The sequence below is a fragment of the Atopomonas hussainii genome, from assembly GCF_900109735.1.
GTDB lineage: Bacteria > Pseudomonadota > Gammaproteobacteria > Pseudomonadales > Pseudomonadaceae > Atopomonas > Atopomonas hussainii.
This window is the reverse complement of the sequence record NZ_FOAS01000002.1, coordinates 56,106-112,507: the sequence shown is the minus strand read 5'-3', so window position 1 is coordinate 112,507 and position 56,402 is coordinate 56,106. Positions and strand designations below refer to the sequence as shown.

General features: G+C 59.2%; 54 protein-coding genes and 1 tRNA gene (2 of these 55 cut by a window edge). 29 read left to right on the top strand and 26 right to left on the bottom strand.

What is annotated here, in order from left to right; genetic code table 11:
* The 6 genes in view from BMX80_RS02210 to BMX80_RS02185 are tightly spaced (at most 22 nt apart) and all read left to right on the top strand, a layout consistent with a single transcriptional unit that may run on beyond the window.
* Positions 1-693: the 3' portion of a DUF4350 domain-containing protein gene (locus tag BMX80_RS02210; RefSeq protein ID WP_074864597.1), read on the top strand. 588 nt of this gene lie to the left of the window's left edge; only the last 693 of its 1,281 coding nucleotides appear in the window; its start codon lies beyond the left edge, outside the window; its stop codon occupies positions 691-693.
* Entirely contained in the window at positions 690-1,724 is a 1,035-nt protein-coding gene (locus tag BMX80_RS02205) for an AAA family ATPase (RefSeq protein WP_074864595.1), read from the top strand. Before BMX80_RS02210 ends, BMX80_RS02205 begins: the two co-directional genes overlap by 4 nt.
* Positions 1,721-3,052 (top strand): DUF58 domain-containing protein, encoded by a 1,332-nt coding sequence (locus BMX80_RS02200; protein ID WP_074864592.1) that lies wholly within the window; start codon positions 1,721-1,723, stop codon positions 3,050-3,052. Before BMX80_RS02205 ends, BMX80_RS02200 begins: the two co-directional genes overlap by 4 nt.
* Positions 3,053-3,074: 22 nt before the next feature.
* A complete protein-coding gene (locus tag BMX80_RS02195; RefSeq protein WP_074864591.1) occupies positions 3,075-3,887 on the top strand; it encodes a hypothetical protein in 813 nt (270 codons plus the stop codon).
* 19 nt (positions 3,888-3,906) lie between these two features.
* A complete protein-coding gene (locus tag BMX80_RS02190) occupies positions 3,907-4,722 on the top strand; it encodes a hypothetical protein (RefSeq protein WP_074864589.1) in 816 nt (271 codons plus the stop codon).
* A 1-nt stretch (position 4,723) separates the two neighbouring features.
* Complete coding sequence (locus tag BMX80_RS02185; protein ID WP_074864586.1) at positions 4,724-5,125, top strand: hypothetical protein; 402 nt, start codon at positions 4,724-4,726, stop codon at positions 5,123-5,125.
* Between the two features lie 97 nt (positions 5,126-5,222).
* On the opposite strand, the gene BMX80_RS02180 is transcribed toward BMX80_RS02185, so the two are convergent.
* The 5 genes from BMX80_RS02180 to BMX80_RS02165 form a co-directional block, all read right to left on the bottom strand.
* A complete protein-coding gene (locus BMX80_RS02180; protein WP_074864585.1) occupies positions 5,223-5,600 on the bottom strand; it encodes a pilus assembly protein PilZ in 378 nt (125 codons plus the stop codon).
* Positions 5,601-5,849: 249 nt separating this feature from the next.
* The gene (locus tag BMX80_RS02175; protein ID WP_139213997.1) at positions 5,850-6,434 is read right to left on the bottom strand and encodes a COG3904 family protein; all 585 of its coding nucleotides are present in this window, start codon (positions 6,432-6,434) and stop codon (positions 5,850-5,852) included.
* Between the two features lie 3 nt (positions 6,435-6,437).
* On the bottom strand, positions 6,438-6,608 hold the full coding sequence (locus BMX80_RS17795) for a hypothetical protein (protein ID WP_175474870.1): 171 nt from the start codon (positions 6,606-6,608) through the stop codon (positions 6,438-6,440).
* Positions 6,601-7,197: an alpha-ketoglutarate-dependent dioxygenase AlkB family protein gene (locus BMX80_RS02170; RefSeq protein WP_074864583.1), complete on the bottom strand. Its 597-nt coding sequence runs from the start codon at positions 7,195-7,197 to the stop codon at positions 6,601-6,603. Before BMX80_RS02170 ends, BMX80_RS17795 begins: the two co-directional genes overlap by 8 nt.
* The gene (locus BMX80_RS02165; RefSeq protein WP_074864581.1) at positions 7,197-7,472 is read right to left on the bottom strand and encodes a hypothetical protein; all 276 of its coding nucleotides are present in this window, start codon (positions 7,470-7,472) and stop codon (positions 7,197-7,199) included. Before BMX80_RS02165 ends, BMX80_RS02170 begins: the two co-directional genes overlap by 1 nt.
* Positions 7,473-7,665: 193 nt before the next feature.
* Here BMX80_RS02165 and rapA point away from each other — a divergent pair, with 193 nt between their 5' ends.
* Positions 7,666-10,506: an RNA polymerase-associated protein RapA gene (gene rapA, locus BMX80_RS02160; RefSeq protein WP_074864579.1), complete on the top strand. Its 2,841-nt coding sequence runs from the start codon at positions 7,666-7,668 to the stop codon at positions 10,504-10,506.
* A gap of 299 nt (positions 10,507-10,805) precedes the next feature.
* Here rapA and BMX80_RS02155 read toward each other — a convergent pair whose 3' ends face one another.
* Positions 10,806-11,258, bottom strand: a complete 453-nt coding sequence (locus BMX80_RS02155) for a GNAT family N-acetyltransferase (protein ID WP_074864577.1) — start codon at positions 11,256-11,258, stop codon at positions 10,806-10,808.
* Positions 11,259-11,314: 56 nt separating this feature from the next.
* On the bottom strand, positions 11,315-11,872 hold the full coding sequence (locus BMX80_RS02150) for an MFS transporter (RefSeq protein ID WP_235821592.1): 558 nt from the start codon (positions 11,870-11,872) through the stop codon (positions 11,315-11,317).
* A 61-nt stretch (positions 11,873-11,933) separates the two neighbouring features.
* On the opposite strand from BMX80_RS02150, the gene BMX80_RS02145 reads away from it, so the two are divergent.
* Positions 11,934-13,985 carry a S9 family peptidase gene (locus BMX80_RS02145; RefSeq protein ID WP_074864575.1) on the top strand — a complete coding sequence of 684 codons (2,052 nt, stop codon included), beginning with the start codon at positions 11,934-11,936 and terminating at the stop codon, positions 13,983-13,985.
* Positions 13,986-14,001: 16 nt separating this feature from the next.
* Here the strand turns inward: BMX80_RS02145 and mutS are convergent, their stop codons facing one another.
* The 10 genes from mutS to queA all read right to left on the bottom strand — a co-directional run bounded on the left by mutS (position 14,002) and on the right by queA (position 25,544).
* A complete protein-coding gene (gene mutS / locus BMX80_RS02140; RefSeq protein WP_175474869.1) occupies positions 14,002-16,584 on the bottom strand; it encodes a DNA mismatch repair protein MutS in 2,583 nt (860 codons plus the stop codon).
* 165 nt (positions 16,585-16,749) lie between these two features.
* The gene (locus tag BMX80_RS02135; protein ID WP_074864574.1) at positions 16,750-17,073 is read right to left on the bottom strand and encodes a hypothetical protein; all 324 of its coding nucleotides are present in this window, start codon (positions 17,071-17,073) and stop codon (positions 16,750-16,752) included.
* Positions 17,074-17,087: 14 nt separating this feature from the next.
* The gene (locus tag BMX80_RS02130) at positions 17,088-17,840 is read right to left on the bottom strand and encodes a TIGR00266 family protein (RefSeq protein ID WP_074864572.1); all 753 of its coding nucleotides are present in this window, start codon (positions 17,838-17,840) and stop codon (positions 17,088-17,090) included.
* 75 nt (positions 17,841-17,915) lie between these two features.
* Positions 17,916-19,208 (bottom strand): flavohemoglobin expression-modulating QEGLA motif protein, encoded by a 1,293-nt coding sequence (locus BMX80_RS02125; protein WP_235821591.1) that lies wholly within the window; start codon positions 19,206-19,208, stop codon positions 17,916-17,918.
* 2 nt (positions 19,209-19,210) lie between these two features.
* Positions 19,211-19,774: a hypothetical protein gene (locus BMX80_RS02120; RefSeq protein ID WP_071872056.1), complete on the bottom strand. Its 564-nt coding sequence runs from the start codon at positions 19,772-19,774 to the stop codon at positions 19,211-19,213.
* A 241-nt stretch (positions 19,775-20,015) separates the two neighbouring features.
* Complete coding sequence (gene secF / locus BMX80_RS02115; RefSeq protein WP_074864569.1) at positions 20,016-20,927, bottom strand: protein translocase subunit SecF; 912 nt, start codon at positions 20,925-20,927, stop codon at positions 20,016-20,018.
* Between the two features lie 10 nt (positions 20,928-20,937).
* Positions 20,938-22,800, bottom strand: a complete 1,863-nt coding sequence (gene secD / locus BMX80_RS02110; protein ID WP_074864568.1) for a protein translocase subunit SecD — start codon at positions 22,798-22,800, stop codon at positions 20,938-20,940.
* 177 nt (positions 22,801-22,977) lie between these two features.
* A complete protein-coding gene (gene yajC / locus BMX80_RS02105) occupies positions 22,978-23,316 on the bottom strand; it encodes a preprotein translocase subunit YajC (protein WP_071871979.1) in 339 nt (112 codons plus the stop codon).
* Positions 23,317-23,346: 30 nt separating this feature from the next.
* Positions 23,347-24,477 (bottom strand): tRNA guanosine(34) transglycosylase Tgt, encoded by a 1,131-nt coding sequence (gene tgt / locus BMX80_RS02100; protein WP_139214000.1) that lies wholly within the window; start codon positions 24,475-24,477, stop codon positions 23,347-23,349.
* Between the two features lie 5 nt (positions 24,478-24,482).
* Positions 24,483-25,544 carry a tRNA preQ1(34) S-adenosylmethionine ribosyltransferase-isomerase QueA gene (queA, locus tag BMX80_RS02095; RefSeq protein WP_074864567.1) on the bottom strand — a complete coding sequence of 354 codons (1,062 nt, stop codon included), beginning with the start codon at positions 25,542-25,544 and terminating at the stop codon, positions 24,483-24,485.
* Positions 25,545-25,703: 159 nt separating this feature from the next.
* On the opposite strand from queA, the gene BMX80_RS02090 reads away from it, so the two are divergent.
* Both BMX80_RS02090 and BMX80_RS02085 read left to right on the top strand, forming a co-directional pair.
* Positions 25,704-25,790, top strand: a tRNA-Leu gene (locus tag BMX80_RS02090).
* A gap of 62 nt (positions 25,791-25,852) precedes the next feature.
* Positions 25,853-26,350: an RDD family protein gene (locus tag BMX80_RS02085; protein WP_074864565.1), complete on the top strand. Its 498-nt coding sequence runs from the start codon at positions 25,853-25,855 to the stop codon at positions 26,348-26,350.
* A 48-nt stretch (positions 26,351-26,398) separates the two neighbouring features.
* On the opposite strand, the gene lptG is transcribed toward BMX80_RS02085, so the two are convergent.
* Both lptG and lptF read right to left on the bottom strand, forming a co-directional pair.
* On the bottom strand, positions 26,399-27,460 hold the full coding sequence (gene lptG / locus BMX80_RS02080) for an LPS export ABC transporter permease LptG (RefSeq protein ID WP_074864563.1): 1,062 nt from the start codon (positions 27,458-27,460) through the stop codon (positions 26,399-26,401).
* Entirely contained in the window at positions 27,453-28,559 is a 1,107-nt protein-coding gene (gene lptF, locus BMX80_RS02075) for an LPS export ABC transporter permease LptF (RefSeq protein ID WP_074864560.1), read from the bottom strand. Before lptF ends, lptG begins: the two co-directional genes overlap by 8 nt.
* Before the next feature lie 148 nt (positions 28,560-28,707).
* On the opposite strand from lptF, the gene BMX80_RS02070 reads away from it, so the two are divergent.
* From BMX80_RS02070 to nhaD, 6 genes are all read left to right on the top strand, one after another.
* Positions 28,708-30,210 carry a leucyl aminopeptidase gene (locus BMX80_RS02070; protein ID WP_074864559.1) on the top strand — a complete coding sequence of 501 codons (1,503 nt, stop codon included), beginning with the start codon at positions 28,708-28,710 and terminating at the stop codon, positions 30,208-30,210.
* Positions 30,207-30,623 carry a DNA polymerase III subunit chi gene (locus tag BMX80_RS02065; protein ID WP_074864558.1) on the top strand — a complete coding sequence of 139 codons (417 nt, stop codon included), beginning with the start codon at positions 30,207-30,209 and terminating at the stop codon, positions 30,621-30,623. The genes BMX80_RS02070 and BMX80_RS02065 overlap by 4 nt, the downstream gene beginning before the upstream one ends.
* A gap of 8 nt (positions 30,624-30,631) precedes the next feature.
* Positions 30,632-31,234: a hypothetical protein gene (locus tag BMX80_RS02060; protein WP_074864557.1), complete on the top strand. Its 603-nt coding sequence runs from the start codon at positions 30,632-30,634 to the stop codon at positions 31,232-31,234.
* A gap of 103 nt (positions 31,235-31,337) precedes the next feature.
* Positions 31,338-34,169: a valine--tRNA ligase gene (locus BMX80_RS02055; protein WP_074864556.1), complete on the top strand. Its 2,832-nt coding sequence runs from the start codon at positions 31,338-31,340 to the stop codon at positions 34,167-34,169.
* 67 nt (positions 34,170-34,236) lie between these two features.
* Positions 34,237-34,701 carry a hypothetical protein gene (locus BMX80_RS02050; RefSeq protein ID WP_083394211.1) on the top strand — a complete coding sequence of 155 codons (465 nt, stop codon included), beginning with the start codon at positions 34,237-34,239 and terminating at the stop codon, positions 34,699-34,701.
* 119 nt (positions 34,702-34,820) lie between these two features.
* Positions 34,821-36,194: a sodium:proton antiporter NhaD gene (gene nhaD / locus BMX80_RS02045; protein WP_074864554.1), complete on the top strand. Its 1,374-nt coding sequence runs from the start codon at positions 34,821-34,823 to the stop codon at positions 36,192-36,194.
* A gap of 15 nt (positions 36,195-36,209) precedes the next feature.
* Here the strand turns inward: nhaD and BMX80_RS02040 are convergent, their stop codons facing one another.
* A complete protein-coding gene (locus BMX80_RS02040; protein WP_074864552.1) occupies positions 36,210-37,826 on the bottom strand; it encodes a GGDEF domain-containing protein in 1,617 nt (538 codons plus the stop codon).
* Between the two features lie 135 nt (positions 37,827-37,961).
* Between BMX80_RS02040 and yejK the strand changes: the two genes are divergently transcribed.
* Positions 37,962-38,966 carry a nucleoid-associated protein YejK gene (yejK, locus tag BMX80_RS02035; RefSeq protein ID WP_074864551.1) on the top strand — a complete coding sequence of 335 codons (1,005 nt, stop codon included), beginning with the start codon at positions 37,962-37,964 and terminating at the stop codon, positions 38,964-38,966.
* Positions 38,967-39,039: 73 nt separating this feature from the next.
* The gene (locus BMX80_RS02030) at positions 39,040-39,894 is read left to right on the top strand and encodes a DUF4344 domain-containing metallopeptidase (protein ID WP_074864539.1); all 855 of its coding nucleotides are present in this window, start codon (positions 39,040-39,042) and stop codon (positions 39,892-39,894) included.
* Here BMX80_RS02030 and erdR read toward each other — a convergent pair whose 3' ends face one another.
* Positions 39,895-40,542 carry a response regulator transcription factor ErdR gene (gene erdR / locus BMX80_RS02025; RefSeq protein ID WP_071871846.1) on the bottom strand — a complete coding sequence of 216 codons (648 nt, stop codon included), beginning with the start codon at positions 40,540-40,542 and terminating at the stop codon, positions 39,895-39,897.
* Positions 40,543-40,659: 117 nt separating this feature from the next.
* On the opposite strand from erdR, the gene BMX80_RS02020 reads away from it, so the two are divergent.
* Positions 40,660-41,574, top strand: a complete 915-nt coding sequence (locus BMX80_RS02020; protein WP_074864535.1) for a DMT family transporter — start codon at positions 40,660-40,662, stop codon at positions 41,572-41,574.
* Here BMX80_RS02020 and BMX80_RS02015 read toward each other — a convergent pair.
* Positions 41,540-42,298, bottom strand: a complete 759-nt coding sequence (locus BMX80_RS02015; protein WP_235821590.1) for a tRNA-uridine aminocarboxypropyltransferase — start codon at positions 42,296-42,298, stop codon at positions 41,540-41,542. The two genes, BMX80_RS02020 and BMX80_RS02015, sit on opposite strands and share 35 nt — an antisense overlap.
* Positions 42,299-42,844: 546 nt before the next feature.
* On the opposite strand from BMX80_RS02015, the gene bfr reads away from it, so the two are divergent.
* Positions 42,845-43,315, top strand: coding sequence for a bacterioferritin (bfr, locus tag BMX80_RS02010; protein ID WP_074864533.1), 471 nt, complete (start codon positions 42,845-42,847; stop codon positions 43,313-43,315).
* A gap of 74 nt (positions 43,316-43,389) precedes the next feature.
* Here bfr and BMX80_RS02005 read toward each other — a convergent pair whose 3' ends face one another.
* The 4 genes from BMX80_RS02005 to BMX80_RS01990 all read right to left on the bottom strand — a co-directional run bounded on the left by BMX80_RS02005 (position 43,390) and on the right by BMX80_RS01990 (position 48,600).
* Positions 43,390-44,100, bottom strand: coding sequence for a TSCPD domain-containing protein (locus BMX80_RS02005; RefSeq protein WP_235821589.1), 711 nt, complete (start codon positions 44,098-44,100; stop codon positions 43,390-43,392).
* Between the two features lie 104 nt (positions 44,101-44,204).
* Entirely contained in the window at positions 44,205-46,358 is a 2,154-nt protein-coding gene (locus tag BMX80_RS02000) for an adenosylcobalamin-dependent ribonucleoside-diphosphate reductase (RefSeq protein WP_074864531.1), read from the bottom strand.
* Between the two features lie 267 nt (positions 46,359-46,625).
* Positions 46,626-47,648 (bottom strand): ferrochelatase, encoded by a 1,023-nt coding sequence (gene hemH, locus BMX80_RS01995; protein WP_074864529.1) that lies wholly within the window; start codon positions 47,646-47,648, stop codon positions 46,626-46,628.
* Between the two features lie 43 nt (positions 47,649-47,691).
* Positions 47,692-48,600: a TIGR01777 family oxidoreductase gene (locus BMX80_RS01990; RefSeq protein WP_074864528.1), complete on the bottom strand. Its 909-nt coding sequence runs from the start codon at positions 48,598-48,600 to the stop codon at positions 47,692-47,694.
* A gap of 126 nt (positions 48,601-48,726) precedes the next feature.
* On the opposite strand from BMX80_RS01990, the gene BMX80_RS01985 reads away from it, so the two are divergent.
* The 9 genes from BMX80_RS01985 to BMX80_RS01945 all read left to right on the top strand — a co-directional run.
* Positions 48,727-49,710 carry an NAD(P)/FAD-dependent oxidoreductase gene (locus tag BMX80_RS01985; RefSeq protein WP_074864527.1) on the top strand — a complete coding sequence of 328 codons (984 nt, stop codon included), beginning with the start codon at positions 48,727-48,729 and terminating at the stop codon, positions 49,708-49,710.
* Positions 49,707-49,940 carry a TIGR02450 family Trp-rich protein gene (locus BMX80_RS01980; protein ID WP_074864525.1) on the top strand — a complete coding sequence of 78 codons (234 nt, stop codon included), beginning with the start codon at positions 49,707-49,709 and terminating at the stop codon, positions 49,938-49,940. Before BMX80_RS01985 ends, BMX80_RS01980 begins: the two co-directional genes overlap by 4 nt.
* 146 nt (positions 49,941-50,086) lie before the next feature.
* Complete coding sequence (locus BMX80_RS01975) at positions 50,087-51,043, top strand: YbgA family protein (RefSeq protein WP_071871959.1); 957 nt, start codon at positions 50,087-50,089, stop codon at positions 51,041-51,043.
* Positions 51,044-51,050: 7 nt separating this feature from the next.
* Entirely contained in the window at positions 51,051-51,935 is an 885-nt protein-coding gene (locus tag BMX80_RS01970; protein ID WP_139213995.1) for a MerR family transcriptional regulator, read from the top strand.
* Positions 51,932-53,368: a deoxyribodipyrimidine photo-lyase gene (phrB, locus tag BMX80_RS01965; RefSeq protein WP_074864520.1), complete on the top strand. Its 1,437-nt coding sequence runs from the start codon at positions 51,932-51,934 to the stop codon at positions 53,366-53,368. Before BMX80_RS01970 ends, phrB begins: the two co-directional genes overlap by 4 nt.
* Entirely contained in the window at positions 53,368-53,805 is a 438-nt protein-coding gene (locus BMX80_RS01960) for a nuclear transport factor 2 family protein (protein ID WP_074864514.1), read from the top strand. The genes phrB and BMX80_RS01960 overlap by 1 nt, the downstream gene beginning before the upstream one ends.
* Entirely contained in the window at positions 53,802-54,575 is a 774-nt protein-coding gene (locus tag BMX80_RS01955; protein WP_074864512.1) for an SDR family NAD(P)-dependent oxidoreductase, read from the top strand. Before BMX80_RS01960 ends, BMX80_RS01955 begins: the two co-directional genes overlap by 4 nt.
* Positions 54,575-55,834 (top strand): NAD(P)/FAD-dependent oxidoreductase, encoded by a 1,260-nt coding sequence (locus BMX80_RS01950; protein WP_074864508.1) that lies wholly within the window; start codon positions 54,575-54,577, stop codon positions 55,832-55,834. Before BMX80_RS01955 ends, BMX80_RS01950 begins: the two co-directional genes overlap by 1 nt.
* Positions 55,831-56,402: the 5' portion of a DUF1365 domain-containing protein gene (locus tag BMX80_RS01945; RefSeq protein WP_074864506.1), read on the top strand. Its footprint extends 226 nt past the window's final position; only the first 572 of its 798 coding nucleotides appear in the window; its start codon is at positions 55,831-55,833; its stop codon lies beyond the right edge, outside the window. The genes BMX80_RS01950 and BMX80_RS01945 overlap by 4 nt, the downstream gene beginning before the upstream one ends.

Genomic DNA, 56,402 nt, shown 5'->3' with positions numbered 1-56,402 from the left:
CAACTGTATCTAGAAAACGAGCAGCACCCCGCCTATCTCGACTTCCAAGACTGGCGCGTGCTCACCGACAGCCAAAACCTCGCCCCCGCGTGGGCCAGCAGCGAGCAAGGCATTCACTTGCTGCAACTGCCGCTGGGCGATGGCCTGCTCACTGTGCTGTCGGATGCCAACCTGTGGCAAAACGACGACATCGGCTATTACGACAACGCTTGGCTGCTCTGGTACCTCGCGCAAGATTCCGAAGTGCTGCTCACTCAAGATGCCGAGTGGCCGAGCCTGCTCAGCCTGCTCTACAAACACTACCCGCTGGCCTTGCTCCTCAGCGCCCTGCTCTGCGCCCTACTGATTTGGCAGCACCTGCTGCGCGCCGGGCCTAAGCGCGTGCTGAATCTGGAGCAACGCCGCGAGCTGCGCGAACACCTCGCCGCCAGCGCCGACTTCCTGCGTCGGCAAAGCGGCCTACGCGGCCTGCTGCGCCTGCTCAAAAACGACGTATTACAACGCGCCAACCTGCATTACCCCGGCCTCGACCAACTGCCGCATGCCGAGCAATGCCGCCAACTGGCGCGCTTAACCCAGCTTTCTGTCAGCGATATTCGCGCGGCACTCGAACCGCCCAGCGGCAAACGTCTGCCCATTCGCACCTTCATTCAGCATACCCAGCGCCTGCAACGCCTGAGGAACCGACTATGAGCGATACCGACAAGCCCACCAGCACCCCAGCCGACAAGCCCGCCAGCAGCAGCGCAGGCAAACCGGCCAACAACTCACGGCAGAAGGCCCACCAGCTGTTGCACGCCGTGCGTGGCGAAATCAACAAAGCGCTGATCGGCCAACAAGCCGTGGTGGATGACGTGCTCTGCGCCCTGCTGGCCGGCGGCCATGTGCTGATTGAGGGCGTGCCGGGGCTGGGCAAGACTTTGCTAGTGCGGGCGCTATCTAAGGTGTTTGGCGGCGAGTTTGCGCGCATCCAGTTCACCCCCGACCTGATGCCCAGCGATGTTACCGGCCATGCCGTGTTCGACTTAAAAAGCGAAGCCTTCCACCTGCGCAAAGGCCCGGTGTTCACCAACTTGTTGCTCGCCGACGAGATCAACCGCGCACCGGCCAAAACCCAAGCCGCGCTGCTCGAGGTGATGCAAGAGCGCCAAGTCACCCTCGAAGGTGAAGCCCTGCCCGTGCCGCAGCCCTTTATGGTACTGGCCACCCAGAACCCCATCGAGCAAGAAGGCACCTACCCGCTGCCTGAGGCCGAGCTCGACCGCTTTATGCTCAAGCTCGCCATCGACTACCCCAGCAGCGACGACGAAATCGCCCTGGTGCGCCAAGTCACCCGCTCGGCACAGGCCGATGCGCTGGAAGTCTCGCAGCTGCGCACCTTGCTGCAGCCTAAAGATGTGCAAATTCTGCAGAAGATCACCAGCGAGATCGCGCTGGACGAGCAAGTACTCGACTACGCCGTGCGCCTAGTGCGCACCACCCGCCACTGGCCGGGGCTGATTTTAGGCGCTGGCCCGCGTGCCTCGATTGCCTTAGTGCGCTGCGCCCGTGCTCGTGCGCTGCTACGCGGTGGCGAGTTTGTTATCCCCGATGACATCAAAGCCTGCGCCGCCGCCGTGCTGCGTCACCGCGTGCGCTTGTCTGCCGAGCTGGAAATCGCCGGCCAAGGCCTTGAGCACGTGCTCGCCCAACTGATCGAACAGGTGGATGCCCCGCGCCTATGAGCCCCACCGCGCGCTTAACCTGGCTATGCGCCCTGTTGCTGGGCGCCAGCATTCTGTTCAGCAGCCTGCCACTGCTGGGCATCGCCCTGCCTAACTTGCTGCACAGCTTGCTGATTGCCTTAGTGGTGGCCTGCCTGCTGGTTGCCGCCGGCGATGCGTGGCTTGGCTGGCAACAGCCCAGCCCGCAGATTAGCCGCGAGCTACCCGGGCAACTGCCGCTGGGCCGCGACAGCAAAATCACCCTCACCCTGCATCACAGCTATTCACGCAGCACGCCCATCAGCCTGCACGACCACCTGCCCGAACCGCTGACGTGCGGCGACTTTCCGCTGGCCGCCAGCTTAGAGCCCGGTCGCTTTACCCGCGTCAGCTATAGCGCCCAAGCGCTGCGCCGTGGCGCGTGCAGCTTTAGCACTTGCGAGCTACGCCTGCCCAGCCCGCTAGGCCTGTGGCAAATCCGCCGTTTGTTGCCGCTGGCCGGGCACAGCAAGATCTACCCCGACTTTGCCCGCCTGTATAACAGCGAGCTCACCTCGCAAGAGCTGTGGCTCGGCCAACTCGGCGTGCGCCAACGCCCGCGCCGTGGCCTAGGTCTCGATTTTCACCAGCTGCGCGAATACCGCGAAAGCGACACCCTGCGGCAAATCGACTGGAAAGCCACCGCACGCAAGCGCAGCCTAATAGCCCGCGAATACCAAGACGAGCGCGACCAGCAGATCATCTTTATGCTCGACTGCGGGCGCAAAATGCGCAGCCAAGACGGCGAGTTCAGCCACTTCGACCACACCCTCAATGCCCTGCTACTGCTCAGCCACGTAGCCCTGCGCCAAGGCGACGCCGTGGGCCTGCACACCTTCGCCAGCGACACCCCGCGCTTTATTGCCCCGGCCAAAGGCCAAGGGCAAATCATGCAATTGATGAACGCGGTGTACGACCTCGAACCCAGCCTGCAACCGGCCGACTACCTCGCCGCCAGCGAACAACTGCTAGTGCGGCAAAAACGCCGCGCCTTAGTGATTGTGCTCAGCAACCTGCGCGATGAAAGCAACGACGAACTGCTGCCCACCCTGCGCCGCTTAAGCCGCCGCCACCGCGTGCTGGTCGCCAGCCTGCGCGAAGCCGCCCTCGACGACAGCCTGCACAGCCCCCTCGGCACCTACGAGCAAAGCTTGGATTACTGCGGCGCGGTGAGTTACCGCCAATCGCGCGAACTGCTGCACCGCCAGCTGCAACTGCAAGAAGTCAACTTACTCGACGTGCGCCCCCAACATTTAGGGCCGCAATTAATTAGCCAATACTTGGCCATGAAACGCGCTGGGGCGTTGTAAATAAGCCATAAAGGGACTTGCCATGAGCCATATCGCCATCGACCCCATCAACCCCTGCCGAGAAAGCCTATGGGCGCGCTTGGAAGAGAATAATTTTTTCCACTGGTGTCGTAAGCGGGAATATAAGCAGTTGCGTACCTTGTTTTTTGAGGGTGAGGTGATCGAGCGCCCTGAGAATTGTGTTATCGATGTGGAATTATTTTGGTCGCCCAAACAAGACTCTGAGCATTGGCGGGCAGTGATTGAGGCGCGCTCGGGCGCTACTAATGATAAGGGTGAGCGTTATATCAGTCAGCGTTGTGCGAAAGAGTACGTTGAAGAAGCAGTTGATTCGTTACTGTTATGTGATTTTCAGTTTGCGGGCATGTCTATTGAGCAGCAATTGGCGCTGCAAAGCTTTCTGGGCCTTGAGGGGCGAAAGCTACGGCATGACCGTTTATATTTTGAAACGTGGTTGGCTCAGGTTGAGTGGTGGCTCGAGGGTGATGCTATAGGGGAGTTTGAGTTGCCGGGTATGTACGACTGTGTTGCCACCCACCGTGTGGCCTTTGCCTATGAGCTGTTAAATGCCGCGCCGTTAGCATTGCAAGAAGGGCACTTTGTCTCCTTGCAAGACGGCTCTGTCTGGGGCGGGGGCAAAGAGGCGTACTTGCAAGAGTCAATCAGCAGTTTTTGTGAGTTTTTGCTGAAACCGTATCAGCCGCCTGCGGGCTTGCAGTGTGACCCTTCCCCGCGCATACAGTGTGTTGAGCGTCTGCGCGCAGACTTAGAAACCGGTCAAGCCCCGCTGTTATTACAGCAGGTATGGCAGCTCACTAAAGATAAAAACAACTAATAAGCCAAAGGACTGCCCCATGAGCGCTATCGCCATCGACCCTATCAATCCCAGCCGCGAAAGCCTGTGGGCGCGCCTGGAAGAGATGAATCGTTTTAGTTGGTGCCGCAAGCATGAGTATAAACAGCTGCGCGCCTTGTTTTTTGATGGTGAAGTCGCTGAGTACCCCAAAGAATTTATTACTGATGTGGAATTGTTTTGGTCGCCCAAGCAAGGTACAGAGCATTGGCAGGCAGTGATTGAGGGGCGCAAGGCTTATATTGATTATGAGGGAAAGCGCTGCGTCGTTGAGTCTCGGGCGGAGGATTTTATTAAAAAGTCAGTCGACTTTTTACTGCAGTGCGATCATCAATATTCAGGCATGTCCATCGAGCAGCAATTAGCGTTGCAAGACTATTTAGGTCTTGAGTGTCGAAACCTGCGGCATGACCGCATATATTTTGAAACGTGGTTGGCTCAGGTTGAGCTGTGGCTAAAGGGGGAGGCTGTAGGCGAGGTTGAACTGCCGGGTATGTACGACTGTGTTGCTACCCATCGTGTGGCTTTTGCCTATGGGTTGCTGAATGCCGCGCCGCTAGTTATGCGTGAAGGGCGCTTCGTTGCATTAGAAAGGGACTCTCCATGGGGCAGAGGCCGAGAAAAAGATATGCAGTTTTTTTTGACCAGTCTAAGTAAGATTTTACTTAAAAAATACCGTCCCCCTAAGGGTCTAAAGTGTGATCTCACCCCGCGAATACAGTTTGTTGAGCGTCTGCGTGCAGACTTAGAAACCGGCCAAGCCCCGCTGTTATTCCAGCAGGTATGGCAGCTGACTAAAGAGAAAAAGAAGAAATAACATGTCGACCGAATACGCTATTTCGCTGCAACTAGCCTGCGGCAGCAACGAGGCGGCGTCGGCGCTGGCGTTTTTTCAACAAGTGCTCGCCCGCCGCCCGCTGTTTGAGCTGGAAGAAACCTTTGAACGCCACTGGCCAGTGGCCGAGGCGGCGTTTAGTGCACTGCTCGACTCTTACGCCCCGCTCTTTAGAACGTTAGAGGCGGTTGTGCCAACACCACAGCACTTCACCTTGCACTGGCAAGGGTATGGCCAAGGGGAGTTGTTTCTCGACGAGATGATTGCCCTAACCTCGGCCATGGGCCTGCAAGTGCTTGAAGGCCGCGCCCAAGGGGATGAAGAGGTATACGTGTGCGAACTGATCGACGGTCAGCTCGACTGCGGCTACTACGACCTCGAGTAGCCCGACTTGAAATTTCCCGACTGAGAGTGCCCGCGCCCAAGCCTGCAACAGCACGCTGCAAAGCCGTGCTGTTACCCTTACTCATCAGTTGGGGTGCTTAGTAGGCGTTGCCTTCCGCCGATTCCGGCGCCAAGCGGAAGGTGAAGTAGTTACGCAGTAAGCCTTCTAGCTGGACAAACTCTGCCGGTGCCTCGGCCACCGAGAAGCCCGAATCGTAATAGCCCGGCGTGGCTTCTTCGCGCGACCAGTGGCAATGGGCGACAAACTCCACCATGCACAGGCTGCCGTTACAGCTGGGCAGTTTTAAGCGCAGTTGGTAATCCACACCGGTTAACAGCGGCAATTGGCTGATCAGCATTAAGCCGTCGCTCGAGACATTGCCCAAATAGCCCATGGGCCTGTCGGTGATGCGGTTATACACCTTCAGGTAGTAGGGCAACTGTTGCCGTTGTATGTGCCTTTGTTCACGGGGCATAGAAAAGCCTTTGCAGTGTTACGCCAGTGCAGCACCCCACAACCGTTAACACGAGGCTTGCTTAAATGGCTGTACAGCTCAGTTGATCAGTGCGTTGCGTGTTGCTGCCGGTGCTGATCCGTTAGCCGCGCTGATGCCTATTGAGTGTAGAAGTGTAAGCCGATGCTTGCAGCGTGCCATCATAGCAGCCGACCAACGTACATCGCCGGCGCCACAAAGTTCGCCCAACTAGGCGCGCTCAGCGGCGGGTCAATTCAGCCGGTAACGGCGCAAATCACTCACGCTCAACACGCGCATGTAGGCCGGGGCAATGCTTTGCATATCGGCCAACAGCAGCGGCGACACGCCCATATCACGCAAATACATAGCCGGGCTGATACGGCTGGCCGCGCTGTGCGCCGAATGCACTGAGTCGCCCTGCGGGAAGTACGGGCGGTGCAGGCCTACCGCGCCGCGCACGGTTTTACTGTGCCCGGCGGCGAGTAAATACACGCAGCTACCTTGGCACACATCATCGCTAGCCACTAAGGCATGAAAGCCGGTTTCGCGCAGCAGGCGGCCCATACGGATGGCCTCATTCACGCTGCCGCCGATGCTGTCGAGCATGACGATTTTGCGGTTGTACTTGCCGGGGTTAGCGCGCAGGCCTTTGAGCAGCGCTTCGTAATTGCCGGGGGCGATGTCTTCGGAGATTTTGGCAATCAGCACGCTGCCAAGTTTTTTTGACTGCCCCGCCTCTACGTCTACTTTGGCCAGTGCTTGCGGGCTAACTGCGCACAACAGCGCAGCGGTACATAACAGGGCGGCGCGCGCGCCGTGCAGAATCGGGTTCATTGCTTAGCGTTTCTTCTTGGTTTTCTTTTTGCGGGGTTTGTTGGCTTTGGGCAGCGGCAAGGCGGCGCTAAAGGCGGCGCGCACTTGGGCTAAGCGCTTGTCGTTTAAGTCGTGCACGCGCTTGGCTTTTTCGGCAGCAAAATCAATCGGTTCGGCAGGGTTGGAATCAGTCATACGACGCTGGGTGCAGAATATGGCGAAAGGTCAGATTGATACGTGCGCCGCTAACTTTCAAGCTGCGCGGCACTTGATGTTGCCAAGCGGCTTGGCATTGGCCGTCCATCAGCAGCAGTTGGCCGTGCTTTAAGGCGAACGATACAGCAATACGTGTGCTGCCTTTGCGCCGCAGGTCAAAACGCCGCTCAACGCCAAGGCTGAGTGAGGCCAGCCACGGCGCGGGGCCAAGTTCGCGCTCGTCATCGCTGTGCCAGCCCATGCTGTCGTGGCCATTGCGGTAGTAATTGACCAGCACGCCGTTAAAGCGGCGGCCGGTTTGTTGTTCTACCAAGTCACGAATGCGGCTTAGGGTGGGCGTCCACGCCAGTGGCCGGTGGGTTTGCCCGCTATAGCGATAGGCGGCGTCGCTATCGCCATACCATGCCACTAAGCGCGGCGTGGGGTGCCAGCGGCCAAATACCTTGACCTGCGGTTGCTGCCATGCGCATTCGGTTTGTAAGGCGCTAAACCACTGATCGGCTTGCGCGGCGCTGGCAAAGTCGTCATGCCAATACAGGGTGCCGGGCTGTAAATCGTCGCTACGCATTACACCTCTATATCGACCCACAGGCCTTTGCGCGGTAGGGGCTCATCGCTGAGTGCTGGTTGTTCGTCGGCCAGCTCATCGTCTTCTTCGCGGGCTTTGCGTTTGCGCGGGCGGTATTGGCTGCCGTCATCGGGGTCGGGCCGATCTTTAAGCTTCACGCCTTCGCCCTTGGCGCTTTCTTGCGCGGGGGTCACCGGCGGCACGTCCGGCTTATGTTTGGCCGGGTCTAGCTGCACGCCGTGCGGCAGTATGCTTTGGGGGATCGGTGGCAGCATGCGCACCTCCGCGCTGTTGCGTCGATAACGGCTTAAGCCTTAGTCAGTTTGTCGGCCAAGCCGGCGACAGCTTGATGGCCTGCCTAAACTGCTGGCTAGGCAAGCGGATTTGCACCACTGGCAAGCACCTAAGCATGGCCCTGCACGGGCTCATCCTTTACCATACCCGCCTTTTTTCGGGAGGCGAAGCGGCATGCAGTACACACCGGGTCAACGCTGGATCAGTGACAGCGAGTCTGAACTGGGTTTAGGCACCATTCTTACCCTCGATGACCGTATGCTCACTGTGCTCTATCCGGCCAGCGGTGAGACCCGCCGTTACTCGCTGCGTAACGCCCCACTGACCCGCGTGCGCTTTGCCGCTGGGGATGAAATCACCCACTACGAAAACTGGCGCATGACCGTGCGCGATGTGATCGAAGAACAAGGCATCTTGGTTTATGTCGGCCTCGACAACGACAACCAAGAGCGCGTGATTGCCGAGCCAGACTTATCCAACTTTATTCAGTTCCGTTTGGCCAGCGACCGTTTATTCGCCGGCCAGATCGACCCGCTGCATTGGTTTAGCCTGCGTTACCGCACGCTGGAGCGCCAAGGCTTGCTGCAACAGTCCGAGCTGTTTGGGCTGTGTGGCGCGCGCGCCGAGCCTATCCCGCATCAGTTGCATATCGCCCGCGAAGTGGCCGACCGTATGGCGCCGCGCGTATTGCTGGCCGACGAAGTGGGTTTGGGTAAAACCATCGAAGCGGGCCTGGTGATTCAGCGCCAGCTGCTCTCGGGCCGCGCGCGCCGCGTGCTGATTATGGTGCCGGAGAACCTACAGCATCAGTGGCTGGTGGAAATGCGCCGCCGCTTTAATCTGCAAGTGGCGCTGTTTGATGCCGAGCGCTGCGCCGCCCACGAAGACAGCGACAACCCGTTTGAAGAAGAACAGCTGGTGCTCACCGCCATCGACTTCTTAAAAGACAGCGCGCGCTGGCAAGAAGCCGTGCTCAAAGCCGATTGGGATTTGCTGGTAGTCGACGAAGCGCACCACTTGGTCTGGCACCCCGAGCATGTATCCAGCGAATACGCGCTGGTAGAAAAGCTCGCCCGCCAAGTGGCTGGCGTGCTGTTGCTCACCGCCACCCCCGAGCAGCTCGGCCAAGAAAGCCACTTCGCCCGTCTGCGCCTGCTCGACCCCGATCGCTTCCACGATCTGCAAGCCTTCCGCGACGAAAGCGCGCAGTACCAGCCGGTGGCCGAAGCGGTGCAAGAGCTGCTCGACCAAGGTCAGCTATCGGCCAAGGCGCGCACGGCGATTGCCGGATTCTTGCAGAGTGAAGCCGACGAGCTGCTGGCCCAACTCGACAGCGGCGACGAAGCCGCCCGCGCGCGCTTAGTGCGCGAGCTGGTCGACCGCCACGGCACGGGCCGCTTGTTGTTCCGTAACACCCGCGCGGCGATTGCCGGTTTCCCCGGCCGCGAGCTGCACAGCTATCCGCTGTCCGCGCCGATGCAATATTTAGAGCTACAGCGCGGCGAGCATCCGGAGCTGTACCCGGAAGTCGCCTTCCAAGCGCAAGACGATTTAGGCGAGCGCTGGTGGCAGTTCGATCCGCGCGTAGAGTGGCTGATCGACACGCTGAAAATGCTCAAGCGCAGCAAGGTGCTGGTGATTTGCGCCCACGCCGAAACTGCGCTGGATTTAGAAGACGCCCTGCGCAGCAAAAACGGCATTGCCGCCACCACCTTCCACGAAGGTATGAGCATTCTTGAGCGCGACCGTGCGGCGGCTTACTTTGCCGACGAAGAATTTGGCGCGCAGGTGCTGATCTGCTCGGAAATCGGCAGTGAAGGCCGTAACTTCCAGTTCGCCCATCACTTGGTGATGTTCGACCTGCCCAGCCACCCCGATTTGCTCGAACAGCGTATCGGCCGCCTAGACCGTATCGGCCAGAAGCAAACCATTCAGCTGCACGTGCCGCACCTGCAAGACACCGAGCAAGAGCGCCTGTTCCAGTGGTATCACCACGGCCTAAACGCCTTCTTGGCCACCTGCCCCACCGGCAACGCCCTGCAGCATGAGTTCGGCAGCCGCCTGCTGCCGCTGCTGGAAGGCGGCCACGACAGCGAGTGGCAAGCCCTGCTCGACGAAGCTGTGCAGCGCCGTCACGCGCTAGAAGAAGAACTGCACAGCGGCCGCGACCGCCTGCTGGAGCTGAACTCGCGCGGCGCTGGCCAAGGCGAACGCTTAGCCAAAGCGATCAAGGCGCAAGACCAAGACTTCGCCCTGCCGATGTACATGGAAGAAATCTTCAACGTGTTCGGCATCGACAGCGAAGACCACTCTGAGAACGCCTTTATTTTGCGCCCCGGCGAGAAGATGCTCGATTCGGGCTTCCCGCTGGGCAGCGACGAAGGCGTGACCATCACCTACGACCGCGACTTGGCGCTAGCCCGCGAAGACATGCAGCTGATTACTTGGGAACACCCCATGACCCTCGGCGCGATGGACATGGTAATGTCCAGCTCCATGGGTAACACCGCCGTGGCGCTGCTGAAAAACAAAGCGCTGAAGCCCGGCACTGTGCTGGTCGAACTGCTGTTTGTTAGCGAAGCCATCGCCCCGCGCCACTTGCAGCTGGGCCGTTTCTTGCCGCCGCAAGCGCTGCGTTGCCTGCTCGACCCGAAGGGCAACGACTTAGCCGCTAAGGTGAGCTTCGACACCCTCGACACACAGCTGGAAAGCGTACCGCGCAGCAGCGCCAATAAGTTTATTCAGGCGCAGCGTGAGCAACTCACGCCCCTGATCGCCAACGCGCAAAGCAAAGTACAAGCCGCCCACGACGCGCGCGTTGGCAGCGCGGTGAAAAAACTCAAAGCCGAGCTGGAAGAAGAACTGGCGCGCCTCACCGCCCTGCGCCAAGTTAACCCCAGCGTGCGCGACAGCGAACTGCAGCACCTAAGCCAGCAGTTGGAGCAAGGCTTAGAGCATTTAAGCCAAGCGGGATTGCGACTGGAGTCTGTGCGGGTGATGGTGGCGGGCAGCTGATTTAATCACTGCGTTGTGCTTGGGCTTCGCTGGTTAAATCTGCGCAGCCCATATACAAGAAGGCCGCTTACCAGACTGTGTGAAAACGCCACGAGCGCAGGCTAGGCAAGGCAAAAGCAGGCGAAAAAGCGCAGTTTACGTGTGGTAAATACTCCGCACATCCTGTGCTCGCCCTGCGGGTCAGCTAAAGCTGTTCAAACCCGCTCCTGCGGGTTTGTGAGCATTTTGAGCCTGCTTTTAACGCCACATAGCCAAGCGCAGTAATTTTCACACAGTCTGTTATGCGGCCTTCTTGTTTTTTACCCCAGCGTTTTCGCCATAAACACACTGAGCGGGTGCTCACGGTAATCGCCAAAGGCAGCGCAGCGCTGATAACCCTGCTTGGCATAAAACGCCAAAGCCTCGGGCTGATACGGCCCCGTTTCTAAATACAGCTGCGTGCAACCGCGCGCCTGTGCGCTGTTCTCTAACAGGCCTAACAGCTTATGTGCGGCACCTAGCCCACGCGCGGCAGGCTGCACATACATGCGTTTTACCTCGCCAAACGCTGCGCTCAGCACGAGCGCCGCGCAGCCTTGCGCCACACCCGCCGCATCACGCGCCACGGCAAATAACACCTGCGGCTGCATCAGCGCGGTTAAATCCAAGGCATAACGCGCCTCGGGCGGATAAAGGCTGTCTTGATATACGTCCAGCGCGGCGATCAGGGCGACAACCTCAGGCTGATCGGGCGATTCGAGGGCAATGTGCACCGGCGTCCTTGCGAGCAAAAAACAGGCTAGGCCTGAGACAAGCTCAGGCCTTTTAATCACTTAAACAGCTTTGGCTCGATGCGCAGACGGCGGTCGCCGTTGCTGTCGATACGGATGGCTTCGTCCAGCTCAGGGTCGTTTTCGTAGCGTGAGCGCGGGGCGCCAACTTTGCCCTGCTTAGCGGCTTCGTGTTCCGCTTGGTTGTGGGCCTTTTGCGCAGCCTGCTGCTGGGCTTTTTTGGCGGCTTTGCTGGGCTTAGGCTCAGGCTTGCCGCGCCATAGCTCCCACAAGAAGCGCACAAAGGCTAAGGCGAAATAAATGATGAAGGCGATGGCGCCGTACATGGATAAATCCGCCACGGCACGCCACAGATTGGCCGAGCTTTTAAACAGAATATCCAGCGCCAGCATGGCAATCGACGGGGCGTAAATCGGCTCGTCCATCAACACCGGCGAAGGTACAAACAGCAGGATAGCGACCAGTAAACGCAGCGGTTCGCGCAGCCAGCGCCAGCTGATCCATGAGGTCATTTTGAACCACACCATCAGCCCCACAAAGGCGGCGATGCCGTAAGCGCTCCAAGCGAGCAAGTAATCTTGTTGCGGATCCATCATCGGGCGTGGTCAGCGAAAATAGGGGCGCCTATGATAGCCGCTTTTGCCGCTGGAGTCGTCGATGCCCGCCCCTGTTGCCCGTAAAGCCAACACACCTGATCCGTATGCGTGGCTGGAGCAGCGCGAAAACCCCGAGGTGCTCGCCTATTTAACCGCGCACAACGAACACTGGCAGACCGCCTTAGCTGCCGATAGCGCGTTAACCGAGCAGCTGTTTGAGGAAATTCGCGGGCGCATTCGCGAGACCGATTTATCGCTGCCGATTCCGCGTGGCGACTACCTGTATTACCAACGCACCCGCGCCGGCGACGAGCACCCACGCCTGTACCGCTGCGCCCGGCACGGTGGCAGCCTAGAGCTCGACAGCGCCAGCGAAGTGCTGCTGCTAGACCTCAACCAGCAAGCCGACAGTCTTGGCGAAGACAGCTTTATCAGCCTGGGCGATTATCAGATCAGCCCCGACCAGCGCCTGCTGGCATACAGCTTGGATACCAGCGGTGATGAGGTGTACCGCCTGTTTGTGCTGGATATTCAGCGCAACGAAACCCGCGAACTAACGCTGGATAACGCCGATGGCTCGCTGCTCTGGGCCGATGACAACCGCCATTTGTTTGCCCTGCAATTAGACGACAGCCACCGCCCCGCCACCCTGCAGCGCTTAGACCTACACGGCGGCGCGCCGGTGGAAATATTCCATGAGGCTGACGAGCGCTTTTTTCTCGCCATTGGCCGCAGTAGCGACGAACGTTTTGCCCTGCTCAGTTGCGCCAGCAAAACCACCAGCGAAACCCATTACCTGCCCATCGACCAGCCGCTGGGCGCCTGGCAATGCTTGGCCCCGCGCGAGGCCGAGCACGAATACCACGCCGATCACGGCCACTGGCAAGGCCAAGCAGGCTGGGTGATTCGCAGCAACCAAGCGGGGATTAACTTCGCGCTGTACTTTGCCGCTAGCGCGAACCCCGCACGGTCAAACTGGCAGTGCCTGCGCGAGCACAACGAACAGGTGATGCTCGAAGGCGTGAGCCTCAACCAACACGCCGCGCTACTGAGCCTGCGCGACAACGCCCTGCCGCATATCTGGGTGCAACCGGCGCACGCTGCGGGTTACGCCGTAGCGCAGCCCGACGCGCTGGGCAGCTGGCATGTGCAAGATGTGCTGGAGTACCACAGCCCGCTGATGCGCCTGCATTACCAATCGCTGAATCGCCCGGCGCAAATCCGCGCGCTGCGCTTGGTCGATGGTGAGCAGCACATCCTTAAAGAAACGCCGGTGGAAGGCGACTTCGATCCGGCCGACTACAGTGTTTGGCGCGAATGGGCAGAGGCCGCCGACGGCACGCGCATTCCCATCAGTTTGATCTGCATGGGGGAACACCCCGCACACAGCGCGCCGCTGTATTTGTACGGCTACGGCGCCTATGGCGAATGCCTCGACCCGTGGTTTTCTCACGCGCGCTTATCGCTATTGGCGCGCGGCTTTGTGTTTGCCATCGCTCATGTGCGCGGCGGCGGCGAGTGCGGCGAGGCGTGGTATCGCGCCGGCAAGCTGGAACACAAAGCCAATAGCTTTAGCGACTTTATTGCCTGTGCCGAGCACTTAATTAACACGCACTTAACCAGCCCAGAGCAGCTGGTGATTAGCGGCGGCAGTGCCGGCGGTTTGCTGATTGGCAATGTGCTTAACCAGCGCCCCGAGCTGTTCGCTGCAGCGATTGCCGATGTGCCGTTTGTCGATGTGTTCAACACCATGCGCCGCCCCGAGTTGCCACTAACCGTGACCGAGTACGACGAATGGGGCAACCCTGCCGAGCCGGCCGTGGCCGAGCGTCTGAAAAACTACGCACCGTATGAAAATGTGCGCGCGCAGCACTACCCTGCCCTGTGGATTACCGCCGGCCTGCACGACTGCCGCGTGCAGTATTGGGAGGCCGCCAAATGGGCAGCCAAGCTACTTGAGCACAACCAAGGTACTGCGCCTATCTACCTAAAAACCGACTTCGGCGCTGGCCACGGCGGGCAAAGCGGCCGCTACCAAGCGCTGCGCGAAGTCGCGCAGGAGTACACCTTTATCTTGCAAGCGCTGAATTTGCTCTCAGAGGCTCAGCCATAACGCTAACCAAGGAGCATCACAACGCTTTTTTCCACTCATAGAGCAATTCCAGAGCCTGTCGCGGCGAAAGATCATCGGGGATCAGCTGGCGTAATTTATCCAGTAGTGGATGCGGCGCACTGGCAAATAAATCCGACTGGAACGGTGCATGCGCTGACGTGGCAGTGCTGGCCGGCAGCGGGGTTTGTTCCAAGCTGTGCGCTTCGAGGCGGGCCAAATGCTCGCGGGCGCGGCCAATCACTGGGCCCGGCACACCGGCCAATTGCGCTACGGCCAAGCCATAGCTTTGGCTGGCTGGGCCGGGCAGTACGTGGTGCAGAAAGACGATATTGCCTTGGTGCTCGGTGGCGCTTAAGTGCACGTTGGCCACGCTGGAGTGGCTTTCGGGCAGCGCAGTGAGTTCAAAGTAGTGGGTGGCAAACAGGGTGAAGGCGCGCTGCTCAGCTAACCGCTCGGCGGCGGCCCACGCCAGTGACAGACCGTCGAAGGTGCTGGTGCCACGACCGACTTCGTCCATCAGCACTAAGCTGGCGGCGCTGGCGTTATGCAGGATGTTGGCGGTTTCGCTCATCTCCACCATAAAGGTCGAGCGGCCACCGGCGAGGTCGTCGCTGGAGCCAATACGGGTGAAGATGCGGTCCAGCAGGGACAGCTTGCAGGCATTGGCCGGGACGAAACTACCGATATGCGCCAGCAGCGCGATCAACGCCGTTTGCCGCATATAAGTAGATTTACCACCCATGTTTGGCCCAGTAATCACCAGCATGCGGGTGTCGTCATGCAGGGTTAGGTCGTTGGCTACAAACGGAGTTTCTAGTACTTGCTCGACTACGGGGTGACGGCCTTGCTCAATGGTTAGACAGGCCTCGTCACTGAACTCGGGGCGGCATAACTCTAGGGTCATCGCCCGTTCGGCTAAGTTGCTCAGCACATCCAACTCAGCCAAGGCGGCGGCGCTGATTTGCAGGGCGGCGAGGTCGTCGATCAAGCTGTCGAGTAGTTCTTCATACAGTTGCTTTTCTCGCGCTAGCGCACGGCTTTTCGCCGACAAGGCTTTGTCTTCGAACTCTTTCAGCTCGGGGGTGATAAAGCGCTCGGCGCCCTTAAGGGTTTGCCGGCGAATGTAATCGGCCGGGGCTTGTTCGGCTTGGCTGCGCGGCAATTCGATGAAGTAACCGTGCACGCGGTTGTAGCCGACTTTTAAGTTGGCCAGGCCCGTGCGGGCTTTCTCGCGCGCTTCCAGATCCATCAGGTATTGGCCGGCGTTTTCGCTGATATTGCGCAGCTCATCCAGCTCGGCATCGAAGCCTTCGGCAATTACCCCACCATCGCGGATCACCGCCGGCGGGTTGTCGATCACCGCGCGCGCCAAGCGCTCGGCTTGTTCCGGGAATTGGCTGACCTGTTCGGCCAGCGCGGCGATATGCGGGTCGTCCAGCTGCGCTAGCGAATCTTGCAGGGCTGGCAGTGCGGCCAGTGCATCACGCAGGCGAGCCAAATCGCGCGGGCGGGCGCTTTTTAGCGCCACGCGGGCGAGAATGCGTTCTTGGTCGCCAATCTCTTTTAATTGCGGTTGCAGCTGCTCAAAGCGGTAGCTGTCCAGCAGGCAGGCAATCGCTTGCTGGCGGGCGCGCAAGGTGGGCAAGTGGCGCAGCGGACGATGCAGCCAGCGAGTCAGCAGGCGGCTGGCCATGGCGGTTTGACAGCGATCCATCACGCTTTGCAGGGTGTTGTCGCGCGTGCCGCTTAGGTTGATGTCCAGCTCCAGATTGCGCCGGGTGGCAGCGTCGAGCACTAGGGCATCATCGAGGCGTTCGCGGCGCAGGCTGCGCAAGTGCGGCAGGGCGGTGCGCTGGGTTTCTTTGGCGTAGGCGAGCAAACAGCCGGCGGCGCCGATGGCCAGGGTCAGGTCTTCGCAGTCGAAGCCTTTTAAGTCTTGCGTGCCGAACTGCATGCACAGCGCTTTGTAGGCGCTGCTGCGCTCGAAGTCCCACGGGGCGCGGCGCTGACTACCACGGCGGCGCTCGGCAGGCAGGCCTTCGGGCCAATCATCGGGGATCATCAGCTCGGCGGGGTTAAGGCGCTCCAGCTCGGCGAGCAGTGCTTCCCAGCCTTTGATTTCTTGCACGCTAAAGCGGCCGCTGGTGATATCCAGCACAGCCAAGCCAAACAGGCGCTCATCACCGAGTAGTGCGGCGATCAGGTTATCGCGCTGCTCATCGAGCAGCGCCTCGTCACTCACCGTGCCGGGGGTAAGAATGCGCGCCACCTGGCGCTCGACCGGGCCTTTGCTGGTGGCCGGGTCACCGACTTGCTCGCAAATCACCACCGACTCGCCGAGCTTAACCAGCTTGGCTAGGTAGCCTTCGGCGGCATGAAACGGAATGCCCGCCATGGGGATCGGCTGGCCCGCCGATTGGCCGCGTGCCGTCAGGGTGATGTCGAGCAGTTTGGCGGCTTTCTTGGCGTCGTCGTAGAACAGCTCGTAAAAGTCGCCCATGCGATAGAACAGCAGCTGCTTGGGGTGCTGCTGCTTGATGCGTAAAAACTGCTGCATCATCGGGGTGTGGTTGGAGAGGTCCTGATCGTTCTTTTTCATGCGTGTGCAACTAACAAACCGGCGCCTGCGGACAGGCAGAAAATGGCCGCAAGGGTAGCACGAAGGCAGGTGTTTTAAAGGACACACGCATCGTTTGGTGTGATCCAGGAAAGCACAGGGCCACTCGTGCTAAACGACAGGAAACCTGTAGCTGAACTCAGCTAGCTAGCGCACTTGCCGCTCTGGCCTTCCCTGTGTACAACGCACGGCGCGCTTTTTGTCGTCCACCAGCACGCCGGTGAGGCCTTGCTGTTTAGTGTCAAACAGCACCAGTACGCCATCGACGCACTGGGCCACTTGCTCGGCTGGTTTCAGGCTGAGACGGTAGTCTTCGCCCTCATAGGTTTTGAGCATGGTGAACTCAGCCAACAGCAAGGCGTCTTGCGGTTTGGCCACATGCATATAGCCGTAGTAATTCAGTGCGACGACCGTCGCCGCAACGCTGCCAATCGCGGTAAAGATGTACGGCAGCGGGTTATTCACAGCCATGTAAAACTCCTTAATCAATCACCACCGGCACGGGTTTCGCCCTGCGGCCCACGCCCTGCCATGGCCACCGCCATGCGGTCGGCTAAGCGCGCGAAGGGCAAGCTTTGAATCCACACCGTGCCCGTGCCTTTTAAGGTGGCCAAGAGTAAGCCTTCGCCACCAAACAGCAAGCTTTTCAAGCCGCCGCTTAAGGCAATGCTGTAATCCAACCCGGCGCTAAAGGCCACTAAGCAGCCGGTGTCTAAGCGTAAGGTTTCGTTGTTCAGCTCGCGACGAATTAGCGTACCGCCGGCGTGAATAAACGCCATGCCGTCGCCTTCGAGCTTCTGCAAGATAAACCCTTCACCACCGAATAAGCCGGCACCAATGCGCTTGCTAAAGGTGATGCCCACCGAAGTGCCGTGCGCGGCGGCTAGAAAGCTGTCTTTCTGGCAAATCAGTGCGCCGCCGACTTCGGGCAAGTGGACTGGCTCAATCGAGCCGGGATACGGCGCGGCAAAGCCGACGCTGCGGGGTACTTTGCCGTCGTTACTGAAGTGAGTCATAAACAACGACTCGCCGGTGAGCAAGCGCTTACCCACACCCCATAACTTGCCCAGCATGCCGGATTCACTGCCATCGCCTAAGCGCGTGTCGAAGCGAATATCTTCCTGCATAAAAATCATCGAGCCGGCTTCGGCAATCACCGCTTCGCCGGGATCCAGACTGACCTCCAGCGCTTGCAGGGATGCGCCATGGATGCGGTAGTCAATTTGATGAGCGGGCATGCAGTCTCCTTTTAAACAGTCGCGGGCAACAAAAAGCCTGCTCCAACGCACGTCAGAGCAGGCTTGGCGGCACCCTTAAAGAATATTGGCGTAATCCGCTTCGATGCGATCCAAGCTCAAATGGTTCAAGAAATTGGAGAAACACATCCACGCCGACAAAGCATTCAAATCGCGCATTTGCGGCGGCAGCACCTGAGGCGGTACCACTAAGCCCTCTTCGACCAATTGGCTCAGCGTGCGCATGTCTTCCAAGGTGGTTTTACCGCAGAACAGCAACGGGATGCGGTCAAGCTTGCCCTTACGCACGGCAAACTGGATGAAGTTGTACACCATGATAAAACCCTTGGTGTACGACAGGTCTTTGGTAAATGGCTGCCCATTCGGCGTGGAGCCACGGAATACCCGACTGGCATTGGTGAACGAGTCGTCCTCGTTATAGCCCTCATCCAAGTAAAAGCGGTAGATATCGAGGAAATCACCGCCCTCTTCCGCCATGTGAATGGCCCGAGTGCGGTTGGTGAGTTTGCGCAACCGGGACGGGTACGAGGCAAACGAAAACACCTCCATCAGGATCGCCAAGCCTTCTTGGGTGATGGTCGATGACGGCGGGCCTTTAGCCAAGAAAGTGCAGATCGGCTGCGCTTGGCCATTCAGCGTGGTGCCCACGTGCACTAGACCTTCATGCACTTCGAGTACGCGAATATCGCGCTCGTTGAACATGGCATCGCTGCGAATCTTGATGTAGTCGGCACCGGCTGCGGCATCCGCCAGAATGCCGTCGGACTCAAACACGCGAATCGTGCCTTCGGCCTCGCCAAAACTCTTGTTCAGACGCTCTTGGAGCATCTTGACCGCTTGTTTGGCGTTTAAGTCTTTGGGCTCGTCAACCAAGTCGCTGCGGTCGGAGATATTTTGCAGTGCCTCCGAAAGCATCATGCCTAGGTCCGATAGGGTGGGGTCACCGGCATGGAACGCATCGGAAGCCGAGCCATACAGCTCTTGCGAGATCAGCCCCATATCCGGCGTACCGCGTGCCTCCAGCATGCGCACCACCATGCGGTACTCACGGCACATACGGCGCATGATTTGCCCTACCGGATTGAACTGCCCGAGCTGGCGGGTGATGTCGCGTTCAATCTCTTGGAATTGCAGCTTCTTCGCTTCGCTATCGAACGATAGCGCCGAGTTGGCGTAGTAGCTTTTGTCGATTTTGGGCAGCTCTTTGGCTTTATGCTTAAAAAACTCAGCCTTTACGCTGTCATCCCACTTAATCGCGTCTAGCACACGGATTGGCGACTGCGCCTCAACGATGCGATCAGACAGGTCACGCACCGTTTGCTGGTACTCATTCAATTTCTTTTTGGCCACGGTCACTCCTGATCGGCCTGAGTAACCCGCTCGTAACGGGCTACTTCGATAAAAATATCGGCATTGGCGGGATCATCCAGATAACTGAACACTTTGTCCCAATCTTCGCTAATCAGGGCGCCATCACCATGCGGTGTTTCGACCAGCTCACCGCTGAGCGTGCCCATCTCCAGCTCTTGCAGCAGGCGATCGACATCGAGGTTATAAATCACCAACTCATCGTGTTTATTCAGCTCGAAACCCGCCAAGACATAATTGCCGCCCAAGCTTTTCGGCAAGCCTGCGGACAAATACCAGCGGCTGCCACGATGATTAACGATGAAGCTGTATTGCTCGCGGGTTTGCGTATTTTTCGGTGAGTTCACATACGCCAAGGCGCGGTACTGGTTGTTGCCCACCCGGCGCAGGTCTAAAAACAGCTTATCGCCCCACTCATCAACCCGCGTCCAAACACCCAGCAAATGCACTGGCGCACGCTCGGCCTGCGGCAGCGGCTCTTTAAAGCTGACCAAACACCCCTGCAACACCAGGGCCACGCCAAGAACCAACAAACGCCAGGGTTTCATGCAACTCTCCTTGTGAGACCAGACCGCCAAACGATGATGGGCGCTGCCTGTAAGCATGGCAGCTAGCGGTAACTTTGCCAGCGCCAAGGCACCGGCAATGTGCGCACTCACACGCCTTGACTATGCCTTTTAGCAATAAGGAAAGCCATAAGCATGTAATAGCAACCAGCATTTAACGCAAAAGCCCTGCGGGAGTAATTCCTCGCAGGGCTCAGTAGAACAAACCGATGACCACACGTATCTACGGCGTCTCGTCGACCTCTTCCACTTGTGGCGGAATCAGGTCTTCGCGGGTCAAGTTAGTCCAGATAAGGAACACGCTCGACACGTACACCGACGAGTAAGTACCGACGATCACACCGATGGTCAGCGCCATGGCGAAGCCCCACAGGTTTTCGCCGCCGAAGAACAGCAGCGCCAGTACGGCCAGCAAGGTCGAGACCGAGGTTGCGGTGGTACGCAGCAAAGTTTGCGTGGTGGAGATGTTGATGTTCTCGATCAAATCCGCCTTACGCAAAATGCGCATGTTCTCGCGCACACGGTCGTAAACCACGATGGTGTCGTTCAGCGAGTAACCGATGATGGCCAGAATCGCCGCCAGCACGGTGAGGTCGAACGTCCAGCCAAAGAAGGCGAACACACCCAGCACGATGATCACGTCGTGCAGCAGGGTGACCAGCGAGCCGATGGCGAACTTCCACTGGAAGCGGAATACCACGTAGAGCATCACGCCAAACATGGCCAGCAGCATGCCGATGCCGCCCTGGTCGCGTAGCTCTTCACCCACTTGCGGGCCGATAAACTCGACCTTTTTCACTTCCAGCGCTTTGCTAGTGTCAGCTTTGCGCAAGGCCTCGGCCACTTCGTAACCCAGCGAGGCGTCTTCACTTTGAATACGCACCACCACGTCGGTGGTGGCACCAAAGTTCTGCACCACGGCATCGGGGTAACCGGCTTCACGCAGTTGACCACGAATGGCATCCAGCTCGGCAGGTTGATCGTATTGCAGCTCAACCAAGGCACCGCCGGTGAAGTCGAGGCCAAAATTCAGGCCCTTCACCGCCAAACTGCCCAAACCCACCAAGGTGAACAACAAGGTCAGGCCAATCGCAATATTGCGCAGGCCCATAAAATTAATAATGCGCTTTTGCATGCTCAGGCCCTCAAATCCACAGCTTCTTAAGGTCACGGCCACCGAAAATCAGGTTGACCATGCCGCGTGTTACCACAATGGCGGTGAACATCGAGGTGAGAATGCCGATCGACAGCGTAACAGCGAAGCCCTTGATCGGGCCGCTACCCATAGCGAACAGGATCACGCCAACCAGCAAGGTGGTCAGGTTACCGTCGATAATCGCCGAGGTGGCGCGGTCGAAGCCTTCATGAATGGCACGTTGAATACTCATGCCATTGGCGATTTCTTCGCGAATACGCGAGAAGATCAGCACGTTGGCGTCCACCGCCATACCCATGGTCAGCACGATACCGGCGATACCCGGCAGCGTCAGGGTGGCATTGAAGATGGACATAAAGGCCACCAGCATCAGCATATTGAAGGCCAGCGCCACGCTCGCCAGCACGCCGAAGAAGCGATACAGCGCGAGCATAAAGAGGGCGACAAACAGCAAGCCCCACTTCGACGCTTCAACACCCAAGGCGATGTTCTCGGCACCTAAGCTTGGGCCGATGGTGCGTTCTTCAGCGAAGTGCATCGGTGCGGCCAAACCACCGGCGCGCAGCAGCAGCGCCAGCTCAGAAGACTCGCCCGGGCCGTCGAGGCCGGTGATGCGGAAGCTCGAACCCAGCGGCGACTGAATGGTCGCCAGCGAGATGATCTTTTTCTCTTCTTTAAAGCTGGTGACAGCGACTTCTTTCTCGACGCCATCGACGGTTTCTTTCACGTAACGGGTAACCGGCTGCTGCTCAATAAATAGCACCGCCATGCTACGACCCACATTGTGACGGGTGGCGCGGTTCATCATGTCGCCGCCACGGCCATCGAGGCGAATGTTCACCTGCGGACGGCCGTTTTCGTCGAAGCTGGCTTGCGCATCAGTCACTTGGTCGCCGGTGAGGATTACCGCGCGCTCAAGGGTGGCTGGCATGCCGCCATCGCGACGTTCGAAGTCTTCGGTGCTGGCTTTGCTGGCATCGCGCTCGGCTTGCAGACGGAACTCCAAGTTAGCGGTCTTGCCCAGAATACGCTTGGCCTCGGCGGTGTCTTGCACGCCCGGCAGCTCAACCACGATGCGGTTGGCGCCTTGGCGCTGCACCAGCGGCTCGGACACGCCCAGCTCGTTCACCCGGTTACGCACGGTGGTAAGGTTCTGCTTAATGGCGTATTCGCGAATCTCTTGGTACTTGGCTTGGCTCATGGCCACACGCAGCACTTCGAGCTTGTCGCGGTTGCTGTCGGTAAGCTCGTAATCCAAACCAAACTGTTTGCTGATCAACTGGCGCGCTTGCTCGAGCTCGTCGCTGCTGCGGAAGCCCAGCTGGAAAGCGTTATCCACCGGCGGCAGGGTGCGGTAGCGCAGCTTTTCTTTACGCAGCAGGCTCTTGATTTCGCCTTCGGCGATTTTCAAGCGCGAGGCCACGGCTTTGTCCATGTCCACTTCCAGCAGAAAGTGCACACCACCGGACAAGTCCAGACCGAGCTTCATCGGCGTGGCGCCTAAATCCAGCAGCCACTCGGGGGTGGTCGGTGCCAAGTTCAGCGCCACCACGAAGTCATCGCCCAGTACACGGCGAATGGCTTCTTTGGCTGGCAGCTGGTCAGCCATGTCGTTTAAGCGCAGCAGGACGTTTTTGCTGCCAAGCTCGGTGTGCTTAACCGCAATGCCGGCTTTTTCCAGCGCTTTAATGGCCTGATCCACCTGCGTTTGCGACACGCTGGTGGTGGTTTTCGCGCCGGTAATCTGTACCGCCGGGTCATCCGGGTACAGGTTGGGCAGCGAATAAATCACCCCGATGGCCATCACCATCAGGATCATCAGGTACTTCCACAACGGGTATTTGTTGAGCATGACTGACCTTTTTTCTTATCTCTACTAGGTTGCCCTAGCCTGTGCGGCCGGTCCCTGTCCGGCGGCGCCTCCGTGCAAAGCGGGCGCTTTACGACGCATTGCGTGCACGCGCGGTTTTTGGCGTGCTTATGACACGGGGCGCTGTTGCGCCCCGTGGTGTACCGATATGCGGCCGACTTAGATGCCTTTCAAGGTGCCTTTCGGCAGGGCTGCTACGACAGCGCCTTTTTGGAACTTGATTTCGACATTGTCGGAAATTTCTACCGCGATGTAGTCGTCGGTGACTTTGGTGACTTTGCCCACGATGCCGCCGCTGGTCACTACTTCGTCGCCCTTGTTCAGGCTAGAAATCAGGGTTTTGTGCTCTTTGGCACGCTTAGCCTGCGGACGCCAGATCATCAGATAGAAGATGACCACGAAACCGATCAGGAAAATCCACTCCATGCCAGTACCGGCAGGACCAGCGGCAGGCGCTGCAGCGGCGGTTTCAGCATAGGCTGCGGGGATAAAGCTCATTGGGTAACTCCTAAGGGTTTAGTCATCAAATTATTCGCTGGCGGGTTCTTCCAACGGCGGCACCGGTAGGCCGCGCTGGGCGTAGAAGTCGGCGACAAAGGCCGACAATCTACCCTGTTGAATAGCCTCGCGCAAACCGGCCATCAGGCGCTGGTAATGGCGCAAATTGTGGATGGTATTGAGCATGCTACCGAGCATTTCGCCGCACTTATCCAAGTGATGCAGATAGGCGCGGGAGAAGTTTTTGCAGGTGTAACAATCACACGCCGCATCTAACGGGCCGGTGTCGTGACGATGCTTGGCATTACGGATCTTGATCACCCCGGTATCGGTGAACAAATGGCCGTTACGCGCGTTACGGGTTGGCATCACGCAGTCGAACATATCCACGCCACGGCGCACTGCCTCGACGATATCTTCCGGCTTGCCAACGCCCATCAAGTAGCGCGGCTTATCGGCCGGCAGCTGCGCGGGCAAATAATTCAGCACCTTGATCATTTCGTCTTTCGGCTCGCCCACCGACAAGCCGCCAATGGCATAACCATCGAAGCCGATCTCTTCTAGACCAGCCAGTGACTGCGCGCGCAAGTCTTCATACATGCCGCCCTGCACAATGCCGAACAGCGCTGACGGGTTATCGCCGTGGGCATCCTTGGAGCGCTTGGCCCAGCGCAGGGATAGCTCCATCGAGCGCTTGGCTTCCTCATGGGTCGCCGGGTACGGCGTGCATTCGTCGAAGATCATCACGATGTCAGAGCCCAGCTCGCGCTGCACCTGCATCGACACCTCAGGCGACATAAATACTTTGCTGCCATCGACCGGCGAGGCAAAGGTCACGCCCTCTTCTTTAATCTTGCGCATAGCGCCCAAGCTAAATACCTGAAAGCCGCCGGAGTCAGTGAGGATCGGCCCTTGCCACTGGGTAAAGTCGTGCAAGTCGCCGTGCTCGCGGATCACCTCAGTGCCCGGGCGCAGCCACAGGTGGAAGGTATTGCCCAAAATAATGTGCGCGCCGATGGCTTCGATATCGCGCGGCAACATGCCCTTCACCGTGCCGTAGGTGCCCACTGGCATGAACGCCGGGGTTTCCACCGCGCCACGGGGAAAATTCAAACGACCGCGACGGGCTTTGCCGTCGGTGGCCAGCAAATCAAACTGCATAAAACTCATGAACGCTCATCCTCCGGACCTGTCGGCGCCGGATTACGGGTAATAAACATGGCATCGCCATAACTGAAAAAGCGGTAACCCTCGGCCACGGCGGTGCGGTAAGCCTGCATCGCCTCGGGGTAACCGGCAAAGGCGCTGACCAGCATCAGCAAGGTCGATTCCGGCAGGTGAAAGTTAGTCACCAGCGCATCGACCACGTTAAAGCGGTAGCCGGGGTAGATAAAAATATCCGTCTCGCCACTGTAGGGCGCCAGCGTGCCACTGCGCGCGGCGGTTTCTAGCGAGCGCACGCTGGTGGTGCCTACGGCCACCACACGACCGCCGCGGGCGCGGCAGGCTTCGATTTGCGCGACCACCTCAGGGCTGACTTCCAGCCACTCGCTGTGCATGTGGTGGTCTTCGATCTTCTCTACGCGCACCGGCTGAAACGTACCCGCGCCGACATGCAGGGTTACAAACGCACGCTCGATGCCTTTCTCGGCCAAGGCATCCAACAACGCCTGATCGAAATGCAGCCCGGCGGTTGGCGCAGCGACGGCACCGGCACGGCTGGCGTACACGGTTTGGTAACGCTCGCGGTCATCTTGCTCATCCGCACGTTCGATATACGGCGGCAGCGGCATGTGGCCAATGCGCTCTAACAGCGGCAGCACAGACTCGGGAAACTCCAGCTCAAACAGCTCACCTTGGCGGCCCAGCATAGTCACGCTGATTTCTTCGCCTTCTTCCCCCAGCAGCAGCTCAGTGCCCGGCTTAGGCGACTTGCTGGCACGCACATGGGCCAGCACGCGGGTGTCACTGACCACACGCTCGACCAGCATCTCTAGCTTGCCGCCACTGGCTTTACGGCCAAACACCCGCGCGGGGATCACTCGCGTGTTGTTAAACACCATCAAGTCACCGGGCTTTAAGTACTCCAGCACATCGGCAAAGTGGCGATGGCTGAGCGCCCCGCTCTGCCCATCCAGCACCAGCAAACGGCTGGCACGGCGCTCGGCCAAGGGGTAATGGGCAATTTGTGCAGGCGGTAAATCGAACTGAAAATCGGCGACACGCATGATGATTAAAGGCTTGCAGCGTTAAAAAAGGCGGCAAGCTTACCGGAAAGCGTGTTTTTCGTCATGCAAGGTGATTGACCGACCGTCATGGCCTCCCTATACTTCGCCGCCATTGCCTCCTCGCAAACTGATTCGCTAACGCAATCAGGCACTTGCAAAGCCCGGGTGGCGAAATTGGTAGACGCAGGGGATTCAAAATCCCCCGTTGGCGACAACGTGTCGGTTCGAGTCCGACCCCGGGCACCATCCTCTTTTTCTCTAGCCCATTGGGCACCCCCGCTAGCCCAAAGGCCACTTTGGGAGCCAGCATGTCGCAGCGTCGTTACTTCAAACTGCAAGGCGATTTCCCCCGCGCCGGCTTGATTCGCCGTTTAGCCGCTGCGCTGTATGACTTTTTACTCTGTACCGCCATCGCCATGGTGATCACCCTGATCTACCAGCAAGGCTTTTTGCGCGCCATTTACGGTAGTGAGCAGCTCATGCAGATGTCGCAAGCCGGCATGCTCGACCGCGACCCTTTGCTGGCCAGCTTGGTGTTTATGGGGTTATTTGGCTTCTTTGCGCTGTTTTGGACGCGTAACGGGCAAACCCTCGGCATGCAGGCGTGGAACCTGCGCGTGCAGAACCGCGATGGCAGCGCCATTAGCCTGATGCAGGCACTGCTGCGCTTCTTAGTGGCGATTCCTTCATGGCTCGCTGGCGGCCTAGGCTTTTTCTGGATGCTATGGAGCAAAGACCAGCTAACTTGGCACGACAGCTACTCAGAAAGCGTGGTCGTGCGCCTACCGAAGAAAAACGGTAACTGAAAAAACAACAAGGGCTGCAATCGCAGCCCTTGTTGTTTTTTGTCTCGCTTAGCCCGCTCGCCTGAGCAGGATAGCCCCGACCAGCGCACAGAGCGCCGCCGGCCCCAGCACCGCCAAGAGCGGCGGAAAGCCGAAGACCAAGCTCGACGGGCCGAGCAAGTCTTGCGCGATGCGGAACACGAAGCCCACGACTACGCCGGTAAACACTCGCTGCCCCAGCGTGACCGAACGCAGCGGGCCGAAGACGAACGAGATGGCCAGCATCACCAACGCGGCAGTGACTAAGGGCTGCAGCACTTTGGTCCAGAAGGCCAAGCGGTAGCTGCCATTGTTCAAGCCCTGCTCGCCCAGATAGCCGATATACGACCACAGGCCTGTGATCGATAGCGCGTCCGGCTGAGCACTCACGGTCGCCAGCAAATCGGGCGACAACTCCACCGCCCAGCGCTCCTGCTCACGAGTGACCACTTCGGCGCTTTCGCCCAAGAAGCGGGTTTCCTTCACGTCTTCCAACAGCCAGTAGCCATCTTGGTGAATCGCACGCTTGGCAAAGCTGGATGCCTGCAACTTGCGCTCGGCATCAAAACGATACCGCGTGACGCCAAACAGCTTGCCGCCGGGTTGCACCGCGTTGATGTGGATGTATTCATCTCCTTCACGGTGCCACACGCCGCGCTTGGCGGTTTGCGCTTCGCCCAAACCTTGCGCCAGCGAGCGCGTGCCTTGCGCCAAGCTTTCGGTGTGCGGGGCAACGTATTCGCCGACCAACAAACCCGCCAGCATCAACACCAGCATAGGCTTCATCACTGCCCAGACGATGCGCCCAATGGAAACGCCCGAAGCACGCATCACGGTCAGCTCGCTATGACTGGCCAGTGTGCCTAAACCGATCAAGCAGCCGATCATCGCCGCCATCGGCAGCATTTCATACATACGCCGTGGCGCGGTCAGCGCTACGTAGCGCAGCGCTTCAACGGTGCCGTAGGCGCCTTCAAGGTCGCCCAGCTCATCGATGAAGGCGAACAGCAACGACAGCGCCGTGATAATCCCCAGCACCGCCAGAATGGCAAAAAACACCGTGGTGCCAATGTAGCGATCTAACTTATGCATGGCGCACCTCCGGCAAACGCATCCACTTCAAGCGCAGCGGCTCCCAATACAACAGCAGCAAGCCAATGCCGGCGAACAGCGCATGGATAGCCCAGAGGCCTACTTCCATCGGCACTTTGCCTTTTTCCATCCAGCCGCGCATCGCAATCAACAGCCCCAGATACGTCATGTATAGCAAGATCGCCGGCAGCAGTTTCAGGTAACGCCCTTGGCGCGGGTTTACCTTCGCCAGCGGCACTGCCAATAAGGCCACCACCATGACTAGCACAGGCATGGCAATGCGCCATTGCAGCTCGGCTTGCTCACGCGGATTAGTGCTTTCGCGCAGGGCTAGGCTTGGCAACGCCTCGCGCTCGGACAGCTCTTGCGCCACGCCCGGCTTGGGCAGCAGCACGCCGTATTGATCGTATTGAATGACGCGGTAATCGGCGCGACCGGGATGACCGTCATAGCGGTAGCCGTTTTCCAGAATCAGGTAGCGGCTGCCATCGGCCTGTATTTCTTGCCGGCCACGCTCAGCCACCAATACCGATGGGCCACGCTCGCTGCCAGCACTGGCGCGACGCTCAGAAATAAACACGCCGCCCAATTCGATACGCTCTTCGCTCAGTGAGGAGGTATACGTCACCCGCTCGCCGTTTTTCATCGACTGAAAACGCCCGGCCTGCAAGGTATCGAACTCGGTCAGGCTTTTTTGCGCCTCTAGCAGACCTTCTACCTGCTGCACCCCTCGCGGGGTCACGTAGAGGCTCAGCACAGCCACCAGCACGGCGATAAACGCCGCCGGCCACAAGGTGTAGCCCATCAACTTTTGTTGGCTCATGCCGGTGGCCGTCAGCACCGACATCTCGGACTCCAGATACAAGCGCCCGTAGGCCAGCAAGATGCCCAAGAACAGCCCCAGCGGCAGGATCAGCTGCAAGAAACCGGGGATGCGGTAGCCCATAATCAGCAACAGCACGCTAGGGTCTAACGCACCCTGTGCGGCTTGAGCCAAATACTTAATAAACCGGCCGCTCATAATGATGACCAACAGCACGGCAGTCACTGCGCTTAAGGTCAGCAAAACTTCGCGTGTTAGGTAACGAAAAATAATCACTCTCAACCCCCGGGGTTGTCAGTCCATGGTTGCTGCGCTCAAATACCGGCATTGTGTTTACGCGCCGGCAGCGCCCGGGCCACTGCCTGTAGGCAGCCAAATGGCCGGCATTATCCGGTAAAGCCACGTTTTTGTCTTGGGGAAAGCCATGTTGATCAATGCCAAACACGCCGATATCGGCAAAATCAAAACCGCCTGCTTGGTGCTGAGCGTTGCCGAAGGCGGCAAGCTGGATGCCTTAGGCAAAGCGCTGGACGCCGCTTGCCAAGGCGCGCTGAGCAAACTGCTTAAGCGTGGCGACTTAGCCGGCAAGCCGGGACAAACCCTCTTACTGCCCGGCCTGGAAGGCTGCAAGGCCGAGCGCCTGCTGCTAGTCGGCACTGGCAAAGAGAAAACCCTCAACGACCGTACCCTGCGCAAACTGGCCAGCAGCGTGCTGGCGGTGCTGAAGACCCTCGGCGCTAAAGATGCGCTGATCACCCTCGGCGAGCTCACCGTTAGCGGCCGCGACAGCTATGGCAAAGCCCGCCTGATCAGCGAAACCCTGCTGCAAAGCCTGTATGTGTTTGATCGTTTCAAGTCCAGCAAAGCCGATGCCCCGACACTCAAACAAATCACCCTGTTCTGCGCCGACAAGGCCGAGCTAGCGGCTGTTGAGCGCGGCGTTGCCCACGCCCAAGCGATTGCTCACGGCGCCGCGTTTACCCGCGATTTAGGCAACCTGCCGGGCAACCTGTGCCACCCCACGTTTATGGCCGAGCAAGCGCTGCAACTGGGCAAAGATTTCCCCAGCTTAAAAATTGAAGTGCTCACCGAGAAAGAGCTGAAAAAGCTCGGCATGGGCGCCTTTATGGCCGTGGCGCAAGGCAGCGAGCAACCGCCACGCTTGGTAGTGATGCATTACCAAGGCGGCAAGAAAGACGACGCCCCGTATGCCTTAGTCGGCAAAGGCATCACCTTCGACACCGGTGGCATTAGCCTTAAGCCCGGCGCGGCGATGGATGAAATGAAGTACGACATGTGTGGCGCCGCCAGCGTGCTCGGCACCTTCCGCGCACTCGCCGAACTTGAGCTGCCGATCAACGTCGTCGGCCTGCTCGCCTGCGCCGAAAACATGCCCAGCGGCCACGCCACGCGCCCCGGCGACATCGTCACCAGCATGAGCGGGCAGACAGTAGAAATCCTCAACACCGACGCCGAAGGCCGTCTGGTGCTGTGCGACACCCTGACCTACGCCGAGCGCTTTAAGCCCAAAGCGGTGATCGACATCGCCACCCTCACCGGCGCCTGCATTGTGGCCCTCGGCAGCAATGTCTCGGGTCTGATGGGCAATAACGATGGACTGGTTAAGCAGATTCTTAAAGCCGGCGAATTTGCCGATGACCGCGCGTGGCAGCTGCCGTTGTTTGAGGAATACCAAGAGCAGCTCGACAGCCCATTTGCCGACATGGCCAATATCGGCGGGCCGAAAGCCGGCACCATCACCGCCGGCTGCTTCTTGGCCCGTTACACCAAGGCCTACCACTGGGCGCATTTAGATATTGCCGGCACCGCCTGGGTTAGCGGCGGCAAGGACAAAGGCGCCACTGGCCGCCCGGTACCGATGCTCACCCAATACCTGCTCGACCGCGCCGCCGAGGCCAAAGCGTGAGCGCACGCGTCGACTTTTATATCCAAGGCAGCGATCAGGCGCAGCAGCGCCTGATCCTCGCCTGCCAAATTGCCGGCAAGGCCTATCGCACCGGCCAGCGCGTGCACCTGTATTGCCGTGACCAAGCGCAGCTCAACACGCTGGATGAGCTGCTCTGGTCGCTGCGAGACGAAGCGTTTTTCGCCCACGACAGCCAACCTCCCTATCACGCCCCCATCACCCTTGGGCACAGTGACGATGCGCCTAAGGCCGATGTACTGATTAACCTTGCGCCGAACATCCCGGCCTTTGTCGGCCAGTTTCCGCGCATCATGGAGCTGCTCAACCAAGAGCCCGAAGTGATTCAAAGTGGCCGCGACAACTACCGGCATTACCGTCAACAAGGCTATGATTTGCACAGTCATAACCTGTAAGCCGCCCTATGCAACGTCGCCCGCCGAACACCCCCCATCAGTTGTTGGATGATCTGGAGTCGATCCGCGACTTGCTGGATGAGCAGGCTATGGAGCCGCCGTTACTGACCGATTCGCTGGATGACGACCTCGACGACGAGCAGCTGGAAATCCCCCTGCTGGATGAAGTGGTGCCACCGGCGCGCCCCTCCGTCAGCGCACCTGCCGCCCCGGTCAAACCCAGCACGCCCTCGCTCAGCACCACGCCAGCCAGCACAACACCTGCGGCGCCTATCACGCCCAGCAAACCCGCTGCGGCGCTGAGTAACGAGCCGGGCATTACCGCTACACGCAGTTCGGCCAGCCACCCACTTACGCAACGCCCCAACAGTATTAAAGAAGCCTTGGCCGAATCGCTGCGCCAAGGGCATATCCAACCACCAGCGACGTTTAACGACGAACCGCCGGCCAGCTTATCGGCCAGCCAACTCAAGCTAGAGAACGAGCTACGCGCCGCTGCCCAGCTGATTCTGCAAGAAGTCATCGACGACTTTGTGCCGAAAATCGAGGCCGAGCTGAAAACCCGTCTCGAAGCCCGTCTGCACCGCTTGCTGCCGGCGAACAAACGCTAATCGGCACCCTGCTAGCCACCAATCATCCTTGCGGCTTCTGAGAACGGCCTAACAGCCGTTATACTGTCCGGCTTTCACACTTTCCGGACCGATCAGCCTGCCCATGGACAAGACCTACCAGCCGCACGCCATCGAAACCTCCTGGTATCAAACCTGGGAGAACAACAATTACTTCGCACCGCAAGGCGCCGGCGAGTCGTACACCATCATGATTCCGCCGCCGAATGTCACCGGCAGCCTGCACATGGGTCATGGTTTCAACAACGCCATCATGGATGCGCTGATTCGCTTCCGCCGCATGCAAGGCCGCAACACCCTGTGGCAGCCGGGCACCGACCACGCGGGCATCGCCACGCAGATGGTGGTCGAGCGCCAACTGAGCGCCCAAGGCATTTCGCGCCACGACTTAGGCCGCGACAAGTTCCTCGACAAAGTCTGGGAATGGAAAGAGCAATCCGGCGGCACCATCACCCGGCAGATTCGCCGCTTAGGCAGCTCGGTAGACTGGTCACGCGAACGTTTCACCATGGATGAAGGCCTGTCTGCCGCCGTGCAAGAAGCCTTTGTCCGCCTGCACGAAGACGGCCTGATCTATCGCGGCAAGCGTTTGGTCAACTGGGATACCAAGCTGCACACGGCGATTTCTGACCTTGAAGTGGAGAACCATGACGAGAAAGGCTCGCTGTGGAACCTGCGCTACCCGCTGGCCGACGGCGCCATGACCGCCGAAGGGCAAAGCTACCTGATCGTTGCCACCACTCGTCCGGAAACCATGCTCGGCGACAGCGCCGTGGCCGTGCACCCGGAAGACGAGCGCTATAAGGCGCTGATCGGCAAGTTCGTTGAACTGCCCTTGGTTGGCCGACGCATTCCGATTGTCGCCGATGATTACTGCGACCCTGAGTTCGGCACCGGCTGCGTGAAGATCACCCCGGCGCACGACTTCAACGACTACGAAGTGGGCAAGCGTCACAACCTGCCGCTGATCAACATCTTCGACCAAAACGCCGCCGTTCTACGCCAAGCGCAGGTGTTTAACTTAGACGGCAGCGTGAATAACGACCTCGATACCCGCCTGCCCGAGCAATACGCCGGGCTGGACCGCTTTGAGGCACGCAAGCAAATCGTCGCCGCCTTCGAGGCCGCTGGCCTGCTGGAGAAAATCGAAGACCACGCACTGAAAGTGCCTAAGGGCGACCGCTCCGGCACTGTGATCGAGCCGTGGCTGACCGACCAGTGGTACGTCTCCACCAAGCCGCTGGCCGAGAAAGCCATCGCGGCAGTGGAAGGTGGCGTTATTCAGTTTGTGCCCAAGCAGTACGAAAACATGTACTTCAGCTGGATGCGCGACATCCAAGACTGGTGCATCAGCCGTCAGCTGTGGTGGGGCCACCGTATTCCGGCCTGGTACGACGACGCCGGTAACGTCTATGTCGGCCGCAACGAAGCCGAAGTGCGTGCCAATCACAACTTAGGCGACATCGCCCTGCGCCAAGACGACGACGTGCTGGATACTTGGTTCAGCTCAGGCCTGTGGACCTTCTCCACCCTCGGCTGGCCAGAACAAACCGACTTCTTAAAGACCTTCCACCCCACCGACGTGTTGGTCACCGGCTTCGACATCATCTTCTTCTGGGTGGCGCGGATGATCATGATGAGCCTGCACCTGACCGGACAGATTCCGTTCAAGACTGTCTATGTGCATGGCTTAGTGCGTGATGGGCAGGGCCAGAAGATGTCCAAATCCAAGGGCAACGTGCTCGACCCGCTGGACATCATCGACGGCATCGAGCTGGACGCCCTGCTGGAAAAACGCACCACCGGCATGATGCAGCCAAAGCTGGCCGAGAAGATCGCCAAGCAGACCAAGGCTGAATTCCCCGAAGGCATCGCCAGCTACGGCACCGACGCGCTGCGCTTTACCTTCTGCTCGCTGGCCTCCACCGGCCGCGACATTAAGTTCGACATGGGCCGCGTCGAGGGTTACCGCAACTTCTGTAACAAGCTGTGGAACGCTGCCAACTTCGTACTGGAAAACACCGACGGTCAAGACTGCGGCGCCAACGGCGAAGCGGTTGAGCTGTCGGCAGTCGACCGCTGGATTATCTCGTCGCTGCAGCGCTGCGAGCAGGAAGTGACCCGTCAGCTGGACGCCTTCCGCTTCGACCTCGCCAGCCAAGCGCTCTACGAGTTCATCTGGGACGAATACTGCGCCTGGTATCTGGAACTGGTTAAGCCGGTATTCTGGGACGAAAACAGCTCCGTGGAGCGTCTGCGTGGCACCCGCCGCACCTTAGTGCGCGTGCTGGAAACCGCGCTGCGCTTAGCGCACCCGTTTATGCCGTTTATCACCGAAGAAATCTGGCAGCGCATCAAGACTCAAGCCGGCAAGCAAGGCGACACCCTGATGCTACAGCCGTGGCCAGTCGCCGCCGAAGAACGCATCGACGCCACCGCCGAAGCCGATATCGCCTGGCTGAAAGACTTTATGCTCGGTGTGCGGCAGATTCGCGGCGAGATGAAGATTTCGCTAGCCAAGCGCATCGACGTGGTACTGGCCAACAGCAGCGCCGAAGACCAGCGCCGCTTAAGCGACTTAAAGCCCCTGCTGGCCAAACTGGCCAAGCTGGAGTCCGTCAGCCTGCTGGCCGCCGGCGAAGAAGCGCCGATGTCTGCCACCGCCTTGGTCGGCGAGATGCAGGTGCTGGTGCCCATGGCCGGGCTGATCGATAAAGACGCCGAGCTGGCACGCCTCGACAAAGAGCTGACCAAGCTCGAAGGCGAGGTGAAGCGGGTTGGCGGCAAGTTGGCCAACGAAGGCTTCGTTGCCAAGGCGCCAGCCGAAGTGCTCGATAAAGAGCGCGCCAAGCTGGCCGAAGCCGAGCAGGCACTTGGCCAGCTGCGCGAACAACGCGCACGCATCGCCACGCTGTAAACCATCAAGGGCTCGCATTTGCGGGCCCTTGTGTTTTTAGACGCGCACAGCGCAGGAGGGAGTCCGCATGTTGACGCTACATTTCACCTCGCAATTGGACGCCAGCCCAGAAACCGTCTGGGAATGGATCAGCCACGCCGACACGCTGCGTGAAGAATTTCAGCCGTGGCTGCACTTGTCGGCGCCCGATGGCATCGAGTCGCTGGCGAACCTCGATATCGTCCCCGACCAACCCATCTTCACCAGCTGGATGTGGCTGTTTGGCGTACTGCCGATTGGCCGCAGCAAGGTCACCCTCAAAGAACTGACTCCCGGCGTCGGTTTTGTCGAAGAGTCGCCCATGACCGGGGTGCGCTACTGGCGCCACGAGCGGCGCATTCACGCCAACAACGGCGGCACCCTGCTGGATGACGAAGTCACTGTCGTGCCCTACCCGTTTGCCAGCCTGCGCACCCGCTTGCTGGTCAGCTTGCTGTTTAAGCATCGCCACAAGGTGCTTAAAGCGCGTTGTCAGCAGCAGCAAGCGGCGTAACGCGGCGTTAACTTGACTTGCATCTATTTCAAATTATTTGCGCTGGGGCACACTGCTCTGGCGCAAAGATTGCCTTACGCCTCGCCCTTTCACTCACTTGCTGACCGGAAACTGCTGCTATGTATGCGTTGATGGCCCTGTTGTTCGTTCTTGGCTACCTGTGTATCGCCTTTGAGCACCCGTTAAAAATCGATAAAGCTGCCTCAGCATTGCTCACCGCCGTGCTGACGTGGACTGTTTTGGTGCTCGGCGCAGAAACCTTGCTACCGATTGTGGAAGGCGCGGCGCACGCCAGCGACGATGCCACGGCTCGCGTGGTAACCGAGCTACGCCATCACTTAGGCGAAGTCTCGGAGATTCTGTTCTTCTTGATGGGCGCGATGACCATCGTCGAGCTGATCGACGCCCACGAAGGCTTTAAGGTGATCACCGACCGCATCACCACCAACAATCGCGTCAAGCTGCTGTGGCTGGTGGCGCTGATTACCTTCTTCCTGTCTGCCGCGCTGGATAACCTGACCACCACCATCGTCATGGTGTCACTGCTGCGCAAGCTGGTGGCCGACCAGCACGAGCGCTGGTTCTTCGCCGGCATTGTGGTGATTGCCGCTAACGCCGGCGGCGCGTGGTCGCCGATTGGTGACGTGACCACCACCATGCTGTGGATCGGCGGGCAAATCACCGCCAGCGGTATTGTGGTGAGCCTGATCATCCCCAGCTTAGTGTGCTTGTTGGTGCCCTTAGTGCTACTGACCTTCACCTTTAAAGGCGAAGTGGAGCGCCCCGCTTTAGCGCAAAGCGATGAAGAGCGCCGCGACCCCACCAGCGCCTACGAGCGCAACCTGATCTTCTGTCTCGGTATCGGCGCGCTGCTGTTTGTGCCGGTGTTTAAAACCGTGACCCACCTGCCGCCCTACATGGGCATTCTGCTGGGCCTGGGCGTGTTGTGGGTGGTGACAGAAGTTATCCATCGCGGCAAAAACGATGAAGATAAGCATCCGCTATCGGTCGTCGGCGTATTGCGCAAAATCGACACCACCAGCGTGCTGTTCTTCTTGGGCATTCTGCTCGCGGTATCGAGCCTCTCCACCGCTGGCCACCTAACCCAGATGGCTACCTTCCTGCGGGAAAGCCTGGGCAACGTCTACGCGATTAACCTGGCCATCGGCTTGCTGTCCTCCATGGTGGATAACGTGCCGCTGGTGGCCGGTTCAATGAAGATGTACCCACTGGTTGGTGCGCATGCCGCCGCCGGTGTGGCCAGCGACCCGTGGCTGTCGAAGTTTGTCGTCGACGGCGTGTTCTGGGAGTTCTTGGCGTACTGCGCCGGTACCGGCGGTAGCTGCTTGATCATCGGCTCGGCCGCCGGCGTCGCGGCGATGGGCCTGGAGAAGATCAACTTCATTTGGTATCTGAAGAAAATCGCCTGGCTGGCATTTCTTGGCTATATCGCTGGTGCGGCGGTGTTCATGCTGATGAAAGGGCTGATCTAAACCCTCAGGGCGTGTTCAGGTTTGCACTTGCACCTGATCACGCCCGTTATTTTTGGCCGCGTAGAGTGCCGTGTCGGCGCGGTTATACATCTGCTCAAACTCATCATCACTGCTGGCAAATGCCGTCACCCCAATGCTCACGGTGATCTGACAGGGTGCACTGCCCGGTAACTCCACCGTGGAGTTAGCCACCGTGGCCCGTAAACGCTCCGCCACCTGCTCGGCAACCGCCAGCTCGGTTTCTGGCAACAGCACCGCAAACTCTTCACCACCGATGCGCCCGGCTATATCGCTATGCCGCAACACCACTTTGAACACTTGGCCCATCTGGCGTAGCGCCTGATCGCCCATTTGGTGCCCATAGTCGTCGTTGACCTGCTTAAACCAATCCAGATCCAGCAACAGCAAACACAACGGTCGGGTATAGCGATTGGCACGGTTAAACTCATCCACCGCATGGCCAAAAAAGTTGCGTCGATTGGCCAAGCCAGTGAGTTCGTCCGTGGTGGCCAGCATACGCAACAGGTCTTCGGCTTTGCGCCGCTCGCTAATCTCGTAGCGCAAGCGGGCATTCCAGCGCCAATACCACAGCGCCAGCAAGCCCATAAACAAAGCCACGGCCGCGACACTGAGCAGCGCACGCAGATCCACCCCGCCATTAGGCGCAGGGCCTTGGTAGATAAACTGCTGCCAATCCACTTCGCCCTGCAACAGCCCCATCTCGCGGTGCATTTGCGCGATATGCTGCCAGCGACCAAGGTTCATGTGGCCAATGCTGATCACATCGGGGTTGATCAGCTCGCGAAAGCTCTGCGCCTCGTAGCGCAGGTGCTCAAGTGAGCGGTGTGTGGCGTATTTGCGATGCAGCACGTTAACAGTTTCATCCACATGCTCCAGGGCATAACGCCAGCCTTTGAGGCTGGCCTGCAAAAATGCCTGCACCCGCTCGGGATGCTCGGCAATCTGCTGCTCGGTGGTGAACAAAATGTCGCTGTAAAAATCGACCCCGTAGGCGCTGGGGCGAATGATGCGGTAATCGACGTTGGCCTGCATCATCTCGAAAGGCTCGTTGGTGATGTAGGCGTTCAGCGCGTCGGTCTCGCCGTTAATCAGGCTTTGCGCTTGGTAACTGGTGGGGATCAGTTTGAGCTGATCCAAGCTAATGCCTTCCAGCAAAAAGGGCGCAAACAGCTCGATACTTTCAAAGTGATTGGCGGCAATCGACATCAAGCGTTTGCCGACCAAGTCGTCCAAACTGGCAATCCCCGAATCGGCACGCACCAACCACACGCTAGGCGCGTGCTGGCCCACGGCAGCCAAGGCCACTAGCGGCTTGCCGGCCGCACGCTCACGCACAATGCCGGAGTTAGCCACACCAAATTCAGCGCCACCGCTGAGCACATGCTCGATGGTGCCGGGCATGCCCTGCTCTGGGGTCACAATGCGCACGTCAAAGCCGGCATCGGCATAAAAGCCTTTCTCCAGCGCCATGTAGTAGCCAGCAAACTGGTACTGCGGCACCCAACGCAAGCGCAAGGTAATCTCTTCTAAGGCCTGCGCAAGCTGGCTGTAAAACAGCATGCTCAACGCCACCGCGTGCCACTGCCAGCTACCCTGCCGTGTTTTCTGCATTGCCTTGCCTATGCTGCTTGTGAGTCTTTCGCTTGAGTTTAGCCAGCGTTGGCCATTCTGCTTGCCAGCACTTCGGCCTGCCGGCGCAGTCCAGTACACTGGCGGCCTTAGATTGCTCACGTACACGGTTATTCCATGCCCATTCTGCACTGCACTGTTCATCGCATTGACAAGAAACCCGACGGCCAACCGGCACAGCTACACCTGCGCGACGGTGAACTGCCCGGCTCACAAGCGCTGGAAAACCTGCTCGCCGACCTTAATGACAGCTACAACGCCAAGCCCAACAAAGCCTGGGGTTACTTCCATGAAGAATCTGGCGCGTACCCATTTAGCGGTTGGCTAACGGCTTATCTGAACGAAGAAAGCGACTTCCCGCGCTTTACCGGCAAGGCCTGCGAGCAGCTAAAAACCTTGATGGAAGAGTCCAACTTGGCAGTCGGCGGCCATGTGCTGTTTGCCCATTACCGCCAAGGCATGACCGACTACTTAGTGATTGCCCTGCTGCACCACAGCGATGGCGTGACCGTCACCGAAAGCTTAGAGGTCGCGCCCGCACGCCACCTCGATTTGGGCCAGCTGCACTTGGCGGCGCGGATTAACCTGTCGGAGTGGCGGCAGAATCAGAAGTCCAAGCAGTACATCTCGTTTATTCGCGGGCGCAACGGCAAGAAGGTATCGGATTACTTCCGCGACTTTATCGGCTGCCAAGAAGGCGTGGATGCGCCGGAAGAAACCCGCACCCTGCTCAAAGCCTTTAGCGACTATGTAGAGGAAGAAGCGCTCGACACCGACAGCAGCCGCGAGAAAACCAAAACCTTGGTCGACTACGCACAAAGCCAAAACCGCCAAGGCCAGCCGGTCACCTTGGATGAGCTGTCGGGCCTGCTCGACGAAAGCCAGCCGCGCGCCTTCTACGACTACATCCGCAACAAAGACTACGGCCTGTCGGCGGAAATCCCCGCCGACAAACGCACCTTGCAGCAATTTCGCCGCTTTACTGGCCGCGCGCAGGGGCTATCGATCAGCTTTGAGGCACATTTGCTCGGCGAGATGATCGAGTTCGACGAAGAAAGCGACCGCCTGATTATTCGCGGCGTACCCAGCCAATTGCGCGACCAACTCAAACGCCGCGGCTAAGCGTTGGCCAGTGCAGCGCCGGTTTAAGCTCTGCGCAACTACACTTAAAGACACATCACCACGAGGCGTCTTTATGCCAGCCCGCTTACTGACCCTGCTCTTGGCCCTGTTCTGCCTGCCGGTGCAGGCCGAGCACGGCACGCCCAGCGGGGTACTGGCGGTCGATCAACTGCGCTTTGTCACCGCCAATGCCGAATTCACCCTAATGCATGAAATGGGTCACTTGCTGATCCACGAATTGCATTTGCCGGTACTCGGCCGCGAAGAAGACGCCGCCGACCAGCTGGGCTTTTACGGCCTGCTGCTCATGCAGCGCGAGCAATTGGATAAAAACTTCTATGGCCGCCTGCTGGATGTCGCCGATTACTGGCGTCTGCAATGGCAACACAGCCAAGCCAATGGCGGCGCCAGTGTGGTGTGGGACAGCCACGCCCTCGATCAACAACGCTTTTACAACCTAAGTTGCCTGATTTACGGCAGCGATCCCGATCACTTGGAATGGGTGCTGGAAGTCACCGGCCTGCCCATCGAGCGCGCGCTGTATTGCGATCAGGAATACGCCCAAGTCGAGCAAGCCGTACAGTGGTTACTCACCCGCATCCAGCGCGAACGCCCCGAGCATCAGGGGCAGGCCATCCGCGTGAGTTACGAAGAGCCGCTGGACAGCATCGAGCACGGCCCTGAGCTGCTCAGCCGCGTGCGCGCCAGTAAAGTGCTGGAAAACGTTGCCCAGCGCGCCAGCAGCTTGTTTTATCTGCCCCGCGCGCTACAGATTCGCGTGCAAAACTGCGGCGCCGCCGATGCGTGGTACGACCGCAACACCGGCGAGCTGAGCTTGTGCTGGGAGCTGATCGACCACTACGCCCGCCTGATGCCCGCGTTGCAGCAATTGCGCGAGCAGCAGCGCTTGGCGGTTAAACGCGATTAATCAGCCTTCCACTTGCTCCAACTGCTGCAACAACAGCGCTGCTTGCGTGCGGGTGCGCACATTGAGCTTGCGGAAGATGGCCGTGACATGCGCCTTGATGGTGGCCTCCGAGACATTCAGCTCGTAGGCAATCTGCTTATTTAGCAAGCCCTCACAGACCATCGACAACACCCGAAACTGCTGCGGCGTGAGGCTCGCCAAGCCTTCGCTGGCGGCGCGTGCTTCGGCGCTTAACGCCGGCGCGGTGTCGGTCACCTCAGGCCAGTACACTTCGCCATCCAACACGGCGCGCACGGCCTGCTGAATCGCCTCCAACGAGCTGGATTTGGGAATAAAGCCACTGGCACCAAATTCACGAGCGCGCTGCACCACGGCGGCTTCTTCTTGTGCCGAGATCATCACCACCGGCACATGCGGGAACTGCCCGCGCAGCAGCACTAAGCCAGAAAAGCCCCGTGCGCCGGGCATGTTTAAATCGAGCAGCACTAAGTCCCAGTCACTGCGCTCATTCAAGCGCTCTTCCAGCTGGGCGATGCTTTCCGCCTCGGCCAACTGGGCTTCCTCTTCCAGCCCACGGCTCAGGGCTTGGTGCAAGGCACTTCTAAACAGCGGGTGATCGTCGGCGATCAAGATATGCAAGGCGGCCATGCTTATGTCCTGTGTTGTTGTATCGGCCCATGAGCAAGGGTGGCTGAGATTGGCGGAACTGGTCAAGCACGCGGCCTTGAGGCATGCTCCCGGTTTACTTCAAGGAGATTCCTCGCAATGGCCCGCCATTCCTTGCGCGCTGACCTGTTAATGCTGCTCACCGCGCTGATCTGGGGTACGACTTTCGTCGCACAAAAAATGGGCATGGATGCGATCGGCCCGTTCCTCTACACCGGCTTACGCTTCGCCTTGGGCGCCGTGTTGCTGATTCCGGTGTTGTACTGGTTTAGCCTGCGCCGCCGTGCGCAAAACGCGGTAAGCCCGGTGAATCGCTCTGCGATTCTCGGCGGCATTGCCTTAGGCGTGGTGCTGACCATTGGCATTAACCTGCAGCAAGTCGGCTTGATGTTCACCACCGTGACCAACTCAGGCTTTATCACCGGCCTGTACGTGATCATGGTGCCGCTGCTGGGCCTGTTGATTGGCCAGCGCACCGGCGCCGGCACCTGGCTAGGCGCGTCGCTAGCGGTGGTCGGTATGTATTTGCTGAGTGTCGGTGAGAACTTCAGCGTGGCCTCCGGCGACTGGCTGCAACTGGCCGGCGCGGTGATCTGGGGCGTGCACGTGTTGCTCGCCGGGCGCATGGCCAGCCGTCACGACCCGATCTTGATCGCCTATGTGCAGTTCATCACCTGCGCGGTGATCAGCAGCCTGCTGGCGTTAGCTTTCGAGCCGTGGGTGCTGGAGAAAATCATCCAAGCCTTGCCGGCCATTGTGTACGGCGGCGCACTGGCGGTGGCCGTGGGCTTTACCCTGCAATTGGTCGCACAGCGTGATGCACCGCCGGCGCACGCGGCGATTATTCTCTCGCTAGAGGCGGTGTTCGCCGCCATGGCCGGCTGGGTGATGATGGATGAAACCCTCACCCTACGCGGCTTTATCGGCTGCGGCTTGATGTTCGCCGGCATGCTGGTAGCGCAGTTGCTACCGATGCTGTTTAAACGTCCGAAGGCGTTGGCAGAAAGCGCTTAAGCAGCTGATACGGCGGTGCGTTTTCATCCACCTCACGGGTGAGGCGCGCCGCCAGATAGCGGCTGGAAAAAATCTCGAAATACGCCCCCAAGGCCAGCGCCGCATCCGCCTCGCCGGCTTGCTCTAAGCACAGCACGGCCACTTCGGCGGTGCATAAATGCTCCTCACGGTTACTGCGCCGCAAACGGTAGGCCGAAGGCTTATCGGGGTTCAGGCTTAATATCGGCAAGCCCTGCAAATACGGGCTCTTGCGGAACATCTTGCGCGCCTGCGGCCAAGTGGCATCGAGCAGAATAAACAGCGGCTTGCGCGCTGGGTTGTGCGCAGCTTGGTACTGCTCTAAGTGCTCGACGATTTCTGCCTCTGGGGCAAATTCGGCGGGAAACACCACATAAGGCTGCCAGCTAGGGTCGGCCAGCAAAGCCAGCAGTGCTGGGTCTACCTCGGTACGCGACCAAACAAACGCCTGCGTTTGCTCCGGCCACAGCTCGGCCATTAAACGCCCGGTATTGGTCGGCTTGAGTGGCTCGGCGGCGTGCATCAGCAAGCAAAACGCCGCATCACTGGCCACCTGCGGCCGCCAGCCGCACAAACAAAACCGCTCGGCCAGCAAGCAAGTGGGGCAACGCTTTAAGCGCATGCCGCGAGCCAGAAACGGCTTAGTGGCTTGGCGGATCAGTTGTTGGCGCAGTCGCTCGACAGCATGCACAGCGGCAATCTCCACGGTTAAACAGCACAGCACTAAGGAAACACTGATTCATTGCCTGCACGATCCAATCACTGCGTTGTGCGGTGCTCGTAGACTCTTCTAATAAGCCCGTCTACCAGGCGGTATGCCTCGGCTGCTGCACTCCGTACGCCTTGTGCTCGAACCGTTCGACGATTAAATCAGCGCTTCCTTAAAAAAAGGCCGCGTAGTGTAAGCCAGTACAGAATTAAAAGCCGATTAAACAGGCCGTGTGAAAACGTCGCGAGCGCAGGCTAAGCAAGGCAAAAACAGGCGAAAAAGCGCAGTTTACGTGTGGTAAATGAGCATTTTGAGCCTGTTTTTAACGCCGCATAGCCAAGTGCAGTAGTTTTCACACAGCCTGTAAAGCGGCGCACGGTGCTTACTAAGGTTTTCAATCACTTAGCGCAAAGATAAGAAACCTTCTTAGCCGCAATCGCTATTCATTAATTTTTATATAACAAAATCAATAGCTTAGCGTTTGACAGCCCCACCTTAGCAGCCCAGACTGGTGTTTTACCCACCCCGAGACAGGACAGCACCATGAAAGGCGACAAGAAAGTCATCCAGCATCTGAATAAGATTCTTGCCAATGAGCTGGTGGCTATTAACCAATACTTTCTGCATGCCCGTATGTACGAAGACTGGGGTCTGAAGCGTCTGGGTGAGCACGAGTACCACGAGTCGATCGACGAGATGAAACACGCCGATGCCCTGACCAAGCGCATCCTGTTCCTCGAAGGCCTGCCGAATCTGCAAGACCTCGGCAAGCTGATGATCGGCGAGCACACCAAAGAAATGCTCGAAAGCGACCTGAAGCTTGAGCTCAAGGCCATTCCCGATCTGCGTGAAGCGATTGCCTACTGCGAAAGCGTGGGCGACTACGTGAGCCGCGAGCTGCTGGAAGACATTCTTGAGTCCGAAGAAGAGCACGTCGACTGGCTGGAAACCCAGCTCAGCCTGATCGAAAAAGTGGGACTGGAAAACTACCTGCAATCGCAGATGGATGAGTAAGCTCACCACCTTGCGCTAACAAAACGCCCCGTCAGTGACGGGGCGTTTTGCGTTCTAGCGTTCGGCTTAACGGCTTAGCCGCACTTGCTGTCGCCGCAGTTAAGACAGGTCAGGCAGCCGTCCATTTGGATCATCGCTTTAGTGTGGCACTTGCCGCACAGCTGCGCGCCTTCGGGGTATTGCGCGGTGCTGTCGTCGCACTGTGCATCGGCTTCTGCCGGTGCTTGAGTGCTTTTAGCGCCTTGCTCAAACTCGGCGCGCTTTTGCGCCAAGTAGGCTTGCTGGTGTTCGTCCAGCTCGTCTTTGAGCAGGCCGATTTTCTTCATGTGCATGTCCAGCACATCGCCAATTTCAGCCACCAGCGAGGGCATCCAGCGGCCACCGCGCTTCATGTAGCCGCCTTTGGGATCAAACACGCTGCGTAGCTCTTCCACCAAGAAGGTGCAGTCGCCGCCCTTGCGGAACACCGCCGAGATAATCAGCGTTAGCGCCGAAATCCACTGGTAGTGCTCCATGTTCTTGGAGTTAATAAAGATCTCGAACGGGCGACGCATTTCGTGATCGCTGCCGGGATTCAGCACCACGTCATTGATGGTCACGTACAGCGCATGTTCCGAATGCGGTGTCTTGATCTTGTAGGTAGCGCCTTCGAGGTTATCGGGGCGCTTGAGCTTCTCGTGCATTTCCTCCACCGCTGGGGTGGTGGGCGCCTCGGCAGGCGCGGGGGCGTCGGGCTTAGCCACTTCGTAGCCGACGATCTTGCTGGCGATTTTGATAGCCATCATCAATAAACCTTAGTCAGTAGCGGCCTACTCTGCCGCCTTGCGGTTAAGCGCGGGGTAACAAGCAAAACACCCGCGCCAGCCTTAATAAATGCCAAATTCTCAGCTTAGAACTTGCCGTAGTAGCCTTCTTTCAATGCGTCATACAGATTGGCCGCGGTATGGGTTTCACCGTCGTACTCAATCTCGTCGCCGCCCTTAGCTTCGATCACGCTGCCGTCTTCTAACTTGAAGCGGTAAGTGGTGTTGGCCAAGTCTTCTTCTTTAACCAACACGCCTTGGAAGGCTTCCGGGTTAAAGCGGAAGGTGGTGCAGCCTTTGAGGCCCTGCTTCCAGGCGTATTGATAGATATCTTTAAAGCTGTCGTAGGCGTAGTCGGTCGGCACGTTGGCGGTTTTCGAGATCGACGAATCCACCCACTTTTGCGCCGCTGCCTGCACATCCACATGCTGCATGGGGGTGACGTCATCGGCGGCGATGAAGTAATCCGGCAGGTTGCGCTTGGCCGCGTCCATACTCGGCAATGCCTCGGCATTGATCAGCTGGCGGTAGGCGAGCAGCTCGAAGCTGAACACATCGACCTTCTCTTTGGACTTTTTGCCCTCACGAATCACATTGCGGAAATAGTGATGGGCGAAGCTCGGCTCAATACCATTGGAGGCATTGTTCGCCAACGACAGCGAGATGGTGCCGGTGGGCGCAATCGAGGTGTGGTGGGTAAAACGCGCGCCATGCTCGGCCAGCTGCGCGGCCAACTCCGGCTCAACCTCGGCGACTTGCTGCATGTAGCGGCTGTAACGTGCCCACAGCACACGGCCGGGGAGTTTGTCGCCAGCTTTGATGCCGTCGGCGCGCATTTCCGGGCGCTGGGCGAGCATCTTTTCGCTCACGGTGAAGTCTTCCAGCATGATCGGCGCAGCGCCTTTCTCGTGCGCCAGCTCAAGGCCCGTGCGCCAGCCTTGCAGAGCCATCTCACGGGAGACTTGCTCGGTGAAGGCCAACGATTCGGCCTCGCCATATTTCATCCGCAGCATAGTCATCGCCGAGCCTAGGCCTAAGAAGCCCATGCCGTGACGGCGCTTACGGAAGATTTCCTGACGCTGTTCTTCCAGCGGCAGGCCGTTGATTTCCACCACGTTGTCCAGCATGCGGGTGAAGATGGCCACCACTTTGCGGTATTCGTCCCAATCAAAATGGGCGTTCTCGGTGAACGGCTCGCGCACGAACAAGGTCAGGTTCACTGAGCCCAACAGGCAAGCACCGTGCGGCGGCAGCGGCTGCTCGCCACAGGGGTTAGTAGCGCGGATTTCTTCGCAGAACCAGTTGTTGTTCATCGCATTAACGCGGTCGATGAGGATAAAACCCGGCTCGGCAAAGTCGTAGGTGGAGGACATGATCACGTCCCAGATGCGCCGCGCCTTCATCACACGGAAGATGCGGCACGCCACTAAACCATCGTCACGACTGATATAGCCATCGCGGCTGGCCCATTCGCGCCAGATCACCTGCTCGGGGTTGTTTACATCGAGGCCATCTTGCGCGGCTTCTTCCAAGCTCAGCGGGAAGGCCAGCGCCCAGTCTGCATCGGCCTCTACGGCCTGCATAAACTCTTCGGTAATCAGCAGCGATAAGTTGAACTGGCGCAGACGCCCGCCTTCGCGCTTGGCGCGGATGAAGTCCAGCACATCCGGGTGGCCGACATCGAAGGTGGCCATCTGCGCGCCGCGCCGGCCACCGGCGGACGACACGGTGAAACACATCTTGTCGTAGATATCCATAAACGACAGCGGGCCGGAGGTATACGCCCCCGCACCCGACACATACGCGCCTTTAGGGCGCAGGGTGGAGAACTCGTAGCCAATCCCACAGCCGGCTTTTAGCGTCAGCCCCGCCTCGTGCAGCTTGGCGAGAATGTCGTCCATCGAATCGCCAATGGTGGCTGACACAGTGCAGTTGATCGTCGAAGTGGCCGGCTTGTGCTCCCACGCACCGGCGTTGGAGGTAATCCGCCCAGCAGGGATAGCGCCGTGGCGCAGCGCCCAGAGAAATTGCTCGTACCAATGTTCGCGCTGTTTCTTTGGCTCGACCTCGGCCAAGGCACGCGCCACACGCTCGTAGGTGGCATCCACAGTGTGGTCAATCGGCTGGCCGTCTTTGCTTTTTAGGCGGTATTTCTTGTCCCAAATATCTTGCGAAGCCGACTGCAGGGGAATGCTGCCTACCCCGTCGCGTAGCGGCTGAACCTTGGCCGGTTGATTCATAAAAACTCCTAACACTGCGGCGCCTCATGCACCACAGATAGATTAATAATAATTCTTAAGCACTACATATAGTGCTTTATGAGGAAAATGCTAACCGCAAAATGGTGACCGGGACAATCGCCAAAAGATGCCCGGCGGTCTAAAAAAAACGCAAAACCCAGCACCACACTCTACGTGTGCGCAGGCTTAGCGAAGTTGTTTTGCGTCAAGGCAGAAAGCCTCGATCAGCGGCACTGACCGAGGCTGTGCAGAAGCGCTAAAGAGCGTTTAGGGCTCTACGCGATAACCGGCGATTTTCACCACTGCCTCGACCCAAGTGGGATGGTCATTCAGGCAGGGAATCAATTCGAACGCCTCGCCACCAGCGGCTAAGAATTGCTCGCGCGCGCGGTCGCCGATTTCTTCCAGCGTCTCTAAACAGTCGGCGACAAATGCAGGGCACATCACCAGCAGGCGTTTAACACCACGGGCAGCCAGGGCATCGATGCTTTCTTCGGTGTAGGGCTCAATCCACTTAGCGCGGCCCAAGCGCGACTGAAAGGCCACCGAGTAAAAGTCATCGCTAAGCCCCAGCTGATTCACCACGGTTTGCGTGGTGGCGTAGCACTGCGCGCGGTAGCAGTTTTCTAACACCGCCCCGGAGGCTTGCTGGCAGCAGTCGGCACCGCGCAAACAATGATTTTTGCTGGGGTCTGCTTTGTGCAAATGGCGCTCGGGCAAGCCATGGTAGCTAAACAGCAAATGGTCGAAGTTATCCTGCAAGTAAGGCTTCACCGTGGCTGCCAAGGCTTTGCCGTAGGCGGGCTGGGCATAAAACGGCGGCACTACCTGCAAGCTCAGCGGCAGCCCTTGCTCGACGATGATCCGCTTGGCTTCTTCAACACAGGTGGTCACTGTGCTGTCGGCAAACTGCGGATACAGTGGCATAAACACCACTTCGCGCACTTTTTGCTCGGCAAGGCGGCGCAGCGCGCTGGCAATGCTCGGCTCGCCATAACGCATGGCCATTTCCACCGGGCCATGCGACCACTGCGGCAACACCGCTTGCTGCAAACGGCGCGTCAGCTCGATCAGCGGTGAGCCCTGCGGCCACCAGATGCTCTGATAGGCATGGGCACTGGCCTCGGGGCGCTTGATTAAGATCAGCGAGACCAGCAAGCGACGGACCGGCCACGGCAGATCGATCACATACGGGTCCATGAGGAATTCATTCAGGTAACGGCGCACATCAGCCACTTGCGGCGAGGCGGGTGAACCCAGGTTGACCAGCAACAGGGCGCGTCGTGTCATGCGTACTCTCTTATCGGCTTAAGCCAGCTAGGTGATGAAACCTTCACTCTGCACGGTGCAGTAGCTGCGTTAATGCCGCCTTACAGTCGGTGTATTGAAAACGGTAGCCCAGCGCTTGTGCCTTTGCTGGCACGGCCCGCTGGCCGCCGAGCAGTAAAACACTCAGCTCGCCCAGCAGCGCTTTTAACGCAAAACCGGGCACCGGCAACACGGCCGGACGGTGCAGCACAGCCGCTAACGCCGTGGCGAACTGGCGATTAGTCACAGGTTCTGGCGCACAGGCATTGTAAGGGCCGCAAGCCTCCGGTGTATTGATCAGCGTGTCAATCAGCGCCACTTGGTCGGCCAGATGAATCCACGGCATATATTGCTGGCCCGAGCCTAGCGGCCCGCCGAGCCCGCATTTAAACGGCAGCAGCAAACGCTGCAAAAAGCCGCCATCGGCCGCCAGCACTAAGCCGGTACGCAACAACACCAGCCGTATGCCCAGCGTGCGTACCCGGCTGGCGGCAAGCTCCCAAGCGGCGCATAGCTCTTGGGCGAAGTCTTCGCTTTGTATCCCGGCCTGCTCATCCAGCGGCACATCGCCGCCATTGCCGTACCAGCCAACCGCCGAGCCACTGAGCAACACCTCGGGCTTGTGTTCACGCTCGGCCAGCCAGTCGATCAACTGCTCGGTCAGCCCTACCCGGCTATCCCACAACACTTTGCGCCGCGCGGCCGTCCAGGGCCGATCGGCAATCGGCGCGCCGGCTAGGTTAATCACCGCATCCAGCGGCAAGCTTTGTGGGTAATCGGCCAAGCGCGCTAAGCCATGCACACCGGCGCCACACAGCTCAGCCACTTGCGTAGGGCGCCGCGACCAGACGAATAACTCATGGCCTTGGGCAACAAAATGCCGGCACAGCGCACGACCAATCAGCCCTGTGCCGCCGGTGATGAGGATGTGCATATGGCCTCCTTGGGGTCAGCCTGCGATTCGACTTGTACAAGCCACTCTATTTTGTACATGATAAACCACATGTACAAGTTAGCCGACTGCTAACGTATAAATAACGCGATGCAAGGAGTGTGGTTCATGGCCAAGTCCATTGCCATTATCGGTGCCGGGATTGCCGGCTTGTCTGCCGCCCAAGTACTACGCAGCGCACGCTGCAAAGTCAGTCTGTTTGATAAAAGTCGCGGTAGCGGCGGACGTTTGGCCAGCAAACGCAGCGCTTTTGGCAGCTTGGATTTAGGCGCGCAGTACTTCACCGCCCGCGAGCGCAACTTCAGCGCACAAGTCGAGCAATGGCACCAGCAAGGCCTGATCGACACTTGGCAGCCGCACTTGTACCAAAGCAACCACCTAGGCCTCAGCCACTCCGCCGACGAACAGCACCGTTGGGTTGGTACGCCGCGCATGAGCGCCCTCACCCGCGCCTTGTGCAAGGGCTTGGACTGCCACTTTGAAACACGCATCTGCGAAGTTTTTCGTGGCGAACAGGCGTGGTACTTGCTCGACGCCGACGGCCAACAACACGGCCCGTTCAGCCAAGTGATTGTCGCCGCGCCGGCGCCGCAAGCAGCCAGCTTACTCAGCGCCAGCCCACAACTGGCAAGCACCGCCGCCGGTGTGACTATGCTGCCGACTTGGGCGGTGGCCCTACAGTTTGCCCAAGCGCTCGATACCCCGGTGGAGGCCTGCTTCGTGCAGAACAATCCGCTCGACTGGATCGCCCGCAGCCAAAGCAAACCGGGCCGCGAACACAGCGGCGACGTGTGGATTTGCCATGCCTCCAGCGACTGGACGCAAGCCCACCTAGAGCTGGACAAAGACGCCGTGTGCGAGCACCTGCGCGGTGCTTTGGCCGAAGTGTTGGGCTGCACCATCGGCGCACCCAGCGAGCAACTAGCGCATCGCTGGCTGTACGCCCGCCCCGCGCACAGCCATGAGTTTGCCGCCTTAAGCGACCCGCAACTGGGCCTGTATGCCTGTGGCGATTGGTGCCTCGGTGGGCGGGTAGAAGGTGCTTGGCTGTCCGGGCGCGAAGCCGCCCGCTTGCTGTTGGCACAGCGGTGAGCGCGCGGCTAAACCCCGAGAAGCTGCTGCTCAGCAAGTGGACAGCACGCCAAGTCATCGCTCGGGAGAAGCATTTTTTAGTGGTCGAACTGCTGCGCGAACAAGCCCCCACGGGGGAGCTTGGCGCTGTGGATGCGGTGGTGCTAGAGGCTGTGCTGACTAAGCGCCAGCGCACCCTAAAGTGGCGCGAACTGACCGACAGCAGCGCCTGGCAACAAGGCTGGCAATAAAAAAACCGCTGCTTAACGCAAAATTAACTGTACAGACATTTGCATCTGTACACTTATTGCCGCTATGTTATGCATCAAGGTTGTACAAATAACCAAATCCGTACACCAAGGAGCACATCATGCAGCGCACCTTCCAACCCCATGACATTCTGGCTAACGGCAAGATCAAGCTGGCCATCAGTGGTTGCTTGCTCGGGCAAGAGGTGCGCTTTAACGGCGGCCACAAAGAGTCGCGCCTGTGCAGCCAAGTGCTCAGTGAGTACTTCGACTTCACCCCGGTGTGCCCAGAGGTGGGTATCGGCATGGGCATTCCGCGTGAGTCGATTCGCTTAGTCGGCGACCCGCACGACCCGCAAGCGGTGGGCACCGTGCATCGCGAGCGCAATGTCACCCAAGCGCTGAAAGACTACGCCGACCAGCAAGCCGATCAGCTGGGCGATATCTGCGGCTACATCTTTATGCAGAAGTCACCGAGCTGCGGCGTTGAGCGCGTCAAGCTCTACCGCGACAACGGCGCACCGCATGAAGAAGGTGCCATGGGCATCTACGCCAAACGTTTTATCGAGCGGCATCCGCTGGTGCCGGTGGAAGAAGCCGGTCGTTTAAACGATGCGGTGCTGCGTGAGAACTTCATCACCCGCGTGTTTGCGCTGGCCAACTTTCGCGCCATGCAAGCGCAGGGATTCGAGCGTAAGACCCTGATGCAATTCCACGCCCGCTATAAGTATCAGCTGATGGCCACCGCGCCGGCCGAGTACCAAAGCCTTGGTCGCCTACTGGCACAAAGCAAAGGCCAACCGCTGGCAGAAGTGGCCGAGCTGTACATTCACGGCATGATGCAAGCGCTGAAAAAGCCCGCCACCCGTGGCAGCCATTGCAATGTGTTGCAGCACATCAGCGGCTATTTAAAGCGCGCCTTAAGCGGCGACGAGCGCCAAGAGCTGAACGAGCTGATCGAGCAATACCGCACTGGCCTCGTGCCGTTAGTGGTGCCGCTGACCTTGCTCAAGCACCACTTCCGCCAGCACCCGCATGACTACATAGGTCAGCAGGCATATTTGCAACCGCACCCGCAATCGCTGGCCCTACGCAATAGCCTGTGAGTGCGTCGTGAGCGAGTCCATGACCATCAGCGCCTTGGCGCGCCAATGCGGCATTGCTCCCGTCACCTTACGGGCGTGGGAGCGCCGCTACGGCTTAATCCAGCCGGTGCGCAGCACCAAGGGCCATCGTCTTTACCCACGCGAGCAAATCGAGCGCGTGCAGCAGATCATGCTGTGGATCAACCGTGGCGTACCGGTTGGTCAAGTGCGCGAACTGCTCGAACGCGACGCCCCGCAGTGGTCGGAAGACAGCCCGTGGCACGCGCAGCGCCTGCAATTGCTGGAGGCCGTGCAAACGCAAAACGAACGCCGCTTGGACGATGCCTTCAACCAAGCTCTGAGCCTCTACCCCGCCCACACCTTGTGTGCGCAACTGCTGCTGCCCTTGCTGGAGGAACTCACCCCCAGCCGCAGTGGCCGGCAGCTGGAAGCGGTGTTCTTCCACACTTGGCTGCGCAGCAAATTAGGCCTGCGGGTGTATCAGCTCAACCTGCCGCTAAAAGAAGCGCCAGTGCTCTTGGTCAACATGGGTGATGCCGTGCTGGAGCCCCAGCTCTGGCTACTGGCTTGGCTACTGGCGCAGCGCGGGCAACGGGTTGAAGTACTCGACTGGCCGCTGCCCGCCCCCGAATTACTGCAATGGCAAGAGCAACGCAGCGCCCACGCCATGGTGCTGTACGCCAGCGGCAAGCTGACCAGCCCGTTAGCCCTAGAGCAATTGGACGACCTGCGTCAGCGCTGCCAAGCCAGCGTGTTACTGGCCGGCCCCTGCTGCAGCATCTATGCCGAGCAACTGCCCCCGGAAGAACACTTAAGCGACCCGCTACAGGCTTTCAGCGCCTTGCAGCAGCTGGGTTTAAGTGCCCTGAACGACAAGGAAATCGCGTTATGAATCGCCAATTGGTTTGGCTGCGTAGCGACCTACGCTGCGCCGACAACCCAGCCCTGCACACCGCACTGGCCAAAGGCCCGGTGATTGCCTGTTTCGTACTAAGCCCTGCGCAGTGGCAACAGCACGACGATGCGGCCTGCAAAGTGGATTTCTGGCTACGCAACTTAACCGCGCTGCAAGTTGAGCTGGCCGCGCTGAATATTCCGCTAAAACTGCTCGACTGCCCGCTCTGGCAAGACCTGCCCAGCGCCCTGCTCTGCTTTTGTCAGCAGCACGAAATCAGTGCAGTGCACGTTAATCACGAATACCCGGTTAATGAGCAAACCCGCGACGCCCGCTGCGCCGAGGCTCTGGGTCAGCACGGGATTGGCTTTTATCCTCAGCATGGCAACGCATTGGCCGCGCCCGGTAGCGTGCTGACCAACGCCGGCGGCGTGTTTAAAGTGTTCAGCCAGTTCCGCAAGTGTTTGTTCAAACACTGGGAAATCAGCGGCACCCCCACACCACTGCCCTACCCGCAGGCACAAGCGCCGCTGCCTATTAGCAGTGACGCAGTTCCTAGCCAGGTGGCTGGTTTTGCTAAGCCCAGCCAGGCCTTAATCGACCTGTGGCCAGCAGGCAGTGCGGCCGCGCATGAGCGGCTGCGCCAGTTTACCGAGCAGCACCTGCATGCCTACAAAGACCAGCGCGATTTGCCCGCTCTGCCCGGCACCAGCCAACTGTCGGCCTACTTAGTCGCCGGCGTGCTGTCGCTGCGCCAGTGCCTGTACAGCGCGCAGATGGCCAACCAAGGCCACTACGCCGATGGCAGCGCCGGCGCGGTGCACTGGATTAGCGAGCTGATCTGGCGCGAGTTTTATCTGCACATCACCGCCGGTTACCCAAGGGTTTCGCGGCATCGGGCGTTCCGCCCGGAAACCGAGCTGGTGGCGTGGCGTGATGCGCCAGATGATCTGGCCGCGTGGCAACAAGGCCGCACCGGGGTGCCGATTGTCGATGCCGCCATGCGCCAGCTGCTTGCCACCGGTTGGATGCACAACCGCCTGCGCATGATCAGCGCCATGTTCCTGACCAAGAACTTGCTGATCGACTGGCGTGAGGGCGAGCGCTGGTTTATGCAGCACCTGATCGACGGCGACCTGGCCGCCAACAACGGCGGCTGGCAGTGGTCAGCCAGCACCGGCACCGATGCCGCGCCGTACTTTCGCGTGTTTAATCCAGTGAGCCAATCGCAGCGTAACGACCCCGACGGGGCGTTTATTCGTCACTGGCTGCCCGAGCTAAACAGCCTCGACAACAAAGCCATTCACCAGCCGCCGCAAGGCTTGTTTGCCCCCAGCGGCTACCCGGCGCCCATCGTTGATCTGGCCAGCAGCCGCGAGCGCGCCATAGCCGCGTTTCAGGCTTTGCCCAAAGCCAGCGAGGTAGCCTGATGAACGCCTTCTTGCCGTACTTTGCACAGCGTTTCGCGCAGCTCGACGCCAACAACCTGCACGCCCTGGGCGAGCTGTATAGCGCCGATGTGTTGTTCCAAGACCCGCTGCACACCCTGCATGGGTTAAGTGCGCTACAGACCTACTGCCAAACCTTGTACAGCCGCATCAGCCAATTGCGCTGGCAGTTTGATGACTATCTGCACGGCAAAGGTGACGACAGTAACGGCGATGGCGTGATCCGCTGGCAAATGACCTTCTGCCACCCGCAGCTGCGCGGCGGCCAGCCAATCAACGTACAGGGTTGCAGTTTTTTGCGTTGGGAAGGCGGCAAGGTCTGCCAGCAGCGTGACTACTTCGATGCCGGGCAGTTGCTCTATGAAAACATCCCGCTGCTCGGCCGGGTGATTGCTTACTTAAAGGCGCGTTTGGCATGAAGATCTGGCTCAGCGGTGCATCCAGCGGCTTAGGTTTAGCCTTAGCGCGGCAACTACTCAGCGACGGCCACCAAGTGGCAGTCAGTGCCCGGCGCGCCGAACCGCTGCAGACGCTAGCCGGTGATTTTCCCGGCCAAGTGCTGGTGCTGCCGGCCGACCTCACCGACGCCAGCAGCGTCGCGCAGCTGGCCCAGACCCTCCAACACCATTGGGCGCAGCTGGATATGGCGATATTAAATGCCGGCACCTGCGAATACATGGACGTGCAGCACTACCAACATGCGCTGCTTGAGCACGTGGTGCGCACCAACCTGTTCAGCGCCTCGCTGTGCATCGAACACCTGCTGCCGCTGCTGCGCCGCAGTGCTCACGGGCATTTAGTCGCGATCGGCAGTTCGGCGACCTTCTTCCCCCTGCCGCGCGCCGAGGCCTATGGCGCCAGCAAGGCGGCGCTGCGCTATCTGATGGAATCGCTGCGCGTTGATCTGGCCGCCGAGCACATCGCCGTCACCCTGGTTAGCCCCGGCTTTATCGACACGCCCTTAACCGCGCAAAACGACTTCCCCATGCCCATGCAGTTAACCGCCGAACAAGCGGCGCGGCACATTGCCCGACGCCTGCCGGCGCAGCCGCAAGAAATCAATTTCCCCCGTGTGTTCATCGCCATTCTCAAGCTGCTCAATCACCTACCGGCCGCCCTGCGTTTGGCGGTGGGCCAGTATTTATCGCGCAATGCCAAGGAAGACCAATCCAACAAGGAGCACCCGTGATGAAAATCGCCATTGTCGGCAGCGGTATCAGTGGTCTAACCACCGCTTATTTACTCAGCCGCCAGCATGAAGTGCATGTGTTTGAAGCCAGCAACTGGGTGGGCGGGCACACCCATACCGTGGATGTCACCGTGCAAGGTCGCGACTACGCGGTGGATACCGGGTTTATCGTGTTTAACGACTGGACCTACCCCAACTTCATCCAACTGCTCGACCAATTAGGTGTCGCCCGCCGCGCCACCGAGATGAGCTTCTCGGTCAGCGACCCAGTCACCGGCGTGGAATACAACGGCCATGACTTAAACACCTTGTTCGCGCAGCGCCGCAACCTGTTCTCGCCGGCTTTTTTACGCATGCTGCGCGACATTTTGCGCTTTAACCGCGAGGCGCTGGATGACCTAGAACGCGCCAGCATCGACGCCAGTACCACATTGGGCGACTACCTGCGTGCCAAGCGCTACAGCCAGCGTTTTATCGATCACTACATAGTGCCGATGGGCGCCGCCATTTGGTCGATGTCGCTGGAGCGCATGCTGGGCTTTCCGCTGCAGTTCTTTGTGCGCTTCTTTAAAAACCACGGGCTGTTGTCGGTGAATAACCGCCCGCAGTGGTATGTAGTCGAAGGCGGCTCGCGCAGTTATATCGCTCCGCTGACCGCCAGCTTTGCCGAGCGCATTCGCCTGAGCAGCCCGGTCACGCGTATCGAACGCGACGAGCAAGGTGTAACCGTGCACAGCAGCTACGGTGGCGTGGCCAATAGCGAGCGCTTCGACAAGGTGGTGCTCGCCTGTCACAGCGACCAAGCCTTGGCCATGCTTGCCGAACCAAGTGCCGATGAACAGAGCATCTTGGGCGCCATCGGTTATGCCGATAACGATGTGGTGCTGCACACCGACACCCGCTTGCTGCCCAAACGTCCACTCGCTTGGGCCAGCTGGAATTACCGTCTGGGCGGGCCGAGCGATCAGCCGGCGGCGGTGACCTACAACATGAACATTCTGCAAGGCTTTACTAACGCGCCGACCTTCTGCGTGAGCCTTAACCAAACCGCGGCGATTGACCCGACGCAGATTCTCGCCCGCTACCGCTACGCGCACCCGCAGTTCAGCTTGGCCGCTGAGGCCGCGCAGCAGCGCTGGAAGGCTCTGTGCGGCGCGCAGCACACCTTCTACTGCGGGGCTTATTGGGCCAATGGCTTCCATGAAGATGGTGTGGTCAGCGCCTTGCGTGTTGCGCAAGCCTTTGGGGAGCGCCTGTGAACGCGCTCACCCACAGCGCGCTGTACCATGGCGAGGTACAACACCGCCGTTTTAGCCCGCGCGCGCATGCCTTCGACTACCCGATCAGCTTGCTGTATCTGGATTTAGCCGAAGAACAGGCACTGCTGGAGCTATCCCCCCTGTGCGGCGCAAGCGGCAAGCCGCTGAGCTTTCGCCACACCGATTACCTGCCGGACTTAACCGGCCAAGGCCTAAGCCTGACTGAGGCAGTGCGCCAGCGCTGCGCCGCCACCTTAGGTTTTGCCCCGCAAGGGCCGGTGCGCCTGCTTACCCAGCCGCGCAGTTTTGGTCTGTGGTTTAACCCGCTGTCGGTGTTTTATCTGTTTGAGGCCGACCAGCGTTTAGGCGCGATTGTGCTAGAGGTCTGCTCCACCCCGTGGCGTGAGCGTGCCTATTACGCGCTGGCCTGTAGTGACAACGGCCATCAAGGCGGGCAAGTCGCCAAGGCCATGCATGTCTCACCATTTTTGCCGCGCGAGATGCACTACCACATGCGTTTTAGCCAGCCGGTCGAGCGCCTTGGCTTACACATTGCTAATCACCCCGA

What these genes read in the sequence shown, in the direction of transcription:
- BMX80_RS02205 (WP_074864595.1), top strand. Translation starts at nt 690, where the DNA reads ATGAGCGATACCGACAAGCCCACCAGCACCCCAGCCGACAAGCCCGCC.
- BMX80_RS02200 (WP_074864592.1), top strand. Translation starts at nt 1,721, where the DNA reads ATGAGCCCCACCGCGCGCTTAACCTGGCTATGCGCCCTGTTGCTGGGC.
- BMX80_RS02195 (WP_074864591.1), top strand. Translation starts at nt 3,075, where the DNA reads ATGAGCCATATCGCCATCGACCCCATCAACCCCTGCCGAGAAAGCCTA.
- BMX80_RS02190 (WP_074864589.1), top strand. Translation starts at nt 3,907, where the DNA reads ATGAGCGCTATCGCCATCGACCCTATCAATCCCAGCCGCGAAAGCCTG.
- BMX80_RS02185 (WP_074864586.1), top strand. Translation starts at nt 4,724, where the DNA reads ATGTCGACCGAATACGCTATTTCGCTGCAACTAGCCTGCGGCAGCAAC.
- BMX80_RS02180 (WP_074864585.1), bottom strand. Translation starts at nt 5,600, where the DNA reads ATGCCCCGTGAACAAAGGCACATACAACGGCAACAGTTGCCCTACTAC.
- BMX80_RS02175 (WP_139213997.1), bottom strand. Translation starts at nt 6,434, where the DNA reads ATGAACCCGATTCTGCACGGCGCGCGCGCCGCCCTGTTATGTACCGCT.
- BMX80_RS17795 (WP_175474870.1), bottom strand. Translation starts at nt 6,608, where the DNA reads ATGACTGATTCCAACCCTGCCGAACCGATTGATTTTGCTGCCGAAAAA.
- BMX80_RS02170 (WP_074864583.1), bottom strand. Translation starts at nt 7,197, where the DNA reads ATGCGTAGCGACGATTTACAGCCCGGCACCCTGTATTGGCATGACGAC.
- BMX80_RS02165 (WP_074864581.1), bottom strand. Translation starts at nt 7,472, where the DNA reads ATGCTGCCACCGATCCCCCAAAGCATACTGCCGCACGGCGTGCAGCTA.
- rapA (WP_074864579.1), top strand. Translation starts at nt 7,666, where the DNA reads ATGCAGTACACACCGGGTCAACGCTGGATCAGTGACAGCGAGTCTGAA.
- BMX80_RS02150 (WP_235821592.1), bottom strand. Translation starts at nt 11,872, where the DNA reads ATGATGGATCCGCAACAAGATTACTTGCTCGCTTGGAGCGCTTACGGC.
- BMX80_RS02145 (WP_074864575.1), top strand. Translation starts at nt 11,934, where the DNA reads ATGCCCGCCCCTGTTGCCCGTAAAGCCAACACACCTGATCCGTATGCG.
- mutS (WP_175474869.1), bottom strand. Translation starts at nt 16,584, where the DNA reads ATGAAAAAGAACGATCAGGACCTCTCCAACCACACCCCGATGATGCAG.
- BMX80_RS02135 (WP_074864574.1), bottom strand. Translation starts at nt 17,073, where the DNA reads ATGGCTGTGAATAACCCGCTGCCGTACATCTTTACCGCGATTGGCAGC.
- BMX80_RS02130 (WP_074864572.1), bottom strand. Translation starts at nt 17,840, where the DNA reads ATGCCCGCTCATCAAATTGACTACCGCATCCATGGCGCATCCCTGCAA.
- BMX80_RS02120 (WP_071872056.1), bottom strand. Translation starts at nt 19,774, where the DNA reads ATGAAACCCTGGCGTTTGTTGGTTCTTGGCGTGGCCCTGGTGTTGCAG.
- secF (WP_074864569.1), bottom strand. Translation starts at nt 20,927, where the DNA reads ATGCAAAAGCGCATTATTAATTTTATGGGCCTGCGCAATATTGCGATT.
- secD (WP_074864568.1), bottom strand. Translation starts at nt 22,800, where the DNA reads ATGCTCAACAAATACCCGTTGTGGAAGTACCTGATGATCCTGATGGTG.
- yajC (WP_071871979.1), bottom strand. Translation starts at nt 23,316, where the DNA reads ATGAGCTTTATCCCCGCAGCCTATGCTGAAACCGCCGCTGCAGCGCCT.
- tgt (WP_139214000.1), bottom strand. Translation starts at nt 24,477, where the DNA reads ATGCAGTTTGATTTGCTGGCCACCGACGGCAAAGCCCGTCGCGGTCGT.
- queA (WP_074864567.1), bottom strand. Translation starts at nt 25,544, where the DNA reads ATGCGTGTCGCCGATTTTCAGTTCGATTTACCGCCTGCACAAATTGCC.
- BMX80_RS02085 (WP_074864565.1), top strand. Translation starts at nt 25,853, where the DNA reads ATGTCGCAGCGTCGTTACTTCAAACTGCAAGGCGATTTCCCCCGCGCC.
- lptG (WP_074864563.1), bottom strand. Translation starts at nt 27,460, where the DNA reads ATGCATAAGTTAGATCGCTACATTGGCACCACGGTGTTTTTTGCCATT.
- BMX80_RS02070 (WP_074864559.1), top strand. Translation starts at nt 28,708, where the DNA reads ATGTTGATCAATGCCAAACACGCCGATATCGGCAAAATCAAAACCGCC.
- BMX80_RS02060 (WP_074864557.1), top strand. Translation starts at nt 30,632, where the DNA reads ATGCAACGTCGCCCGCCGAACACCCCCCATCAGTTGTTGGATGATCTG.
- BMX80_RS02055 (WP_074864556.1), top strand. Translation starts at nt 31,338, where the DNA reads ATGGACAAGACCTACCAGCCGCACGCCATCGAAACCTCCTGGTATCAA.
- BMX80_RS02050 (WP_083394211.1), top strand. Translation starts at nt 34,237, where the DNA reads ATGTTGACGCTACATTTCACCTCGCAATTGGACGCCAGCCCAGAAACC.
- nhaD (WP_074864554.1), top strand. Translation starts at nt 34,821, where the DNA reads ATGTATGCGTTGATGGCCCTGTTGTTCGTTCTTGGCTACCTGTGTATC.
- BMX80_RS02040 (WP_074864552.1), bottom strand. Translation starts at nt 37,826, where the DNA reads ATGCAGAAAACACGGCAGGGTAGCTGGCAGTGGCACGCGGTGGCGTTG.
- yejK (WP_074864551.1), top strand. Translation starts at nt 37,962, where the DNA reads ATGCCCATTCTGCACTGCACTGTTCATCGCATTGACAAGAAACCCGAC.
- BMX80_RS02030 (WP_074864539.1), top strand. Translation starts at nt 39,040, where the DNA reads ATGCCAGCCCGCTTACTGACCCTGCTCTTGGCCCTGTTCTGCCTGCCG.
- erdR (WP_071871846.1), bottom strand. Translation starts at nt 40,542, where the DNA reads ATGGCCGCCTTGCATATCTTGATCGCCGACGATCACCCGCTGTTTAGA.
- BMX80_RS02020 (WP_074864535.1), top strand. Translation starts at nt 40,660, where the DNA reads ATGGCCCGCCATTCCTTGCGCGCTGACCTGTTAATGCTGCTCACCGCG.
- bfr (WP_074864533.1), top strand. Translation starts at nt 42,845, where the DNA reads ATGAAAGGCGACAAGAAAGTCATCCAGCATCTGAATAAGATTCTTGCC.
- BMX80_RS02005 (WP_235821589.1), bottom strand. Translation starts at nt 44,100, where the DNA reads ATGATGGCTATCAAAATCGCCAGCAAGATCGTCGGCTACGAAGTGGCT.
- BMX80_RS02000 (WP_074864531.1), bottom strand. Translation starts at nt 46,358, where the DNA reads ATGAATCAACCGGCCAAGGTTCAGCCGCTACGCGACGGGGTAGGCAGC.
- hemH (WP_074864529.1), bottom strand. Translation starts at nt 47,648, where the DNA reads ATGACACGACGCGCCCTGTTGCTGGTCAACCTGGGTTCACCCGCCTCG.
- BMX80_RS01990 (WP_074864528.1), bottom strand. Translation starts at nt 48,600, where the DNA reads ATGCACATCCTCATCACCGGCGGCACAGGGCTGATTGGTCGTGCGCTG.
- BMX80_RS01985 (WP_074864527.1), top strand. Translation starts at nt 48,727, where the DNA reads ATGGCCAAGTCCATTGCCATTATCGGTGCCGGGATTGCCGGCTTGTCT.
- phrB (WP_074864520.1), top strand. Translation starts at nt 51,932, where the DNA reads ATGAATCGCCAATTGGTTTGGCTGCGTAGCGACCTACGCTGCGCCGAC.
- BMX80_RS01960 (WP_074864514.1), top strand. Translation starts at nt 53,368, where the DNA reads ATGAACGCCTTCTTGCCGTACTTTGCACAGCGTTTCGCGCAGCTCGAC.
- BMX80_RS01955 (WP_074864512.1), top strand. Translation starts at nt 53,802, where the DNA reads ATGAAGATCTGGCTCAGCGGTGCATCCAGCGGCTTAGGTTTAGCCTTA.
- BMX80_RS01950 (WP_074864508.1), top strand. Translation starts at nt 54,575, where the DNA reads ATGAAAATCGCCATTGTCGGCAGCGGTATCAGTGGTCTAACCACCGCT.